The organism is Streptomyces sp. A01, from assembly GCF_059026195.1.
On sequence record NZ_JBWLKN010000015.1, the window covers coordinates 173,015 to 215,387 of the forward strand.

The 42,373-nt window shown below is 67.4% G+C and carries 36 protein-coding genes and 2 pseudogenes (1 of these 38 only partly in view); 14 read left to right on the forward strand and 24 right to left on the reverse strand.

Annotated elements, in window-relative coordinates:
* Positions 1-1,535, forward strand: the 3' portion of a protein-coding gene (locus AC5P1B_RS21600) for an RNaseH domain-containing protein (protein WP_493888965.1). It extends 1,372 nt beyond the left edge of the window; only the last 1,535 of its 2,907 coding nucleotides appear in the window; its start codon lies beyond the left edge, outside the window; the stop codon is at positions 1,533-1,535.
* A 51-nt stretch (positions 1,536-1,586) separates the two neighbouring features.
* Positions 1,587-1,709, forward strand: coding sequence for a hypothetical protein (locus AC5P1B_RS21605; RefSeq protein WP_493888966.1), 123 nt, complete (start codon positions 1,587-1,589; stop codon positions 1,707-1,709).
* Here AC5P1B_RS21605 and AC5P1B_RS21610 read toward each other — a convergent pair.
* A complete protein-coding gene (locus AC5P1B_RS21610) occupies positions 1,696-2,055 on the reverse strand; it encodes a GIY-YIG nuclease family protein (RefSeq protein ID WP_493888967.1) in 360 nt (119 codons plus the stop codon). The two genes, AC5P1B_RS21605 and AC5P1B_RS21610, sit on opposite strands and share 14 nt — an antisense overlap.
* On the reverse strand, positions 2,052-4,082 hold the full coding sequence (locus AC5P1B_RS21615; protein WP_493888968.1) for a hypothetical protein: 2,031 nt from the start codon (positions 4,080-4,082) through the stop codon (positions 2,052-2,054). The genes AC5P1B_RS21610 and AC5P1B_RS21615 overlap by 4 nt, the downstream gene beginning before the upstream one ends.
* A 1,581-nt stretch (positions 4,083-5,663) precedes the next feature.
* Between AC5P1B_RS21615 and AC5P1B_RS21620 the strand changes: the two genes are divergently transcribed.
* The gene (locus tag AC5P1B_RS21620) at positions 5,664-6,482 is read left to right on the forward strand and encodes a hypothetical protein (RefSeq protein WP_493888969.1); all 819 of its coding nucleotides are present in this window, start codon (positions 5,664-5,666) and stop codon (positions 6,480-6,482) included.
* 249 nt (positions 6,483-6,731) lie between these two features.
* On the opposite strand, the pseudogene AC5P1B_RS21625 reads toward AC5P1B_RS21620, so the two are convergent.
* Positions 6,732-7,355: pseudogene (locus AC5P1B_RS21625) on the reverse strand (SPDY domain-containing protein); the annotation flags it as partial.
* Between the two features lie 391 nt (positions 7,356-7,746).
* On the opposite strand from AC5P1B_RS21625, the gene aspS reads away from it, so the two are divergent.
* Positions 7,747-9,057 carry an aspartate--tRNA(Asn) ligase gene (gene aspS / locus AC5P1B_RS21630; RefSeq protein ID WP_493888970.1) on the forward strand — a complete coding sequence of 437 codons (1,311 nt, stop codon included), beginning with the start codon at positions 7,747-7,749 and terminating at the stop codon, positions 9,055-9,057.
* A 58-nt stretch (positions 9,058-9,115) separates the two neighbouring features.
* On the opposite strand, the gene AC5P1B_RS21635 is transcribed toward aspS, so the two are convergent.
* Genes AC5P1B_RS21635 through AC5P1B_RS21650 form a run of 4 tightly spaced genes read right to left on the reverse strand, consistent with a single transcriptional unit; the run spans position 9,116 to position 12,490 of the window.
* Positions 9,116-9,886, reverse strand: a complete 771-nt coding sequence (locus AC5P1B_RS21635; protein WP_493888971.1) for a hypothetical protein — start codon at positions 9,884-9,886, stop codon at positions 9,116-9,118.
* Positions 9,887-9,921: 35 nt separating this feature from the next.
* Complete coding sequence (locus AC5P1B_RS21640; RefSeq protein ID WP_493888972.1) at positions 9,922-10,827, reverse strand: radical SAM protein; 906 nt, start codon at positions 10,825-10,827, stop codon at positions 9,922-9,924.
* Complete coding sequence (locus AC5P1B_RS21645) at positions 10,824-12,125, reverse strand: radical SAM protein (RefSeq protein WP_493888973.1); 1,302 nt, start codon at positions 12,123-12,125, stop codon at positions 10,824-10,826. The genes AC5P1B_RS21640 and AC5P1B_RS21645 overlap by 4 nt, the downstream gene beginning before the upstream one ends.
* Positions 12,126-12,130: 5 nt before the next feature.
* Positions 12,131-12,490: a hypothetical protein gene (locus AC5P1B_RS21650; protein ID WP_493888974.1), complete on the reverse strand. Its 360-nt coding sequence runs from the start codon at positions 12,488-12,490 to the stop codon at positions 12,131-12,133.
* A 312-nt stretch (positions 12,491-12,802) separates the two neighbouring features.
* Here AC5P1B_RS21650 and AC5P1B_RS21655 point away from each other — a divergent pair, with 312 nt between their 5' ends.
* Positions 12,803-14,077: an NsdA family TPR-like regulatory protein gene (locus tag AC5P1B_RS21655; RefSeq protein WP_493888975.1), complete on the forward strand. Its 1,275-nt coding sequence runs from the start codon at positions 12,803-12,805 to the stop codon at positions 14,075-14,077.
* Here the strand turns inward: AC5P1B_RS21655 and AC5P1B_RS21660 are convergent.
* A complete protein-coding gene (locus AC5P1B_RS21660) occupies positions 14,058-14,717 on the reverse strand; it encodes an HAD family hydrolase (protein ID WP_493888976.1) in 660 nt (219 codons plus the stop codon). The two genes, AC5P1B_RS21655 and AC5P1B_RS21660, sit on opposite strands and share 20 nt — an antisense overlap.
* A gap of 212 nt (positions 14,718-14,929) precedes the next feature.
* Between AC5P1B_RS21660 and AC5P1B_RS21665 the strand changes: the two genes are divergently transcribed.
* Entirely contained in the window at positions 14,930-15,667 is a 738-nt protein-coding gene (locus tag AC5P1B_RS21665; protein WP_493888977.1) for a hypothetical protein, read from the forward strand.
* A 93-nt stretch (positions 15,668-15,760) separates the two neighbouring features.
* Positions 15,761-16,324: a hypothetical protein gene (locus AC5P1B_RS21670; RefSeq protein WP_493888978.1), complete on the forward strand. Its 564-nt coding sequence runs from the start codon at positions 15,761-15,763 to the stop codon at positions 16,322-16,324.
* 426 nt (positions 16,325-16,750) lie between these two features.
* Here AC5P1B_RS21670 and AC5P1B_RS21675 read toward each other — a convergent pair whose 3' ends face one another.
* The 3 genes from AC5P1B_RS21675 to AC5P1B_RS21685 all read right to left on the reverse strand — a co-directional run bounded on the left by AC5P1B_RS21675 (position 16,751) and on the right by AC5P1B_RS21685 (position 17,838).
* Positions 16,751-17,152, reverse strand: coding sequence for a DNA-binding protein (locus AC5P1B_RS21675; RefSeq protein WP_493888979.1), 402 nt, complete (start codon positions 17,150-17,152; stop codon positions 16,751-16,753).
* On the reverse strand, positions 17,149-17,397 hold the full coding sequence (locus tag AC5P1B_RS21680; protein WP_493888980.1) for a hypothetical protein: 249 nt from the start codon (positions 17,395-17,397) through the stop codon (positions 17,149-17,151). Before AC5P1B_RS21680 ends, AC5P1B_RS21675 begins: the two co-directional genes overlap by 4 nt.
* A gap of 129 nt (positions 17,398-17,526) precedes the next feature.
* Positions 17,527-17,838 carry a hypothetical protein gene (locus tag AC5P1B_RS21685; RefSeq protein ID WP_493888981.1) on the reverse strand — a complete coding sequence of 104 codons (312 nt, stop codon included), beginning with the start codon at positions 17,836-17,838 and terminating at the stop codon, positions 17,527-17,529.
* A 249-nt stretch (positions 17,839-18,087) separates the two neighbouring features.
* Between AC5P1B_RS21685 and AC5P1B_RS21690 the strand changes: the two genes are divergently transcribed.
* Together AC5P1B_RS21690 and AC5P1B_RS21695 are read left to right on the forward strand one after the other, a co-directional pair.
* On the forward strand, positions 18,088-20,901 hold the full coding sequence (locus AC5P1B_RS21690) for an SCO1167/SCO6262 family helicase (RefSeq protein ID WP_493889009.1): 2,814 nt from the start codon (positions 18,088-18,090) through the stop codon (positions 20,899-20,901).
* Entirely contained in the window at positions 20,898-22,133 is a 1,236-nt protein-coding gene (locus AC5P1B_RS21695; protein WP_493888982.1) for an SWIM zinc finger family protein, read from the forward strand. Before AC5P1B_RS21690 ends, AC5P1B_RS21695 begins: the two co-directional genes overlap by 4 nt.
* Before the next feature lie 296 nt (positions 22,134-22,429).
* Here the strand turns inward: AC5P1B_RS21695 and AC5P1B_RS21700 are convergent, their stop codons facing one another.
* Both AC5P1B_RS21700 and AC5P1B_RS21705 read right to left on the reverse strand, forming a co-directional pair.
* Positions 22,430-22,657, reverse strand: a complete 228-nt coding sequence (locus tag AC5P1B_RS21700) for a hypothetical protein (RefSeq protein ID WP_493888983.1) — start codon at positions 22,655-22,657, stop codon at positions 22,430-22,432.
* A gap of 15 nt (positions 22,658-22,672) precedes the next feature.
* Positions 22,673-25,033: an N-6 DNA methylase gene (locus AC5P1B_RS21705; protein WP_493888984.1), complete on the reverse strand. Its 2,361-nt coding sequence runs from the start codon at positions 25,031-25,033 to the stop codon at positions 22,673-22,675.
* Between the two features lie 423 nt (positions 25,034-25,456).
* On the opposite strand from AC5P1B_RS21705, the gene AC5P1B_RS21710 reads away from it, so the two are divergent.
* The 3 genes from AC5P1B_RS21710 to AC5P1B_RS21720 all read left to right on the forward strand — a co-directional run bounded on the left by AC5P1B_RS21710 (position 25,457) and on the right by AC5P1B_RS21720 (position 28,439).
* Entirely contained in the window at positions 25,457-26,371 is a 915-nt protein-coding gene (locus AC5P1B_RS21710; RefSeq protein WP_493888985.1) for a hypothetical protein, read from the forward strand.
* 1,274 nt (positions 26,372-27,645) lie between these two features.
* A complete protein-coding gene (locus tag AC5P1B_RS21715; protein WP_493888986.1) occupies positions 27,646-28,020 on the forward strand; it encodes a hypothetical protein in 375 nt (124 codons plus the stop codon).
* Positions 28,017-28,439 carry a PIN domain-containing protein gene (locus tag AC5P1B_RS21720; protein ID WP_493888987.1) on the forward strand — a complete coding sequence of 141 codons (423 nt, stop codon included), beginning with the start codon at positions 28,017-28,019 and terminating at the stop codon, positions 28,437-28,439. The genes AC5P1B_RS21715 and AC5P1B_RS21720 overlap by 4 nt, the downstream gene beginning before the upstream one ends.
* A 478-nt stretch (positions 28,440-28,917) precedes the next feature.
* Here the strand turns inward: AC5P1B_RS21720 and AC5P1B_RS21725 are convergent, their stop codons facing one another.
* The 7 genes from AC5P1B_RS21725 to AC5P1B_RS21755 form a co-directional block, all read right to left on the reverse strand.
* Positions 28,918-29,127 carry a helix-turn-helix transcriptional regulator gene (locus AC5P1B_RS21725; protein ID WP_493888988.1) on the reverse strand — a complete coding sequence of 70 codons (210 nt, stop codon included), beginning with the start codon at positions 29,125-29,127 and terminating at the stop codon, positions 28,918-28,920.
* Positions 29,128-29,182: 55 nt separating this feature from the next.
* On the reverse strand, positions 29,183-29,968 hold the full coding sequence (locus AC5P1B_RS21730) for a hypothetical protein (RefSeq protein WP_493889010.1): 786 nt from the start codon (positions 29,966-29,968) through the stop codon (positions 29,183-29,185).
* A 2-nt stretch (positions 29,969-29,970) separates the two neighbouring features.
* Positions 29,971-31,272, reverse strand: coding sequence for a hypothetical protein (locus AC5P1B_RS21735; RefSeq protein WP_493888989.1), 1,302 nt, complete (start codon positions 31,270-31,272; stop codon positions 29,971-29,973).
* Entirely contained in the window at positions 31,269-33,020 is a 1,752-nt protein-coding gene (locus tag AC5P1B_RS21740; protein WP_493888990.1) for a hypothetical protein, read from the reverse strand. Before AC5P1B_RS21740 ends, AC5P1B_RS21735 begins: the two co-directional genes overlap by 4 nt.
* Positions 33,021-33,244: 224 nt before the next feature.
* On the reverse strand, positions 33,245-34,054 hold the full coding sequence (locus AC5P1B_RS21745) for a toll/interleukin-1 receptor domain-containing protein (RefSeq protein ID WP_493888991.1): 810 nt from the start codon (positions 34,052-34,054) through the stop codon (positions 33,245-33,247).
* Between the two features lie 193 nt (positions 34,055-34,247).
* A complete protein-coding gene (locus AC5P1B_RS21750; protein ID WP_493888992.1) occupies positions 34,248-35,216 on the reverse strand; it encodes an NsdA family TPR-like regulatory protein in 969 nt (322 codons plus the stop codon).
* A gap of 110 nt (positions 35,217-35,326) precedes the next feature.
* The gene (locus AC5P1B_RS21755) at positions 35,327-35,470 is read right to left on the reverse strand and encodes a helix-turn-helix domain-containing protein (protein WP_493888993.1); all 144 of its coding nucleotides are present in this window, start codon (positions 35,468-35,470) and stop codon (positions 35,327-35,329) included.
* Between the two features lie 255 nt (positions 35,471-35,725).
* Between AC5P1B_RS21755 and AC5P1B_RS21760 the strand changes: the two genes are divergently transcribed.
* Both AC5P1B_RS21760 and AC5P1B_RS21765 read left to right on the forward strand, forming a co-directional pair.
* Entirely contained in the window at positions 35,726-35,872 is a 147-nt protein-coding gene (locus AC5P1B_RS21760; RefSeq protein ID WP_493888994.1) for a hypothetical protein, read from the forward strand.
* Positions 35,873-36,322: 450 nt separating this feature from the next.
* A complete protein-coding gene (locus AC5P1B_RS21765) occupies positions 36,323-37,930 on the forward strand; it encodes a P-loop NTPase family protein (RefSeq protein ID WP_493888995.1) in 1,608 nt (535 codons plus the stop codon).
* Positions 37,931-38,345: 415 nt separating this feature from the next.
* Here the strand turns inward: AC5P1B_RS21765 and AC5P1B_RS21770 are convergent, their stop codons facing one another.
* The 4 genes and pseudogenes from AC5P1B_RS21770 to AC5P1B_RS21785 all read right to left on the reverse strand — a co-directional run.
* Positions 38,346-40,361, reverse strand: a complete 2,016-nt coding sequence (locus AC5P1B_RS21770; RefSeq protein ID WP_493888996.1) for a M6 family metalloprotease domain-containing protein — start codon at positions 40,359-40,361, stop codon at positions 38,346-38,348.
* A 433-nt stretch (positions 40,362-40,794) separates the two neighbouring features.
* Positions 40,795-41,670 carry an arsenite methyltransferase gene (gene arsM / locus AC5P1B_RS21775; RefSeq protein WP_493888997.1) on the reverse strand — a complete coding sequence of 292 codons (876 nt, stop codon included), beginning with the start codon at positions 41,668-41,670 and terminating at the stop codon, positions 40,795-40,797.
* Positions 41,671-41,808: 138 nt separating this feature from the next.
* Positions 41,809-42,159, reverse strand: a complete 351-nt coding sequence (locus tag AC5P1B_RS21780; protein ID WP_493888998.1) for a hypothetical protein — start codon at positions 42,157-42,159, stop codon at positions 41,809-41,811.
* Between the two features lie 38 nt (positions 42,160-42,197).
* Positions 42,198-42,373 (reverse strand): annotated as a pseudogene (locus AC5P1B_RS21785) (aa3-type cytochrome oxidase subunit I); the annotation flags it as partial.

Here is a 42,373-nt window from a genome sequence, read left to right on the forward strand (position 1 = left end):
GGTACCGGGACGAGACCCTCACGCGCATGATCCATGGTCTCGCCCACCCCTACAGCCTCGATCCGGAACGCATCGACCCCGACCCCAACGGAAAGGACACCACGCCTCTCGCGGAGGGCATCGAGGCAGTCTTCTGCAACGCCGAGGCTCTGCTGAAGCACGGCACTGGAAAGGAGAGGGCCTCGGACGCCGAGGCCCTCATCAGCCAGTTCGCGGAACCGGGCGTGCTGCTCGCGGCCTGGTGCGAGACGGAGCTCCCCGTCCGCGGGGAAGAGCACGAAGGCATGAAGCCCGCCGAAGTGAAGTCCGCCCTTGCCGAGAGTGACGCCAAACACCAGGTAGTACGGGAGCTCGCAAAGGCCGCAGTGCCGTCTCAGTTCTTGGTCGGCCGCGCCTACGACCCGTTCACCAAGACGTTCAGCACCGTCAAGAAGCCCGCGGCGGCGTTCGAAGACCACCGCGTCTACATGGGCCAGCTGGACTTGTACCGATCGTGCGGCGTGATCGACGACCGGTTCGAGCGTGCTCTCTACCCTGAAGACGACCCCTATCCGTTGCCCCGCATGGCCTTTGTCGGCATCCATATCCGCAAGCAGGCCACCGATCGCAAGTACAAGGGACAGCCCAAGAGGATCATCACCGCCACCGCGGTGATCCCGTCCCGCAAGCCCGGCGAGCCCTGGCGCATGCTCGGCTGGAGCAACATCCACCCGCAGTGGGAGCACTACGCGCGGGCGCAGAGCAATTTCCATGCCTCCAACTACCCTCTGCACACGCAGGACGGCCAAGGCGAAATGCAGCGTTGGGCACAGGCCGGCGAGGACGTCCGTACCGCCCTCCAAGACCTCAGCGACGAGCTCGATGGGCTCCCGTACGCCCTGATGATCGACGGCCACGCCAGCCGCCGCGTGTGGCCGGGCCTGCATAACAACAAGCAGGGCCTCGCCCCGGACTCGGACGACCCGCGCCTGTGGCTTCCGGGGAGCGGCCTGCCCGCTTCCTGGAACCCCGTCAGCATCATCCGCATGAATTGCGCGCAGGCCGAGATGCCGCGACTCGTATCCGTCACCGAGAAGCTGAAGAACGGCACCACCAAGCCGCTCAAGACCTCCAGCGACCTCTACTACCCGGAAGAGCGTCCCGAAGGGCATCCCTGGTTCCTGTTCACCGAGCCCCGCAACTACGGTAAGAAGCGCCACGGACAGTGGAAGACCCGCTGGCGCGCGGATCCGGGCAAGGCGTCAAAGAACGCTGACGAGCGCAAGGAAAACGAACTCAACTCCCCCTGGTACAGCATGACCACGCGCGAGATCACTCCGATGTACACACGCAGCGGGTACGAGCGCGAGGTCCTCGCCGTCGCCGCAGCCCGACTCAGCCACCAGGCACTCTCATGGTCCGACCGAACCCGCTACCCCGCGCCACTTCACGCCGCACTGCAGATGGACCTTGGCCACCCCCAGTTCCGACGCTCCGAACCAAAGGACCAAGAGAGCATCGACATCCTCAAGGAAGCCTGCGGCACCGACGCCTAATCCGGTGTCGACCCAGCCGTCGAGACCGTGATCGCGAAATGACCATGCTGAATGGGAACTGCTCCATGGACGCTGGCAGAGCGGTGCAAGCGCTTCAAGGACCGGGCCGACAGGGCTCATCTGCTGGTCCTGGCACGTCGCCAGGTCCAGCAGATGCTCGTCAACGCCCGGTGATGCGCGGGAGCGCCTTCTTCCGCATGGGGCCGGCGGCGACACCGACGCGGCCTTCGATCCGACGGACTGTCTCAACCGGGGTGTCGTCATCGAGCGGAATGACGTACACGGTTGTCCAGTCGAGAGTTCTCTTCACGCCTCTGAGGTGCTGGGCAATGCGTAGAGAGATACCGACGGTGGTTGAGCCGACGTAGAGGATCTTTCCTGACCAGGCACACACGACGTAAACCGCCTTGCGGGGTCGGACCGGGATGTCGGCTGCACACGGGTAAGGGCCGAAAGGCCCGTCGTGATGCAGGTGGTCCCCGGCATACGCAGCGAGGGACGCGAGTCGCTGCGCCCTCATGAAGCGGTCTCTACGGTGTCGGAGTCCTCGTCCTCCCATGCCTCGACGGCGCCGTCAGGGTCCTCCAGGAACTCCGCTACCCAACTGTCGTCACGCCGGGTCGTGGCGCGACCGCCCTTGCGGTTTCGGCGCTTCCAGGTTCGGCCCCAGAAGACCAGATCCTCGGTAGCGTCGTCCAGGATGCCCTTCCACTCGGTGACGTGGTTCAGGTCGACACCGACCGTTTCGACGTGATCGGCTCCATCTGCAGCCTTCACCGCCCGCAGGGCGGCCATGGCTTCCTCGATGCTCCGCACGGCAGCTCCGAGAACTGCAGCGGCGTCGCGCAGGGCGTCATCCGGAGTGTTCGTCGAAGAGGGACGCGTCGGCGAACCGGCCTTGGGGAACGTCGAGCGCAGATAGACGTCGTTGAGGGTCTGGTCCTGTGCCCGGTCCTCGGTGAGGCGGATGGAGCCGTCCTCGTTCACAGCCCGGAGGCCGCGGCGCCCATCGTTGTGGTCAACGATGGCTCGATGAAGCTGGTGGATCCCAAGACGCGACGAGAGCATCGTGTCGATGACCTCGCCGGGCCGCCGACGATCGTCCGCATTCGGATTGTTGTTCGTACCGCGGTCAGCCCACAGGGACAGCGTCGCGATAAGGGGGTAGGCAGCTCGTGCGGCGAGTTCCAGACGCGACCCTCCGGGGGTACCTGCGGGATCGTCCTCGAACTCGTCCAGAGCGTCAGCCAGCACGTCATCGGCGGAACGGTGCGTAGGGTTGAAGTGGTTGTCGCGCACCGACACGAATCCGTGTTGCATGTAGCGGCGGATGCGGTCTGGGCTGGTGCCCTCACCCGCCACCGACCTCACGATGAGTGCCACGGCCAGCTTGACTCGGAAGTTCTTCGTGATCCGCTTGCGTGTCGACTGGCGGGTTACAGCACCGCGAATCGCGTCACGCACAGCCTGGTCATCACGCGTGAACAGGGCGATGATCTCCGCTGCCCGGATTGCCGGGTCAGTGGGCAGGTGTGCCTTCTCCGCCTCTGAACGGCTGATCGCACCAGCGAGCCACCGACGACGCATGCGCGTGAGGATGCGCCGGTCCTCCATGACGGTCAGCGCCTCATCTGCGAGCGATTCCAGTTCGGGTCCCTCGCCCCACTCCTTCGGGGCGTCGACGTGACGGAGAGCCACCAGGGACTTCACCGCCGACGAGAACCGGTCAGGGCCGCCCGGCAGGGGCTTGTATCCCACCAGGATCAGAGCCGGCATCGTTTCGCAACGCAGCGCCTCAGACTGCTTGACCGTAGGCCCTTGCTCGAGGGCGGTGTTCAGTTCCTTGATCTTGGACCGCATGAAGGCGTCAGCCTCTGCCTTCACCACCATGTCGACGCTGTTGCCATCGCCCAGAATGTCGTGTGCGGCGGTGGTACGCGACGAGCCTTCGGCAGTGGTCACCGCCCAAAGATCAGGGATGTCCTCGGCGGTGTGGACGTAGCGGTTGGCAACCAGCCACACCTCGGTGAGCACTCCCTGGTTGCGGATCGAGTACCGCCAGTCGTTCGCGTCCAGCACCGCCCGTGCCGCGAGCGCCGAAGCCCACGTCATGTGCTCGGCCGACTCGATCGTGACTTCGAGGTGCGGCGTGGTACCGGTGCTGGTGGGGTCATCGACTGGGGCGAACCGCGACTCCTCGTCGGTTCCCGGTTCCACCGCCACCGGGTGTCGCCTGGCGTCGCCGATGCGAGGGTTTCGAATGTCTGGCAGCGTACGGCGCGTCCACACGCGCGCACGGACTGCCAGAAGGATGCCTCCGGTGATCGCGAGCTCAGTGGGGATCTCGATCGAGCGGCGAAGCTCGGCTGGGTCCACGACGGCGTTGGCGATGGAGAAGGCTGCGTCTGGATGGATACCGAAAGCGTCGACGAGCTTCTCGGCCGCCTTACGGCGGGCGGCGATCGGCGCAAGCTCAGGAAGCTTGTTCACCGGCCGCGGCGGAACGTGGTCGTGAATCGCGGATGTCTCTTCGAAGATCGCGGTCATGATTGGTCGCCCTCCTGGGCGTACTCAGGCACGCCGAAAGGGCACGGAACGAAGAACCACAGACGTCCGCATACTCCCGGGGTGCCACACGGATGTGGACCATGCCCGGGAAGTCAGACAGCAACCGCCGTCAGGCGCATCCCCTCAGATTTGATCAGAGCAAGCCCTGACGTGATCTTCGGCGGCAACATGGCGCTCGACAGGGCCCGCGGCGTGAGGAAGCATGCCTCCACGTTGCCTACCCCGAGGTGACCTCGGAGCGACCCTGCTTCGCTTCATGCGTCGCAGGCGACTGGGACGCTACCACATGGCTGTCAACTAGCGTGGCTTGAAACGGAATCGCTCGCCCGACGGGTTCCAACCGTCTCGCAGTGATCACCAGCGGCCGGGGCAGCCTGGTCTCAGTTCTGGTCTCATTCACTCCCGTCCGTGCCCGTCCGAACGGGGCCACCTCGAACGCTCCGCCGCAGGTCAGGACCCCTACGGCCCGCTCCGGACCCCCGTACGAACATTTGGAAAGCGTGTTGGGGGCAACCCCTCACGAGTTCGAATCTCGTATCCTCCGCCAGTGCCTCACCGGGCACGATGTCGAAGGGCCCCACCGCTTGCGGTGGGGCCCTTCGTCGTGCGTGGTCTCAGTTCCCAACGCGGAGGGCTGCGGTCCTGGGCGGACGGGCTGGGTCGCCCACCCCGTCGAACACGGTGTTGGGTGCCGAACCCCGATCTCTTTGAGCAGCCCACCAAGGCAGCGCAGCCCGACGCCCCCGGCGTATGCACCGACAGGTCCGGCTGGGCTAGATCCGGGCCAGGAGAGTCCGCGCCACGAAGACCCATCCGACCAGGTCAAGCGAAAGCAGCATGGGCCGGACCGGCTCCGCCAGTCTGCCCAGTCGTACACGAGTTCTTGCAGATGAGGGTCACTGACACCGGTCCACCCGTTATAGGCGGAACCTTCCTTGTCGGCCATGCGAACCAGCAGCCTCAGACTCTCCTCCAGCAGCTCAGGGCTACCGTCGAAAAGTGTCTGGCGCATTCCGGCGTCGCGGGTGATGGCAGCCAGTGCAGGTTCGGTGCGTTGCGTCATGTACCGGGCGAAATTGGTATAGAAGTTGCGGGTCGCGGCCTTCCCCGCTTCCCCCATAACGACCAGCGCGCCAAGCGCATCGAACTGGCACAAACTGTCGAGCACGGCATCGTCGTCAGGTGAGGTGTCAGGGTGAAGGGTCGGCACTTCGCGGACGGTGTTGTGGGCTGCCGCGATCAGGCCCGAGCTGTGCGTGGCACCGGAGGCGAGCAGGCCAGCCCGCCACCACCTCACGTCCGTCGGCTGAACCCCCGCGCCACCTACGCGAAGCGTTCACGCGACCGTACACGCGGCTCTCGCGCACACCCACCGCCGTGGACCGCTCGCAGCGCACACGCTCACCGCGAAACCGCAGGTCAAACGATCACGCGAGCATCCACGCCGTACACGCGCCCAAGCGATCACGCGCGGGGCCCCCTTTAGAAGGGGGCCCGCGTGAACGCCCCCCGCGTGAACGCCCTTCTCTTCCACCACTTCCCTCCCAGAGAGGACCCCGTATGCCCCCTGCCCACACCACGCTCCTGAGCGCCGAAGACGCCGCCACGGCGCTCCTGCCAGCCTGGGCGACCTCCCCCGCATTGACAGCGGTGCTGCTCGCAGCGCTCGTGCTTCTCGCCTTGTTCGCCGCATGGCTGATCCGCCAGCAGCGCCGACAGCCGCCCGGTGCCAGCCGGTGGCGCGGCATCGCCGCTGTGCAGGTAGCCGCGGTGGCCGCGGTCGGCTGCACCGCCTACAGCGCGGACACCAGCTGGCGGTTCGCCGACGACCCCATCCCCCGCCACACCACCGTCGGCCAGGGCAGCGAACCACTCCAGCCGTCGGCCCTGACCCAGGGAAGCGGGCGCAACATAGCCGACGATCGTCGGTTAGCCCAACCGGCGATTCTCCAGACCATTGATGCACCCCAACCGATTCACGAGGAGCACCACACCCGTATGGCCAATCCCGACATCAACCCCTACGTCTTCGCCCTTCTCTGCGACTCGGACTTCAAACGCCAAGACGACACCCGCACATGGTCCCACCGCGACGGACGCCCGTTCAGCAAGGAGGAACAGGCCCTCACCGGCAGGGCAACCCTCGCCGAATTCGAAGAGCTGAGTGCGCAGCTCACGCGGTACCGGAAATACACGCAGGCAATACACGACGCCCCGGAAATCATGAACCGATTCCTTGCCCCGTTCATGAATCAGCTCACTGAAAAGAACCTCGGCAACGCCGTCGGGCTCATGAGCAAGGACGAACGGGCCGAGTTCGATCGACTGTTCGCCCTCGCGAACGAACGGGTGCGTCCCTTCACCGCCAACACCTTCTGACGAAGGCCGCGTCACTCATTGACCAAGGCGAAGAGATGGCCTGGCCGGAGTGCTTCCCGGCCCCGGCGATCGGTGCCAGGAAGGATCAAATGAGCACCATCTCTCAGCGGCGCCCACGAGCTGGACACAGCATCCAGCACTGACACGGGCCCGCCCCGGTAACCGCCCGCCACACACAGAAGCTGTCTGAGCAGCGCGAAGCCGGGCCTCCCGAACGGGAGGCCCGGCTTCATAGCGCGGGAGTACTGCTCAGCTGGCAGGGGCACCCAGGAGCCGGTCCCGTGTGCTCTCCGGCAGCACCCGGCGTAGAACCGGTGCGGTGGAGCTGAGCGAGGAAGCGAATGCGGCAACAAGGCCGTGCGGCACGCTGGCACTGAACGACGCGGCCCACAAGTACGAGGCACCCATGCCGAGCTCAGCCCACGCCTGCCAGCCCGTCGCACCTGGCTCTTCCGCCTCGGCAGTCAGAGCGCGGGGGTCGGAGTCCTGGATGAGGGGCGGCACCTTGCCGAGACTGAGGCGGGAAGTGAAGGTGGGGTGCATCGCCACCGAGTCGGGCTGGTCGACGTCGCGGAGCCAGCCATGCTCCGCGACAACGTCCATAAGGAGCTCGGGACCCATGAGCGCCGTGGAGGGCTGGTCGCGGGCGTCGAGCGCGAGGAGATAGTCGCAGAGGACCTCACCCGGGATGCCGGGGATGAAGTAGGCCGACCACCGCGCAAGCGGGCTGTCTGGGTGCTCGCGGGCGGAAATCTGCCAGGCGATCGGCAGATCGCCCAGGTGGAACGGCTCATCCGGCAGCACCCATTGGGCCCACCGGAGGGTGTCGGGGCTGATGTGAAGGACGGTGCTGCGCACGACCTGCCGATCCTCAGTCCCGGCACCCCACACGCTGGCGGCCAGGCTGATTCCCGACTCCTGGGCTCTCGATCAGGGCCACCGTGTGGCGTTTCTTGATTGCGGGGGCGTCCGCGGTGTCCGTATCCTTCGGGCAACGCGTCGATGGAGACGAGTAGCCAGGGATCACGTGAGTTGAGAGAGCCGCCGGTAGCTGGAAAGGCGGTCTCGCGCCCCGAGGCGAAGACCCTCCTGAGCGCGGGGAGGAACGACCCCGCCTGGTGGTCCGATGCCCCGCCGGTCGGCCCCCGTCATCGGGCCCGAATGAGGCCGTCACCTGGTGGCGGCGAAAGTGCGGTGGTACCGCGAGTTGCCCTTCTCGCCCGCACTCCCAAGGGATCATGACGACGTCCTTCGGAGGACCGAAATGATCCACAGCCGCGTACACGTCTCCGACCTGCGAGAGCACGTCGGCCGTACCGTCTCCGTCTGCGGATGGGTGAACACCCTCCGCCTGCAGAGCAAGATGCAGTTCGTCATCGTGCGCGACAGCACCGGCATGGTGCAGGTCACCCATAAGCGCGACGATGGGCCCCTGGAAGCCCAGCTCGAAGCCCTCACCACTGAGTCCGCCGTCCGCGTCACCGGCCGGGTCGTCGACGCCGCCCAGGTGAAGCTCGGTGGCCTGGAGATCGTCCCCGAGACGGTCGAGGTCTTGAACGTGGCCGCCACACCGCTGCCGATCGACGAGCACACCGGCCTGGAACAGCGACTGGACTGGCGATTCCTGGACGTACGCCGCCGTCCCGCCACCCAGCTGATGTTCGCTGTGCAGACCACCCTGGAGCAGGGGATGCGCGAGTACGCCTATGCGCAGGGCGCCACCGAGATGCACACCCCCAAGCTCATGGGCACCGCCTCGGAGTCCGGCGCGGAGGTCTTCAAGCTCGGATACTTCGACCGCAGCGCCTACCTGGCGCAGTCGCCGCAGTTCTACAAGCAGATGGCGATCTCGGCCGGCATCGACAAGGTCTTCGAAATCGGGCCGGTCTTCCGTGCCGAGCCGTCGTTCACCTCCCGGCACGCCACCGAGTTCACCGGCGTCGACGTGGAGCTGGCCTGGGTCGACGGGGTCGAGGACGTGATGGCGTTCGAGGAGCAGATGCTCGCCCACGCGATCGCCAAGGTCGCTGACGCGCACGGTGAGGCGATCGCCGAGCACTTCGGCGTCGAGGTCACCGTCCCCACCATGCCCTTCCCCCGCGTCACCATGGCCGAGGCGCACGAGATCCTGCGCAAGGGCGGCTGGGACCCGGAGGGAGTCAAGGAGGACCTGGACCCGGAGGGCGAGCGGAGTATCTCGGCTCACATCAAGGAGGCCACCGGGCACGAGTTCGTGTTCATCACGCACTACCCGGTGAGTATCCGGCCCTTCTACCACATGCGGCCGGCTGACGACCCGAGCGTGACCTTGAGCTTTGACCTGCTGTGGAAGGGGCTGGAGGTCACCACGGGCGCCCAGCGTGAGCACCGGTACGACGTGCTGCTGAAGCAGGCCGCCGAGAAGGGCATGAGCCCCGAGCCGCTGCAGGACTACCTGAACGCTTTCCGGTACGGGTGCCCGCCGCACGGCGGACTCGGCATGGGACTGGGGCGGGTGCTGATGGTGATGCTCGGCCTGGACTCGATTCGCGAGGCGACCTTCCTCTTCCGCGGACCGAACCGGCTCACCCCGTAACTGGCCGTGGGTTGCGTCCCACGACACGGGCGAGTGCCTCGTGTCGTGGGACGCAGTCTCAGTAGCGGACATTGCGCAGGTCATGCGTCCATGCCTCGCCAGGGTTCTTGTCCCAGTAGGCCCGCAGGGCCAGCTCCCGCTCGGAGAACCGGCCCTGATGGCAGAGGCCGCCGTGGGAGAGCGTGACACTCATGGCGAGCGTCGACTCGGTGGTGACCCAGTGGGGTGTCAGCGCGTGGCTCCAGAGCTGGTCTCCGGGTCGCATGGTGACGGACTGGCGGTCGGCCGCATCGTGCGCGGGTGGGTCCTCGCCTGTGGTCTCGCCGATGACCGCCGCGTCAGCCGGCAGATGCTTGTCGGGATCAAGGTAGCTGTGGAAGGTTTTGACGCCGTGAATCTGCCAGACCATGCCGTGCGAGTTGTCGTTGTGGTATGTCGAGGCGGCACCCCACGTGGACAGGAACAGGATGGGTGCCAGGCGCTGCCAGGTGAAACCTTGGGCAGCGAGCTGAGTGCGCCAGGGGATCATGACCTCCTCCTGGAAGCCTTGCAGCACGTCGTCGTAGAAGCGGCTGAGGTTGAAGTGCACCAGCCGGAACGGCCAGGCGACGATCTCCTCGATCGGCGCGGTGCGGAAGGCAGCGGTGCGATCCATGCGCACCTGCCAGTCGTCGTCCCCGAGGAGCGTGAACCGGGCCTCCTCATCCCTACGCAGGTGATCGAGGACGTCGATGGCGGGCAGGAACGTGTAGTCGAAGGGGACCTCCAGCGGGAAGTTCGGCGTCTGCCGCCACCGATGGATAAAGTCGTCGGGCGTCGTGATCGTCATAGATCTGTCCATGGAGTCGTGTGCGCTGGGCCGCTTCATGCCGGCGCGGCGCACGAAGCACTGCGGTCGTCGGACGCGGTGGCGGGGCGGCAGATGGCAGCGCAGTCCGGGGTCACCCGGGCCTGCGCCGGGGCGGTCAGGAAATGTCTGATCACGGCCCGGGGAGCGTGGACGCTGACCGACGCCTGGCCGTAGGGACAGCGCCGTATGGAGCCGTCTGCGGATACGTACGCGGTCGCCGAACGGCATGGCCACCGCTCTCCCCCATCTGGGGGGAACTGCAGGTCCTTAAGCTCGCCGAGGTAGGCGCGGTATCGGTCGGACAGGTTGAAGTACCGGTCGAGCCGATCGGCGTCGAGGTGGTGCTGCACCAGGTAGTCCTGGACCGACTTGCCCTCGCGGCGCAGGGCGCGCTCGTCGAGGACGACGGGGCTGAACTGAACTTCCACCCCGGCCTCGGACACGAGGCCGGCCAGTTCCTGACACTCGCCGTCGCGCAGGCCCCAGCAGGTGACGTGCAGGATTTTCATCTCGGCGCTGATGGCGCGCAGCGTGTCGAGGCCCGAGGTGGCGGTGCGGGTGGTGCGGCCCAGCAGCATCGCGCCTTGCGAGTCGGCAGAGACGGTCGCGTTGGCCAGCAGATGCGCCACATCGGAGAGGGCGACGACCTCCACGACGGTGCGGGCCGAGGTCACCATCGACACCGACATGCCGAACTGGTGGGCCAGCCGTATGAGTTGCCGGAGCTGCGGGTGGTGGGTCGGTTCGCCGCCAGTCAGGCACACCCCCTCCACCCCCGCCTCCTTCAGCCGCGACAGGAGGCGGGCGTAGGTCGCGGTGTCCAGGAAGCCGTGAGCGCGGTCGGCCCGGAAGCAGAATCCGCAGGCCACCTTGCAGTGCCCGGCCGTGGACACCAGCGCGGTACGGACTTGGGCGTTCATTGCACCCCCGTGTTGTCCCACACCGCGATCTCCACGGTGCTCGTGTAGAACGCGCACATCTCGGGATCTGGAGTGTTGCCGCCGATGAGGGCCTGCTCGTTGCGGGACGGCCCACCGCAGATGGCGAGCGCAGGGCAGTTCCCGCACTCGGGGATCGGGGCGACCTTCTTCGCCACCCCGGCCAGAAGGCCCGGATCGGCGCGCAGCTCGTCGAGGGTGTGCAGGAACGACGGCTCGGTGAAGTTGATGTCGCACAGGCTGACCCGGCCGCCGGGCAGCAGAGCGGCGTTCAGACTGCGGTCGCCCTGCATGTGGTCGAACAGCATCGGCCGACGGGTGTCGAGGGCTTGGAAGGCGCGATCCAGGACGGAGAACAGCACCCCGCCCCGCCCCAGTGCGGCCACACGGGCCTCATACAGCTCGCAGGCCAGGTCGGCGCCGTTGACCTGCCACCGGCCCGCGGTCGGGATGGGCGTGTTGACGTAGATGAACTTCAGCCCGAGGTCGTCGATGATCCACCGAACGGCCTCGGCGAGACGGCCGATATTCGCCGCCGTCGGGGTGAGGTTGCAGCCCACATGCAGCCCATCCGCCTCGACGAGCCTGGCGACGTTACGGCGAATCCGGTCGTCTGCGGGCTGTCCGCCAAGCAGTAGCCGGTTCGCCGAGTTGACGCCCGGAGGACCGTCGATGGAGATGCCGACTCCGTACTCGTACGCGACGAAGTGATCGAGAGCCTCGTCGGTCAGGCGAGCACCATTGGTGACAACCGTGCGCCTTACCCTGGCCACGTCGTAGCGGTCGGCGAGGGTGTCGGCGAGCTGATCGCCGTATCGCATGAGGTCGAAGCGGATGGTGGGCTCGCCACCGAACCACTGGATGGACACCTCTTCCTGCCCGGCGTTCTGCTCAAACAGGAACTCCAGCCCCTCCGAGAGTTCCTCCTTTGTCATGTCCGGCTTGCCGGAGTTCGTATCGACGAAGCAGTACGTGCAGGCCATATTGCAGCGGTCTGTAAGGACCACACGTAGACCGCTGATACGGCCGGGAGCGGCGTCCAGGCCAAGAAATTGAAGACGGTCATGGAGCGCTTCGCGCCGGTCGGTCATGGGGCCGCCGGGGGTGAAGCCGAGCCCAGCGAGGGCTTCATGAGTCGCGGTCGGGGGGACCCCGGCGAGGTCGTGGACCTCGCCGGAGTCGATGAACACACTGCCCAGCGCGACTGGATCGAGGAGAACCGCTTCCCCATCCCGTTCGTACTGGAAGTATTTCCCCCACAGCATCCGGGGGACGGCCACGGTCGTCAGGCCGTCGCTTCTTCTTCGGCGATCCCGAGCTCGCCCATGACCGCGCGGACCTTCTCCTCGGCGGCGGCCTGAAGCTTCGCGGAAGTGGCCGGCGAACCACCGTCAGCGAGGACGATCACGCCGGGCAGCGTCGGGTTCGGCGCGATGACCGTGACGCCGGCCGGATCGGTGCTGATGACCATCATCGCTCCCTTCAGCTCGACCCAATCGGTCTGCTCCTTGAGCGCCTCGATGATGCGGCCCTGCTTCTCCTGGAAGGAGGCGCGCTCGCCCATCCACACGCCGGCCTTGGACTTGGAGTCCACGACGTCCGCGTAGATCAAGTGGTCCTTCTTCTCTCGCCTGGCTTGAGGCATGGCTGATCCTCTCTGCATGCTGGATGTGCTGGGACAACCCTTCGCGTCCACCGGAGTTCGCCGGATGCTGCCCCACCCGTGGAGTTGGGGCGGGGCGGCGCTTCGCAGTTCGATGGCCAAGCACTGCGACCGGGACATCTCTCCGTAGTGACGTGGTGACATCATGCTGACCCCGCAGGTCCTATTCGAGGACCCTGACAGGGCATCAAGAGGACTTAGACAGGGCATACTTGATGCCCAGTGGATGATTTCTCGCCGATACGAGGACATCGCATGGCACTCTCTGAAGAGAGCCCGCTCCGGAGGAGATCCATGTCCCGTCCCGCAGGCAACACCAGACTCAAAGCCGCCCGGCTGGCAGCTGGATACAACTCCCAGCAAGCCCTGGCCGACGCCATCACAAAGGCAGCACCAAAACTGGGAATCAGAGGTCTGGCCGTCGGCGTCCGGCAGGTCCGACGCTGGGAGTCCGCTACACCTCCTTGGCCGCAACCCGATGTTCACCGCGTCCTGACCCACCTCATGGGGCAGAGCATGGAAGACCTCGGATTCACACCGCCATGGGGGAACGCACGGGCGCGGCCCAGTACACCGAGCCTGAACACCCCACGTGTCTCTCTGTTCGGAGCACGGCTGGCGCCCGTCCCCGCCCAAGGGGAAGCCATCACCCAACCGGCGACTATTGGCAGGGGCTTCGGGGCTATCACACGCTCGCATCGGCGCTTGTACTGGTCCGTCGCCCCTGCCGTGCTGCACCCAGCGGTCTTGGAGCACGCTCGTCTCGGCTGCGCCCTCCTCCCCGAGACGGCGAACCCAGCCCGTCAGACCCTCGCGGCCGCACTGTCCGAGTCCTATCTGCTGGCTGGCCGGATCGAGTTCTTCGACCTGCGACGGCCGGAGCAGGCATCGGAGACCCTCCTGCGGGCTCTGCAAGCGGCAAGCGAAGCGGACGATCCACTGCTCGGAGCGGCCATCCTCGCGCACATGGCCTTCATCCCGGGCTGGGCAGACGACCGAGAGGCAGCGGTCGAGCGCATGATGGCCGCCCGTACCTACGCCCGCCGCGGAAAGGTGTCAGCCGAGTTCTGGGCGTGGCTGGATGCGGTCGAGGCGGAATGCGAGACCCGCTGCGGAGATCCTCACGCAGCGCTGCGCTTGATCCGTCGCGCCGAGGACACGCTCTCCACAGGCTCCGAGCACGCCACTCCTGAGTGGCTGGACTGGTTCAGCCCCGTCCGCCTGGCCGCGTTCAAAGGCAACACGCAGCTGAAGGCCGGCCACCTGCCTCAAGCCCGGCAGACACTCCATGAGGTACTTGACGGCCTGCCGCCCGAGTCGGACAAGCAGCGCACCGTCGTCCTTGGCGACCTCGCTGCGGTCGAAGCCGCCGACGGAAGGCCGCAGGAAGCGTGCCACTACGCCATCCAAGCTCTCGACCAGCTGGCGATCACCTGGTATGCCACCGGCATCGACCGCGTCCGCGAGGTCCGCCGCACGCTCGCCCCCTGGCAGAACGAGCAGTGCGTGCGAGACCTCGATGACCGTCTCTACGACTGGGGTACGACGGTCAGCGCCCTTCAGCGTTGAACTTGGCGATCTTCTCCGGCAGCTCTGCCAGCGAGTCGATGCGCATCGTCGTGATCGCATCGGCATCCGGGTCGCGCTGCTGGATCGTGCCCCAGGGGCCGCGTCGGATCAGGGCAGTCAGAAGCCCTGCATGCACGGCTGGGCGAATGTCGTTGTCGAGCCGGTCACCGACGTAAAGGATCTCGTTCGGCTCGGCCGGTGTTGCCTCGATCACCCGCTGGAAGAACGCGACGTCCGGCTTCGATGCCCCCCAGTCATCGCTGGTTGCGATCAGATCGGAGGGCAGGTCCAGCCCGCGCAGCAGACCGCCGGCCCGTACCGTCTGATTCCCCGCGACGCCCACCCAGAGGCCAGACTCTCGCAGCGTCGCCAATGTCGGCCGCACATCCGAGTAGAGGTCGTCCTCGCCGAACCACTCAGGTTTCCCGGCCGCCGCGCGCTTCTCCCGCTCCTCGGCCAGGTCAAACCCGGGCCGGAACTCCTGGAACGTCTCGCGGTAGTCGCGCCCCTGCGCGATGACCGCGCCGAACATTGCCGCGAAAGTGTGCCTTGGCACCCCCAGCCAGTCCGCCCACGTCCCGTACTCCCGGGTTTCGTCAATAAGACACTCACCGACATCGAACACCACAGCACGAATCATGCTCCGCAGGTTAGACGGTTCAGCGCGACGGCGAAGCAGCTCTTTCGGTCTGCGATCAGCCGCTACGCGCCGCGACAACTTGAGCAAATCCGGTCAGTTGCCTCTCCTGATCAGTCACTTCCAAGCGTGCGGAGACCAAGGACGGTCAAGGCGACTGGCCTGCGCACCATCTCTCTCACACTGGGCTGGCGAGCAACAGAGCGGAGGTCACCGTGGGCAGGCTGACGGAGGAGCAGCGACAGCAGCGAGCCCGTGCGAGAGCCCGCAGCGAAGCACTGCAGGCAGAGGAGGACGACCAGCGCACAGAGGAAAAACGCGAGCAGTGGGAACGGGAAGGCACGTACCTGAGCCGTGAGGAGTTCAAAGCGGGCCATCCCTGTCGCGGCTGCGGTGAGCCGATTCTCGACGGCCTCGGCGCCCAGCCACCGCTGCTGCGGATGACGCCTGAAGAGCGGGCCGAGTACGACGCGGCAGAGGCCCGATACAAGAAGCGTCACGGTGAGTGCCGAGCTGTGCGCTGGACGGTGAGCGGATCCCGCACCCAGCATTGCGGCCACTGCTGCCCGTCCCCTCCCACGGGTGAGGAGCAGGCGAAGGCAATCGCTAAGATCCTTTTCTCCCACAAGACGGACAAGCGGGATCTGGACGACTGGGACCTCACACTCACCTGCAACCACACGGTCCGCCACACCCAGCACCGCGACCACCAGCGCTACTCGACAGCCGTCGTGGAGTGCCCGACCTGCGGGAAGCGGCGAGGCGTGGTCGAGACCGTGCACATCGGCCCCACGGAAGACCCCGAGGGCGAGGTCCAGCGGCAGCGCTTAGCTGCCGAGCTTCGGGCAGCTGAGGCGAAACTGGAGCGACAGCGGAAGGCCACGGCCAAGACGGAGCAGCAGGTCGCTGAGATCGTCAGGAAGCTCGGCGGAACCGAAGGCTCCGGCGATTGACCGAGGATCTCCCTCAACGGCTGGCAGCAATGGGCGTCCTGCGTCAGGTCAGGGGGTCTACCGGTTCCTCCCGGGTCTCAGCAGGATGGCGTCATGTCCATCAACGACTTGCCCTCAGAAGACCGCAAGGCGGTCCTGGCCGAACGCCGGGAGGAGTACAAAAACTTCTGGCCTGGTCCCCACGGGCGCCGAGCTCGCTATGCCATCGAAATGTTTCCTCTCTTGTACGCCGACAAGCGACGCGGCCACGCCCTGATTCCCGCGACGCAGGACATGCGCCTGCGCAAGGTCGTGGAGACCTTCGGAAAGTACTTCAAGCAAGAGCTTGGCTTTGACTCTGTGCCCTTCGTCGCACAGCACAGTCGCCTGTACGCGAGTGACCCCACGGTTGAGGTCGTGCTCTTCGACGCACAGCGGGTGGAGGCGACATTCCCGATTGCCGCCAGCGCGGCCGGGCTGAGCGTCCAGGATGGGGACCGTTGGCTGGACTGGTTCTGGATCCACCCTTTCGAGCGAGGACGGGGCCTTGCCAGTCAGGCGTGGGCGGACTTGGAAGAGGTCTACGGCAAGGAGTTCAAGATCCAGCCTCCGCTCTCGCCCGCCATGGAGAGGTTCCTTACCCACCACGATGTTACTCCCGAACGCTGGCGCTTCTGAAAGCCTCCGGTAGCCCACGACCGCAGCCAATCGGGCACGAGAAGCACGAGCGGAGCGGCCTCGGTCTGGTTGCAGTTCTGGTTGCATTCACCGGCGTACAACACCGTCCGCAAGCCCCACCCACCCCGGTTCCACCACAGGTCAGAACGCTCCCGTACGCCCCAGAACCCCCAGACGAACATTTGGAAAGCGTGTTGGGGGCAACCCCTCGCGAGTTCGAATCTCGTATCCTCCGCATCCGCCTGACCAGGCGAAACGAAGAGCCGAGCCGCATTTGCGGCTCGGCTCTTCAGCGTGCGTCGGTTGCAGTTTCGGTTGCGTTTACAGTCGACATTTTGGGCATATCGCCAAGCGGGAAGGGTGCACTCCCATGGGGTGACCGACGCAGACTGCGTGGCAGAGTCATGACATCTGACGATGCCGCGGTCAGAGGCCGACCATCCGGGCCTTATTGCCACACAGCCGAGTCATGTCATCGACATCCGACGTGAGGATGGCGACCGGGCCTGGCTGGCGCAGGGCCGCTTCCACGACTGTCGCGTCGATCGCGTACTTGTGCCCGTGCAGACCGGTGGCTTTGAGCAGCCGTGCCGCCGCCTTGGCCGCTTGCTCCGTGACCGGCTCCACCTTGACCCGGGACAGCGCCCATTGCAGCCCGGGCAGGTTCACCCGGGAGTGGCTCATCTCCACGATGGTGTTGGCACTGACGACAAGGTCTGCGCCCATGTCGTGGAACACCTGGAACATCGCCAGAATCTTCCGGTCCTGCGCCACCCAGGCAGACAGCCCTTCGCTGACCAGGACAACAGTCTCGATGTGCCCGCTCACGCGGCGCTCGCGCCGCCCGTGGCCTGCGTCGTACCGAAGATCCGTACCCGCGCCTCGGCCAGCTCCTCTTCGCTGAAGGCACCGTGCTCGTCCTTGTGGCTGCGCAGATCGACGACGAGGAGCTGGTGCCGGATCTGCCGGGCGACCGCTTCGGACACGTAGCCGGAGACGTTGTCCGTGAGTTTCCTCAGCTCCGCCACCTGCTCGGTGGGCAGCGTCACCGTGATGCGAGTGGTGTCGGCCATAGGGGCAAGCATTCTGCGGTATGCGCTCTACGTGCTCGCTGTTTCCCGCAGTCGGTCCGGCCGGCGTCGTCCAGGGCGGCCGTCAACTCGCGCACGGGCTGATGCTGGGCGACCACGCGACGCGCCGGTTCAGCAGGCCCGGTGGCGATATGCCTCGACCCATTGCCAGCCCTCTGGAACCGGCTCCGGCAGCGGCAGGTCCAGAATTCCGATGCTCTGTCGAGCCGGTCCCCGAGTGCAGCGGGCGAGCACGCGTCCGTCCTCGACCAGATCAACACCGACCACACTCACCTCAACGCCGAGGACAGTCGTGGCGAACGGTACGGCGAGGTTCTCCTCGATCATCGTGAAGAAGCCCGTGAGCTGCTCACCCTCGCCGTAGGCATCGACGGTGGCCTCCTCGATCAACGCCTCCAGCACCGCTGGGTCCAAGGTGCTCATGGCCTCACCGTAGCGCTGCGGCCTACGGTTGAAGACCCGTCCGTTCAGAGGTGAGGCATCCGCCGTGGCACCGTCTCCAGCAGTGAAACCGCGGCCTGCGCTTGCCCGTGAGTGACATCACCTGGTGGGGTTTGGTCCGGTAGGAGCAGGCCATGGGTGAGAGCTGGGTCAGCGGCAGGACGGAAGAGCGTGGCACGAGTCATCGTACGAGAGCCGGGGGCGGGCGCGCGAAACGCGCCGCCAGTGGCCATGCCGGAAGCAGCGGCCCTCGCAAGGGGGCTGCTCGACGGAGGCTGGGCGGCGGTATTCGTGCCCGGTGAGCCCGCCCGCCTTGGACGGCTGCTGCTGTGGAAGCCCGCCGGGGCGGCTGCCGCAGACGGCGTGACGCCCGCAGGCGTCGACACCGATGTGGTGGAGCTGGTGCTGCCGCACGGCCGCTCGGTCCGGCGGCGCTGGGTAGAGGGTTACGCACTTCCCGCCGGCGTCGCCGTTTCCGCCCTTGCGGGGGCGATGCCGACGCATCCCTCCGGTGCCGCCTGGCAGGTGGCCGCCCAGTTCGCGCTGCGGCTGCTTGCCGACGGCCGCCTCCACCCGACCCTTACCCCGGCCGGTTACGACACCTGGCAGGCGGGTCCCTTCACCGCCGCCCAGCGTCAGACGCTCAACGCCCTCGCCGCCGCCTTCCCACCCCACGCCCACTGTCTGCCCGAGCCGAGTCCTCCGCCGGTACGGATCGCCGAACCGGCCTCACTGGTACGCCAGTTCTGCGATGCGGTCGCCGACGACCTGGTCCGCACTCCGGCTGCTCCGCTCGCCATGGGGGCGCTGCCGTACGCCTGGCGTGAGACGCGGGCCGTGCCCGCCCTGCGGGAGTGGGCCGAGGAAACCGTCGCCGCATTCACCGCCGACGTCGGCGTCTCGCTGCGCGTCGACGTACCCGAGGGGCGGCGTAGGCAGTTCCGGGCCGTCCTGCAACTGCACACCGCGGCGGATCCGACGCTTGTCGTCGAGGCCGTACGGCTGTGGAGCGAGCCGATCGAGGTGGAGCGGCTGCTCGGCCCGCGTGCCGAGACCGAGACGCTGCTCGCCCTGCGCCGTGGCGCCCGCGCCTGGCCCCCACTGCAGAGGCTGCTCAACGACGCCGCTCCCGACCAGCTCCGGCTGACCGATGACGAAGCCTTCGAGCTCCTTGGAGACGCCACCGACACGCTGCGCGCGGTCGGTATCGGCGTGCACTGGCCGCGCGAACTGGTCAAGGCGCTCATGGCGACCGCGGAGATCGGGCAGCGCACCGCACCCGGCTCCAGCGCGGGCAGCCTCCTGGACACGGATGCGATCCTCGACTTCCGCTGGCAGATCTCACTGGGCGGCGAGCCCCTCACCGAGGCCGAGATGGACGCTCTCGCCGAGACGCGCCGCCCTCTCGTCCGGTTGCGTGACCAGTGGGTGGTCGCTGACCCGAAGCTGGTGGCCCGCGCGAAGCGCCGCCGGATGGAGCCGCTCACCCCCATGGAGGCGCTGAGCGCCGCGCTCACCGGCGAGGCAGAGCGGGATGGCCAGCCGGTCGCCTGCGCGGCGGTCGGTACGCTCGGCGACCTCGTGGCCCGTATCCGCGATCCCGGATCCCGCACTCCCACCGCGCAGCCCGCTGCTCTCAAGGCCACCCTGCGCGACTACCAGAAGCGGGGCCTGACCTGGCTGGCCGACATGTGCGAACTCGGCCTCGGCGGCTGCCTCGCCGACGACATGGGCCTGGGCAAGACCATCACCCTGCTCGCCCTCCACCTGCACCGTCAGGCCGGCCCCGCCACCGCGGGCCCCACCCTCGTCGTCTGCCCCGCCTCGCTGCTCGGCAACTGGCAGCGTGAGGCGGCCAGGTTCGCGCCGTCCGTCCCCGTACGCCGCTACCACGGCGGCGACCGCCACCTCAAGGACCTGACCGACGGCGAGATCGTCCTGGTCACCTACGGCGTGCTGCGCCGCGACCGGGAAGTCCTCGCCGAGACAGCCTGGTCGCTCGTCGCCGCCGACGAGGCCCAGCACGTCAAGAACCCCTACGCCGTCACCGCCCGCGAACTGCGTGCTCTGCCCGCCCGCGCCCGCGTCGCCCTCACAGGCACCCCCGTGGAGAACAACCTCTCCGAACTGTGGGCCCTGCTCGACTGGACCACCCCCGGACTCCTCGGCACACTCACCGCCTTCCGGGACCGGCACGCCCGCGCAATCGAAGCGGGCGAGGACCCCGAGGCCGCCGAGCGCCTGTCCCGTCTCGTACGCCCTTTCCTGCTGCGCCGCAAGAAGTCCGACCCCGGCATCGCGCCCGAACTGCCGCCCAAGACCGAGACCGACCGGGTCGCCCCGCTGACGGCCGAGCAGGCCGGCCTGTACGAGGCGGTGGTACGCGAGACCATGGCGAGGATCGCGGAAGCCGACGGCATCGTCCGGCGCGGCCTGGTACTCAAACTACTCACCGCGCTAAAGCAGATCTGCAACCACCCGGCCCAGTACCTGCGCCAGTCCACGCCCTTGCGCGGTCGTTCCGGCAAGCTCGACCTGCTCGACGAACTCCTGGACACGATCACCGCCGAGGGCGAGTCGGTGCTGCTCTTCACCCAGTACAAGCAGATGGCGGCCCTCCTGGAGAGGCACCTCGCAGAGCGCGGCATCCCCACCCTCTTCCTGCACGGCGCCACCCCCGTCGCCCAGCGCGAGGACATGGTGGACCGTTTCCAGCGCGGTGAAGTACCGGTGTTCCTGCTGTCGTTGAAGGCGGCGGGTACCGGACTCAACCTCACCCGCGCCACCCACGTCGTGCACTACGACCGCTGGTGGAACCCGGCCGTCGAGGACCAGGCCACCGACCGCGCCTACCGCATCGGCCAGGACAAACTCGTCCAGGTGCACAAGCTCGTCGCGGAGGGAACCGTGGAGGACAAGGTGGCGCAATTGCTCGCGTCCAAGCGGGCACTCGCGGACGCCGTCGTCGGTTCCGGCGAGGTCGCCCTGACCGAACTGTCCGACACCGAACTCGCCGAACTCGTCGCCCTGGGGAGGCAGTCATGAGCCCCGCCATACCCGGCCCGCGCCGTACGCCCACACGTGGCAAACGAGCCTTCGCCGCGACCTGGTGGGGCCAGGCATGGGTGACGGCCCTGGAGGACTCCACCCTGGACGCCGGGCGTCTGTCGCGCGGACGCACATACGCCCGTCAAGGCATGGTCGGCCCGATCACCGTCGCCTCGGGCCAGGTCAAGGCCGCCGTCCAGGGCAGCCGCCCGCGCCCGTACCGCTCCTCGGTCCACCTGCCCGTCCTCACCGGCCCCCAGTGGGACACCCTGCTTGACACGATCGCGACCCGCGCGGGGCATCTCGCAGCGCTCCTCGACGACGAGATGCCCGCGGAACTCGTCGACGACGCCCGGCAAGCAGGCGTCCCCCTGCTCCCACTGCCCACCGAACTCGATCCGGAGTGCTCCTGCCCCGACTGGGGATTCCCCTGCAAGCACGCCGCAGCGCTCTGCTACGCCATCGCCGCCACCATCGACGCCGATCCGTTCGTGCTCTTCGCGATGCGCGGCCGCGGTCGCGAGGAGATCTTCGCCCAGCTGCGCGCGCGCCGCACGGCAGCCCAGGAGGCCGCCGCTCCACCGGCAGCGGCGGGTAACCCGGCGGCCGCCGCGTACGCCCACTGGACCGAGCACACACCCCACCTACCCGAACTTCCGGAACCCGCCCCCCACACCGCCGCGCTGCCCGTCGCCCCACCACCCGCAACCGGCCTGGCCGCCGCGGACCTGGAGCACCTCATGACCGATGCGGCGGCACGAGCCGCGCAGATCCTCGCGGGCGACACCACCAGCCTGCACCTGCCCCAGCACCAGGACGTGGTCCGCATCGCTGCGAGCAGCCCCGGACCCGAGTGGTTCCATCATCTGATCCAGAACACCGGCGCCAAACCGACCGCGGTCGCCCGCCTCACCCGTGCCTGGCGTCACGGCGGCCCCACCGGCGTCACCGTCGCCGAACAGCCCCACACCCCCGCCCCAGCGACGATGGCGGCCGCCCGCACGACCCTGATCACCGCCCTCGCCGAGATGACCGACTCCCCCGTGCACCTCAGAGCGTGGCGCAACCGCCTCACCCTCACCGGCCATGGCATCCAGCTGCGCCTGGGCCCCGACGCGCGCTGGTACCCCTACCTCCAGGACGAAGGAGGCGAATGGTGGCCTGCGGGACCGCCCGACGCCAACCCGGTCGCGGCTCTCACCGCGGCCTGGTCGCAGAACGGCGGGTAAGGGCGAGCAGAAGGCTGGACGCACTCACACTGCTCCACTTCCGTGGTTGCGGCTCCGGTTGCATTCACCGGCGTACGGCACCGTCCAGAAGCCCCACCTGCCCCGGCCGCACCGCAGGTCAGGACGCTCCCGTACTCTCAGGAACGGTCGGGCGAAGACTAGGAGAGCGTGTTGGGGGCAACCCCTCACGAGTTCGAAACTCGTATCCTCCGCCGGCCCACTGGCGTTACCAAGGCCCGGACCGTGCAAGCGGTCCGGGCCTTCGTCGTGGGCGGGATCGTTCGGCCTGGACGTCGTCAGCCGCCGAGGCTCTTCAGTGCCAGAATGGCGGCCGGCACGGCCAGACATAAGGCGAAGGTCGTCGCGAACGCGGTACCGGCGGACAAGAGCGCATCGGCCATGTCGCCCCGGGCCCACACCTTGATCAGGGCCACGGCCAGGGCAGCCACGACGGACAGCAGTGTGGCGATGCCCAGCCACAAGAGCCAGACGCGCGAACGTGCCGGGGACGGATGTGTGACCATGGAAGGGTCCTTTCGTCAGTCAGAGGAGCTGGGCGAACGGGGGGCGAGCGGCTCATCCGGCGAAGGCCCGAGCATCAGCTGCTTCAGCAGCTCCTCCCGGGTCCGGACGAGGGCGTCCGCGTACTCGCGGTGCTGCGCAGCCTGCTTGCGCAGCAACGCGCTCACTCGGACGATCTCCTGCTGCTCCGACACCGACGGGACGCGGACCGGCAGATGGCCGAGGGCATCACGGCTCAGCGAAGGGGCGGCGGTGGCCTCCGCACGGTTCCGCATCCACTGCATGCTGTGCGGCAGCGAAAGGTAGTCCACCAGGAAACCCGGATCCACCCCAGCGCCCTCACGCACCCGCAACCGGACCAGGTTGGTACTGAGGAGCCATCCCTCTTGCTCGGTCTCCACCAGTGCGGGCGAACGAAGCTCCCCCGTCCGAACGCAGATGACGTCTCCTGCCACCAGCCTGAAGTTGACGAGCTCCTGGGCCTTTTCGCGGAAGACCAACTCTTGCTCGAGGAACAAGATCCTCCCGCCCTCCAACTGACGGGGGAAGACCACAGGCACTTCGCCCCTCGGTGACCGGTCGGACTTGCCGAGGCGGGTGTAGGAGGGGCCCGGCTGGATCTCACACAGCTCGGCCAGCCGTATTTCCATCCAACCTGGCGGCAACGGGCCCGGGGCGCCTCGCACGCCCATGAGCGGGGACCAGGCGAGGCCAGCGACATCTGCGTCCGCCTCCTGCACCAGGCGGCCGAGCCGGATGGCCTCCCCGTGGGCCCGGATCAATTCCTCGCGAGCGGGCTGGGCAGCAGACAGAGACTCCGGAACGTGGTCCATGGGGCTCAAGGAGTAGCCGGAATCGGCAAACGCACCCCGCGGCACCAAGGTCGTGTGGGGATGTGGCTCGCCGTGTGCGACCAAGCCCAACGTGGCTCCGAACAGCCACGGTCTCACGACCTCCAGGATGGCACCGAGTCCGTCGTCGTCGACCACATTCCTTCTGCCCGTCCCGGTGCCGAGATGCCGGGCGTCCACCAGGAGTACCTCGGGACGCGGAGTCTCGGCGCGCCGGAGGCACCAGAGAGCAACCGGCACCGGAGTAGTGGAGAACAACCGGGGCGGCAAGGCCACGACGCACTCGATTGCACCACGCTCGATCAGGTTACGCCGGATCTCCCGTTCGGCAGCATTGACCGAATTGCCCGCTTTCACTGGCATCACCATGACGGCCCGCCCGCCTGGTTTGAGTGCCCTCATCGCATGCTGTACCCAGGCCAGGTTGTCGTTGCCCTGGGGCGGCGCGCCGAACTCCCAGGCGCCGTGCACTCGCTCCGCCCCCGCGGTGTCGCTCATGTTGAACGGCGGATTCGTCAGCACCACGTCGGCAAAGCCCGAGCGAGCCCCGTCGGATGCCCACGGCATGGCCCGGGTGCCGCGAAGGACCGCTGGTGAGCCGTGCAACGCGATGTTCATCCCGGCGAACCGCAACGTGTCCCTCCGCGGGCTCTCACCGTGGAGTGCGGTTCCGGGCCCGACAGTGCCGCGCCGCACCGCCATTTCGGCCAGCATCTCCCCGCCCCGCACGTACGGGTCGTAGATCGATGCGTTCTTCTGCCCCGCCTCCAGTGCCAGTTCGACGGTCAGGCGCACGACTCCCCGCGGGGTGAAGAACTCTTCACTTCGCAAGCCAGCACAGTCCTCGTACTGGTCAAGGATGAGACGGAATGCCCCTCGCGGCAGTCTCGCCGCGAGCCTCACAACTCCCACGAGGTCCCCGTAGGAACGGGGTTCGAGCCGCATCAGGCTCTCCCTCATTCCTGGCGGCACTCCATGCCGGCGCAGCTCCCTGTCAGCGACGGCACCGATGCACGCAAGCAACTCCGCCATGTGCTCCGCGCCCGTTCCCTTCTTCGCAGCGTCCTCCACCTCTCGCCACGCTGCCGGAGCGGTCTCCTGTAGAAACACGAGAGACACGATCAGGCTGAGGAAGTCCAGCATTGAGGCCGACCCGCGCACACGATCCGCGTGCGAGCCCATGAGCTCGTTCACTAGCACCTTGCCTGCGACGGGGTCTCCTTCTGCGCCCCGCGCTCCGGGCTCAATCTGCGTCGGGACCTGCACGAAACCCTGCTGCCTCAAGATCCGGACCCGGTACGTGGTCCCCGCCGTTTCGCCGGGTCCCAGCTGGCTTCGCGGAACGGTACGCGCGCCCAACCAATCCAGCACCTCGGAGAGGTGGAAGTATTCGGCCCCACCGGATCGCACCGGGGTGGGAAAGTCACGGTGCCGCTTCTCCCAGGTGGTGACGGTCGGGCGGGCGACTCCTGCTTGCGCAGCGAGTTCCGCACGGCTAATCAGCGGGTCCCGCTTGTCTAACCTCATCGCGCAGTGCTCCTTCGTCCATGCCTCTGCTGACGTCCAGAACGCTAGGGATACAGCGCCTGGTCGTCCACTGCGCATGCCGAATGCGCAATGACTGTACGGAAGCCGCCGTGGCGAGCTTTGCGGCTTCAATCTGGTCGATAGCCGAACAAATCCCCCTCTCGATCTCTAAAGTTGTGGCTACCTGCCCCCCTCAGCAAACACGCGGGTTAGCAGAAAGCCACGCCATGCCTCGCCCGCTTCACAGGGTGCATGCACGACAGCCGAGACAGCAAAGAAGGAAGGAAAGTGGCCATTCTCGGCCAAGCCCTGCCGTATTTCGATCAGTCGGCCTCAGGGTCAGCCCACAGCTGCGATGCTCCGCGACAAGTCAGACGGGTTTAAGTCAACTGCACTCTTTGGGAACCGGAGGGATATCCGTCCATGCGCACCGAGACGATGACGGTCACGCCTGCCATCTGCACAAACTGGGTAAGAAACAGGGTCTGCAACCGTGTACCGTTGCGTAGTTACAACGTCGAGAAGTTCCGGGAGATCTTGCAGGCCGGACAATTCCGGACAACCCATCAAGGCTTCGCGCTGGACTTGCACGGTTGCCTTATCGATGGACAGCATCGAGCACAGGCCATCATCGACACAGGAATCTCCGTCACCGCACAGGTCACATATGACCTCGAACCGGACGCCTTCGCCGCTATCGACGGGGGTCGCGTACGGACTGCGGGCGATCACGTGGCCCAGGCATCTGGCATGGTGCAGAACAACGCCAACTACTACGGTGCGGCGTTGAAGATCCTGCGCAATCGAGCCGAGGGCCTGCACTGGACGCGTTGGTCCACGGGCAAACTCACAGCTGACGAGATTCCCGCCCTCATGGCGTCCTGGCCCATCCCGGAATCCCGGATCAACTACATGCTCGCGAAGGGACGTCAGTGCCATGCCAGCGGCACGGGACTGCTCATCAGCCACCAGGTCATCCTGGAAAAGTGGCCCGAGCGTGTCGCCGAGCTCTTCTTCAGAGGCATCGGTGACGCAAGTCGCGAGTACGTCGGCAAAGATCCCCGGGCCGTTTACACGAACACCATGCTCAACGTGAACAAGGGCGTCATCAGCAGGGACAGCGTCCAACAGTCAGCGCAAGCAATCAAGGCCTTCAACGCGCTTATCGCAGGTGAGACCATCGGCACCCTGAAGAAGATGAAGATGGGCGGCGTCAAGGTGGTGCGCAGCCGCGCGACTGGCGAGGAGATGGAACAGCAGTACCTCGCAGATCGCTATCCCGGTGTCATCGACGTACAGGCCGTCAGCCAGAACTGGCCCCACGTCACCGACCACTAGCAACGCTTCGCCGACGGGTTGATTGATCCGCGTGCTGAGTTCAGCATGGCACTGTGGGAACCTGGGGCAGACCAGATGCCTTCAACTGTCCGTGGAGCAGCTGCGAAACCTGCAGCTCAATCGACCTGAAGATATCTGCCGAAGGCAGCCGAGTCTTGACGCCGGACGTGGACGACCTGGGGAGGATGGTCCCGGACACCCGTCACTGAACACCCGGACGAACAGTTGGAAAGCGTGTTGGGCAACCCCTCCCAGGAGGCGGGACCGTTGAGACGGTCCCGCCTCCTGGCGTTGCCGCACACGAAGAAGCAAGCGACCGGCTCAGTCCCACCGTTTCGCCAATCCGGCCCCTTTCAGGGGGTCGTCGGTCCGCACGGCAGGATCCTCGATTCCCATAACTGCCATCACATCCACGACAGCAGCCACGTAATTTCCGCGTACTTTCATGACGGGGCAGGGAAATCGCTCCGCCCTCACCAGCGCAGGCGTCTTCGAGTTCGGAGTACTCTGGATTGGCAATAGACGAGTCATTTCGGTCAAGCCGCTTATGCGCATCTTGGGCATCCAGGACTCCATCGTGCATCCCGATGATGTGGAGGACGGAGCCTCTCATGTCGGCAGAGCATAGAAAATCGACGAATGCTTTCGTTGCCCAAGGTGGACCATTCCTCTGCTGCTACTTCGCCAGGCTCGACGGACGAGCCAGGGCAGTGCCTGACAAGGGTGATCGCGGCTCGGATCTTCGGCATGGCAGATCTTCTGCCGCCGACTCGTCGCGTCGGGCACGACCCGGCACGCCCCGGGGCGGGGCAGGGCAGGGCAGGGCAGGGCAGCAAGGTGATATCCCGGGATCTGTTCTTGTGCGCCTCCCTGCAGCGGCTGTCTGCAAGCCCGCCACGGGCTGCTCACCGCGCTCCTGGATTCGGCGGCCGACCGGGAGACCAGCGGCACGGCGTCGGTCTGGCGGTTCAGCGCCGGCATCATCCGCCGGACGACATCACAGCCGACCTGGCAGCCTGCTCCGCCACGGCGGCATTGCCGCAGCCGCTGACCTATCTCATCGCCGACACCGCACGAGGCCACGGACGGGTGCGCATCGCCCCCGCGGCCTGTGTCACAGCGACGAACCCGCACTCCTGGCCGAACTGGCCGCCCACCGCAGCCTGTCCGAGCTCGCCCCGACGGTCCTGGTCAGCGGTAGTCCACCCGCAGCGGCGCTCGCCGCACTGCGCGCCGCGGGTTGCGCCCCGGTCGCCGAAACCGCCGGGGGAACGGTGCGCATCGAAGAGCGCCTGCCACAGAGGGCCGCCGCTGCCGTCCCTCCTCCGCGAAGGAACGTAGGGCGGCGCGGTCCCCGAACCGCCGCTATCCGCACCGCGAACACGTCCGGCGGCGCCGGCATCGACGCGCTGGCCGACCGGCTGCTCAAGGCCCCGCCGACCGCGCCGGAACCCGACCCGATCGGCACCGGGGTGCCTTTCGCGACGAACACCGAGGAGATCGTCGCCGGGGAGGCGAAACATCTGTCGTACAGCGACATCTGCCAGGTTGCCCACGCCATCGACACCGGTGCGGCCATCACGGTCGAGTACATCGCCACCTCGGGTGATCTGGAGCTGTTCGAGAACGAGGCGAACTACCGCCGGTGAACGCGGCCCAGTTCCCGATCGACACCAGCACGCTCGCACAGTTCATGCGCGAGGACGCAGAGCAGTACGGCCGGGAACAGGCCGCCGCGGCCGGACTCATCGCGACCTGCCCCATCACCGAGCTTGAGTTCTTCCACAGCGCCCGGTCGGCCGCCAACCGGGCGCGCGGCATCGAGGACATGCGGCTGATCTTCGGCTGGGTTCCCGTCGACGACCGCGCCTACGGCCGTGGCTGGCATGTACAGGAAGCCCTCACCAGACAGAGGAGACACCGAAGTACGGGAGCGGTCGACCTCGTCGTCACCGCGACAGCTGAGCTGCAGGGGCTCACCCTGCTCCATCGCGATCACGACTTCGAGTGCATCGCCGCAGTGACTGCGCAAGCCCTGCAGTGGTATGGCCCGGAGTACGGCAAATAGGTCAGCGGTAGTTGCAGTTCCGGTTGCATTCACTGGCGTACATCACCGTTCAGATGCCCCGACCGAGTGAGCTGCACTGCAGGTCAGAACGTTTCTGGATGCCTCAGAACCTCCAGACGAAGACTTCGGAAGCGTGTTGGGGGCAACCCCTCACGAGTTCGAATCTCGTATCCTCCGCCAGTGCCTCACCGGGCACGACTCGAAGGGCCCCACCGCTTGCGGTGGGGCCCTTCGACGTTGCGGAGTGACGCGTCGCCAGCACGGGGAGCCATGCTTAGGGCGCTGCCCCGCCGCAGCCCGACCGGGACGGATTGATCATCAGGGCCGGTGATTCTTCTGCTCTCCCTCGGCCGGGCGCGCGCTCAGCGCAGCGCGCATCGGGCAGGTACCTAATGCCGGGGGCGGAAAGGCGGGCGGCCTCACCAACAGCCACCCGCACGCCGCTCCGGCCCCTCCCCTTAGTTCCCGTTGTTCCGCCTCAGGTGTCGACCTCCCCGCCGGCGAACCGTGCCCCCGCTTCGATGTCGTCGTGGCGCACCCGCACTTCCTGGATGCCGAGTTCACGCATCAGATCCGAAAGCCGCACCACGTACCGTCGCCCGGCCCTCCGCACCGGGCAGGGAAAGTCACCGTTTCTGACCTGCCGATACGCGGTGGTCGGGCTCAGGTTCAACGCCTCTGCAGCCATGCGCAGCCCAACCTCTGCGGGAAGTCCGAATACCGCTGAGAAAGCCACGGACTCGTCACGATGGCGCTTCATCGGCAGACCCCCGAATCTCGAACAGACAAGGCTGTCCGCTCGACTCGCCCGGCGTCTGGTGGACACCGGCACGCGGTTGACGTTGTCGGAACCGGCTGTGTCGGCGCACCTGACGCACGTGCGCCAGGAGGCCCATGCGGTACGCCAGCGAACCCAGCCGTTCACCCTGTGCCCGCTGAGCGAGTGCACCGGACATCGCGTCGACGCGTACGACCTCGCCAAGCGTGGCGGTCAACGGCTGCAGCACCCTCTCCTCCGCCAAGTCCCGTTCCCAGACTTCCTCGACGGGCGTCTCCTTCGGCCTGCGCCGACCGGTCTGCCACCCGACGGCGAACGCCGCATCAACCAGGTGCTGCTCGATCTGCGTTGCATCCACTTTCTCGATGGCCCGTGCGGCTTCCAATGCCCCCTGCAACAGGGTGGAGCAGACATCAGCCCGCTCGGCGCCCGTACGGCGCGCGATCGCGTACGCTGCTCCCCGCAAACGGGGCGTGAGCAGCCATACAGTGATCAGTGTCCAGTCCCGTTCACTTCCATCCGCTGCCTCCTCGCGCAGGTGGCGGGCGACGTGCCGCCAAGCGGCGGCTCGTTCGGGGCACCCCGGTTCGCCGCGGACGGCGCGAGCCATCAGGCCATCCAGCGTGATCCCGTCTACGCCACAGAGCGGTGTGGAGCGCCGGGCAGTACGCCCGCACGGCAGCGCTGTGTCGGCGTACCGATCCTCGACGGATCGGCAGATGCGGGCGAAGACATCGTGTGCCGGGGACATGCTCACCGCTCGCCCCCTTCACGGTCCGGGCATGGGTCGTCCTGCCCCGGTCCTTCGGGGCCCGCGTCCGCTTCGGATACCAGGCCCTCCGCCGTGACCTGCCAGCCTTCGGTTCGGGGTGGCTGGGCCCCGTCGGTCCGGTAGCCGTCCGGCCCGCCCTCATACGAAGGCGGCGTGTAGGCACTACCGGCAGCCGACGGCGGATCCGGCGTGCAGTCCTCGAAGGGGCCAGCAGCGGTCGGTACTTTCTCTCGCCCCTCCCCGCGCACTTTCCTGCGGATGTTCTCCGCAGCCTCCGGCCGGCCGGCCGCATCCGACATCTGCGCGAGGCGGTGCAGGAACGCCACGCCTTCGACAGACCCCTCGTCAATCCCCATACTCTCCATCCATCCGGACAGTTGATCGCTCATCGAGGGCTGCTGTCCCGCCGTCGGCCGACTGGAGTCACCGCCCGGCGCAGTCTCCTCACCGATCGCCTCCGGGTGGTCGAATCCGGCCGTCGGGTCGCCCTCGGTCTGGAACAGGTCGCGGTACGCCTCCGGAATCTCCTCGTCGTTGGCAGCGGCAGACAGGACCGTCAGAGGGGCGATCATGTCCACCGCGCGTTCGATCTGATCGTCGTGGCGGGCCATCCACCACACCACCGCGCTGCCGGGACTCTGCAGAACGTCATCGCCGAGGTACTCGCGGACATTGCGCTCGTGCTGCCGACGGCTCTCCCAGGTACCCACGGCTTTGCGCAGTCCATCCAGTTCGTCGAGATACTCCTGGTCCTTCTGCCGCAGGACGAGCCGGATGTCCGTGGCGAAGGCGACCACCAGTCCCTCATCGTCGGGAGCAGGCACCCCCAGTACGCCCTCCATGGAATGCTCCAGGAACGTGCACCGGTTGGGGTGTTCCGTAGAGGTCATCTGCTGTACGCGTCCCAGGACGGACGTCGATGCCAGGGCAGCGGGGTTGCCGTGCGACCAAGACGCACCCTCATCGGCGCGCCGCCACCAAACGGCTGCCGAGAACAGGAACGGGCAGTCCGCGACGACGCTCTCGACCGGCACCACCACCACCGAGGTCTCCTGGTAGGGGCTCTCGGCGGGGCGCTCCGGCGCTGCATCGCCCGGCTCGGAAGCCTGGGCGGAACGCCCTCTCGCGGGGCGCGGTATCCGCATGTCGATCAGGAGGGCGCCGGCGCAGAGCGCCGGAAGCAGAAACCACATCCAGATCGGCCAGTCGAGCGCAGCTCCCATCGTCAGCACAGCGATCAGAAGGCCGGCAGCCAGGAGGCGGGTGACGTGATGGCTATTCATCTTCCTTCCCTGGTACCTCGTGCACACGGGCCGAAGGAGACGCCCCCGACTCCTTGTGCAAGGTCGATTTTCCGGCAAAACGCCTCTGCGGTCCGCATCCTGTCTTGGCGTCGCGCCTGCCCGACGGCTTCGGTGGCCTGCGAGTCGGCCCAGTCACTTGTGGTCACGTAGAGCTGATTCAGCAGATCCCGGTCGCCCGAGGCCGCCAGCAGCAGAGCGCCGAGAATCCGGTCGCTCGCTTCCCGCCGCGCCAGCAGGGTGAGCCAGCGCTCTACGACCGGGCACCAGGCAGCGGCTGACCTTCCTCCCATGACCGCCCGCCATGCCAGCGTGAACTCCGGCCAGGGAGGCTCGATCGCCAGATCTACCGGGTCCAGCAGAGCCAGGAGGACGTCAAGGCTCCCGCTCTCCGACCTCGCCCCTGGCAACAGTGGCAGTACCGAACGCGCGTACAATCGGCAGCTCTTGCGGGTCAGTTGCAGCAGAGCCGAACGCGCCTCTTGCGTCAGTGCCTCGGGAATCTCCCGGCGCAGTGCGAGGTGGCGGAGCCTGACCATGGCCTGTTCCGGGTGGGTGACGGCGATGACGTGCCGACAGACGCCGATCAGTACGCGTGCGAGATCGGGCTTAAGGTGCGCTGCCGTCGCCCATTGGTAGACGCGGGAACGGAAGCGGGAGCCGTACTGTTCATGGCTGAGGCCCAGTTCCAGCGTCGTCGCGGCCGCAGCGCTCAGCCTGCCTCCTGCCGAGGGCTGGGTCCACTTCTCGACAAGTACGCATAGGTCGTCGGGCCGGCCGGATGAGAGCGCCTGTTCGGCGAATCGGCCGACGAGACGCCCACGGTCCTCCGGGCCCAGTTCCGGGAGTGCCGTGCACTGCTCCACCCAGTCCCGGAAGCCCGAGCGAAGGTCGGGAAAGTTTTCCCAGAAGTGCCGTCGGACCGCACCGTCGTAGGCGAGCCCTCCGAAGCGAATCCGCCCGTCGGCTTTCCTTACGATAGACAGCTTCTCAAACTGCTCCCCCAGACCCTCCTGCGCCAGCCTTGGCGTCTCGTCCCTCGGGTGCCGCACGAGTTCCAGCAGCTGGCTCGCGGCGCCCATGACTGTGTCCGCCGCCGTGCCGCTCATCATGGCGGCCGCCAGCAGCAGCGCCCGCTCCGGGCCGCCCCGATGCTCCCGCAACTGCTGTGCCACCTGCTGCGACCAGTTCGTCGCAGCGGCCACGGCCTCGTCTCGCCAGTGGGTGAAGTCCGTGCCGTACCGGGCGCTGTCTCGGGCTTGCGCCACCAGTTCCGCCAGGCGGTCGAGCTCCCGCATCGGAGCCGCGGCGAACATATGGGTCAGCTCGTCCGTGCCCAGTTGCTCGTACTCGAACCGCACGCCCTGTACGCGCAGATGCCTGCTCAAAACGGCCCGTCCGCGAGGCCGTCCGATGACCACCGCCAGCGGTGCGAGCTCCGCATCCAGCATCCATTCCAAGCCGACCGGGAAGACGGCGACCATACGGGCGCCGTGCTTCTCGACGAGCGACCGGTACATCATGAGGGTGCGCTGCGCAGCCGAGTAGTCATTCTCGCCGACGCGGGAGAGGTCCAGCAGGTAGTGGTCGACGGGCGACGGTTCGGGGACGCCCTCCTCCGGGTTCGACTGCAGTTCCTCGATCCGGCCGCCGGGTGCCGATGCCTCCTCCAGCAACATCGTCGCCGCCGCGCGCCGGCCCGACCCGGGTGCGCCCTGCAGGATCACCACGGCACCGGGCTGCGTCAGCCGATCGACTGCCCGGCCGTAACCGCGTGGGCGTACGAAGCACCTGGCGAGCCGAAGCCGGTGCTCCCGGACAATCTCCAGCCGGTCGACACCGGACCTGACCAGCGGTTCTTCGTTCCCGATCGACCAGTGGTAGTTGTACTGGTTTCCTCCCCCGCTGTGCAGGGGACCCTGCGGGTTGTTGACCGACGTGCCGCCCGGGCCGGTCAACGCTGCCCGTCCAGGGGATGTCCGTTCCGGTCCCCCTGCTGGACGTCTCCGTGGTTGTCGGCCACGTAGTTCACAGCACCGCCGTCGCTGGAGATCCGCGAGCCCAGGTACTGCTCACGCGCCTGGTACAGGTGCCCACTCCCGGTGTGGACGGGGCCCTGGGCCTCACTGACGAAGGTCCCGGAGAAGTCACCGTTGAGGTTTCCGATGCCGCCGCGCTGACGGTGCTTGATCACCCTCGCCCGCACCTGGGCGTCCCCGGACCCTTCCGGGTCCCCGCCCCGGTCGTCGTCCGACGTGGCCGAGGGCGACCGATAGCCGTTGCTCCGGGCGGCGGCGGCGAGATCGGGCAACAGCCTCACGAGATCGTCGGCCAGCCCCGTCAGATCGGCATCGGCGTTGCGGTGGTTGAGCCGACGGTACTGGCAGTCGGCGAGATCCCCGATCTCCGCAGGAAGATCCTCGTTTCCCAGCCGCTTCGCCCCATCGACCAGAAGAGGGATGATGACGGCTCCGGTCTCCAGTGCTTCCTGGATCTCCCGTCGCGTCCAGTCGCTCTCGTCCTCCAGACGGCTCCGGCCCTCGGAGCCTCCTGCCGTCAGCCAGCGGGGGCCGATCACGGCCAGCAGCACACTGCTGCGCCGGACGGCGGTGAGCAGTTCCTGGGGAAACCGGCTTCCCGGCCGGATGGATTTGCTCGCCCGGAAGACGTTCTCATTGCCGAATACCCTGGAAAGCTCCCTGTCCACGAGCGTGGCGGTGGCTTGCTCGTCGTCGGTCCGGTAGTTCACAAAGATCAGAGGCATGCGGGTTTCCGTTCTGCGTGATGGGCGCCCAGGGTGAAGAAGGTTCGACAGCCAACCGCCGGGATACGGAATGCCGGTCGGCCTTACCGCGGCGGAGTGCATGAGAAATAGCCGCCGAGCGAGGAGGATTCCTGGCCTGGTGGACAGGGAGGCACTGCGACATGCAGCCGATAGGCGTGGCGAGAATTAGGCGTTAGTTAACGGAGTTCAATACATTGGCGAGTGCGGGCCGCAGGCCGCGCACCACCGCATTTCCACGAAACCGTGACCATTCACGGTCCAGTCGAAGCACGTCCGTGCGCACGGTGGCGGAGGGGGTGACGGACATGAAGGCGAGCAGCTCGCGAGCCGTCTCACAGGAACTCTCGACCTCACCTGCCGCGGCCAGCGACAGGGCCCATCGCAGCCCGTACCGCATACGGGTGTTCAGGGCGTGCGGTGCAATGCGGCGGCACTCGCGTTCCAAAACGTCCGCCGCCTCCCGGGGACGGCCCAGGTCATACAGGCACCAGCCGGTCACCATCGAGACGGGGCCGAGGAGTTGCATCGTGCCCACCGCCGGATTGCCGGAGGGGTCTTCCGCCACCGCGAGCAGATCGCGGGCCCGGTCCAGAGCTCGTCCGCAGGCCCGTTCGTCGCCGAGGAGCGCATGTCCCTGAGCCTCGCGCTGGGCCGCGAGGCCCCTGACTCGGGGAGGCGCACCGCTGCGCTGAGCCTGCTGGGCGAGCACGACGGTCCGGGACGCGTCTCCGTTGTAGTACGTGACGAGCGCGCGACGGACCAGCGCATAATCCGCAAGGTGCTCGTCACCGCCGGCCCGCGCCAGTTCGACCGCCTCAGCCGTGGCATTCAGTGCCATGGGCTCGTCGCCGCTTTCCTGGGCCATCCACCCGATGTACTCGGCGAATCGGGACGCTGCGACCAGCAGGCCGTCCCGGGAAGGGCCTGTGCTCCGGGTAGCCAGCGCGATCACGTTCGATACCTGCGAGCGCAGAACAGGCAACATCGCGGCGGGAGCCAGGTTCTGCCCCAACAGCTTCATCTGGTGCAGCTGGTCCTGGTACAGCGCCCCCAGCGGCAGTTCCCTGTCGCTGACGTAAGCGTTCTTTCCCCCGTCGACCAGACCGGCGGCGAGCAGGGAACCTACCCCCGTGACGACCACCTGGCGGCGCGCCGGCTTCGACTTGCTCCCAGAGGACTTCACCTCAGCGGAGTACGCCCTGCGCAGTCGTCCGCCAGCACGGAAGTGGGCGTCACAACGCTGAGCCAGGTTCATGGTGGGCGGGTTGGTCCCCCGCTCGATTTCGAGAGGTGCCCTCTGCTGTAGCTCGTGACGTCAGCCAGTTGCTGAAGCGTCATGCCCGCGTCCTCCCGCAACCGACGCAACTCCGCTCCGAAACGTAACGGGACGTCCATACCCCACCCTTCTCCACTTGTCTGGTTGGCCGAATTTCCCTTCGCCCGACCGGTGAAGAAGAGTCTGGCATGACCTGACGTTCATTCCGTCGGGTAAGAAGAAGTTTCATGTTTCCTCCTTCTGCGCGGGTACACGGTGCTAGGGAACGCGAGGCATCCCACACACCGGTTGTGCATGCCCCCAGTACCCGCGAATTGCCCCCGTCGGATGAGCCGACTGGATATCGTGGCCAGGAGCCGACAAAAGGGGGACAGGTGCTGCCGGAAGACTTGCGCGCCATCGCGGCCGAGGCGGGAATCGCCGTCGTGGAGACGGCCGGGGCGAAACTCTGGACATCTTTCGGGCAGCAGGTAGCCTCCTGGCTCGCCAGGGCGGCGGGCAGACAGAACTCGCTCGCCTGACAGAGACCGCGGCCGCTCTGCAGCGGGCCCCCGGTACATACTTCCCGAACATCGCCGCCAGGCACGCGTTGGTCTGGCAGACCCACTTCACCGACGCACTGGAGCGGCTGAGTGCCGACGCCCGCGTTGCGGCAGCGGAGCGTCTGCGGCGTCTCGTCCGCGATCACTCCGCTGGCAGCACCGGACCGTCCCCGGCTCCCGGTGTCATCACCGGCGAGAACGTACGGGTCCAGGCCGACCACGGCTCTTTCGCGGCAGGCGTGGTGAACGGAGACGTACACATGGCCTCCCCTTCCGTCCCGGATCCGGCACAGGGCTGAGCGGACCGGGTGATTCAGGCCCTCTCCCCACGCACCACCCCGATCAGAGCGCCTCCCCGCTGTCGATGGAGCCGCGACAGCGGCGCCACTGAACGTGCGGGCGTCCGGTCACGCGTTTGCCGTCGGGGTCTTGCACCAGTACCTGCTGTCCGGACCGCAGCAGACAGAGCACAACGCCTCCTACCACCCGGCCGGGTGCGATCACCGCGACCCGGGTGCCGCCGTTACCGATCGGCGGTCCGTTCAGCAGGCCAAACGGCGCTTTCTGCGGCGCGCGGAACGCGTGCAACCGCCGTTCGCACTGGCCGTGCGGCCCCATGCGCAGGAGCTGTTCGATCGTCTGGTCGCGGAAGACGGGCCGTCCACCATCGTGTGCGAGGGCCCTGCGGGCACGGGCAAGTCCACTGTGGCGAGCGACGTCATCGACATGGCGACGGCCCGTGGATGGCCGGTCCTGCCCTTCCGGATGGACGCGGTGGAGGGCGACGACCGCACTGCCGAGGCCGTCGGCCGACGGCTCCATCTTCCTGCCTGCCCCGCCGCGCTGATTTCCCGGATGGCCGACGGCGCTCCGGCACCGCTGGTGGTGGACCAGATCGACGCGGCGAGCACCTACAGCGGCCGTATACCCGACGTCTTCGAGGCTGTGGACGAGAAGCTGGAGGCACTCGCCGACGCACCGAACGTCAAGGTCGTACTGATTGCGCGGACCATCGATGTCGAAAAGGACCCGCGGCTGACGAGCCTGGTCGGCCAGGAGGGCGTGGTCGAACGGTTCTCGCTGGGCCTGCTGGAGGACCACGCCGTGCGCACGGTGCTCGAAGCGGGTGGTACTCCTCCGCAGACGCTGAGCACCGAGACCTTGCCCCTCCTGCGAACCCCCTTGCACCTCGCGGTCTTCTGCCGCTTGTCGACGAGAGCACGGACGACCGCGTACGGAAGCCTGCAGGAGCTCTATGCCCAGTACACCGACGAGACCCGGCGTGAGGCCGAAAGAACCCTCTCCCACGAGGCATGGCCGACCATCACCCACCGGCTCGTCGAGGAGATGAGCCACCGCGAGACCGTCACGGTCCCGTACGCGGTCCTTGACCGGTTCGCCAGGACTGACCTGGCCGTACTCGTCTCGGCGGGAATCCTGCTCCACGCGGACAATCGCATCGGCTTCTTCCATGAGACGTATTTCGACTACCTCTTCGCCCGTTCCTTCGTCCTGATGGGCAAGGACCTCCACGACTTCCTCGCGGCGAGCGGGCAGGCTCTCTTCCGCCGGGCCCAGACCCGGCAGGTTCTGGAGCATCTGCGTGATACGGACCGAGAGGCGTTCAGGCACACGGCAATTCGCCTCCTCAGCTCGGACGTGGTCCGGCCTCATCTGCGGTTCGTGGTCCTTGCGGTACTCGAGCAGCTCGATGCCACGAGCGAGGAATGGCGCGCGTTGGAGCCCTACGCGTGGGGAGAGGACTCGGGGGTCAGGTGGTTTTGTGCCAGCTTGATGGTGGCCTTGGCTTCTGCGGCGGCCCATGCCTGGCGGGCGCGTTTGTTGACGATGCGTCTGTTGTCGCTGCGGAGGAAGGCCGCTCCCGCTGCGAAGCCCGCGGAGGTCAGGGCTATCAGCGCCGCGGGGATGCGGGCGTCGGCTGAGGCGAGGCCCGCGGCGCCGGAGACGCCGGCGAACAGGGCCGCGGGGAAGCCCAGAAGGATGTCGGCCTTGACCCAGAAGTCGGCTCTCCGGTGAGCCAGGTTCTTCTGGGCCGTCGCTTCGTCGCGTACGGCCTCGATCTCGGCGCGTAGGCGGTCCGAACGATCGTCCGGGGGGAATGGCACGGGCGCGGCGGAAGCGGTAGCCATGTCCAGATTTCAACACGGCGGTGCCGTACGGTACTTGACTGGCTGCGACAGACTTGCGGGGGCTCGTTGGTGGGCTCTCGCCATGTGGCGGGGCGCGCGAACAGCGCCGGTCGGTACTGGCCGGCTGCTGTGCGCTGGGGGATTTGACGGGCTCGGGTTTGGGCCGTAGGTGCCGCGTCCGGACGGACGAGGGCCCCGGCGGCCGCTTTCGCGGTGCTCGGGGCCCTCGCCGTCTGTCTCAGCTCAACCTTGGGCCGAGGTGTTGTGTGGGGTCAGTTTCGGTGCTTCGCGCTGTCCTGTCCTCAGCTGCCCGACTTCCGCAGTGAGCACGTGGCCTCGGCCTGCTTGTCCGGGTCGCTCTCCGAACGGGCGGTGAGGGTGACGTTGCCCTTTCGGTCGGCGCCCGGCTTCGCCGACACGGCGACATCGACGTCGACCGAGGCACCGGAACGGGCGGTGGTGAGGCGGTTGGGGAGCCAGGTGGACCAGCCGTGGCCGGAGACCTTGGCCGAGAGGCGGTAGACGTCGGAGGACAGTTGGGGGTCGACGGATTCCGGGTGGCCGTCGGCGTTCTGCGGTGTGGCGCGCCCGGTGTTGGTGAGGTCGAAGGTGCACACGGCGCGGCCGTTGCCCGGCTTGCCCTCCGCCGCGCCGCGGCCGAGACGCACTCCGCGCTCCTGGGGCCCCGCGCCGTCCAGGGACTTGACGCCGACGGAGTAGGAGAGCACACCGGAGGCGTCGCGCTCGACGTCGAGGACGTAGAAGTGCAGCCGGTTGGCCTTGTCCACGTACTCGTACGAGCTGCCCGAGTCGGCCCCGGCGTGGAAGAGCGCGTCGCTGAGCTGGCGGTAGTCGCCCATGGTGATCTTCTGTGGCGTGCCGTCGGGGCGCTTGAAGTCCACCAGGTCGATGTCTTCGGGGTGGGCGTCGATCACCCAGGCGAACGGGGCACGGTCGGCGTTCTTGGTCTTGCTGAACAGGACCCCGCTGTCCGGCGTGAACGAGTCCATGCCCATGCGGTCGACGACCTCGACGGTGTAGTTGTTGTAGCCGCCGCCGTCGCACAGCGGGTCGGTCTCGCGGTCGCAGGGCGGGGACAGGTCGCGTCCCATGGTGATGTTGACCCCGGTGAGGCCCTTCGCGCCCGGTGGCGCGGAACGGGCGGTGACGCGGGCGACGACGAGTCCGGAGTCCTTGAGCGCGTCACGGTCGAGGCGGAGGACGTTCTTCTCATCGACGATGCCCAGTTTGATCTTGTCTCGCAGGACGTGCTGGGCGCCCATCGAGCCACCATCGGTCGCCGGTATGCGCCATCGGGTGTGCGGTCCTCCGGGGCCGTTGAACGAACCCCTGGAGAGCATGCCCCAGATGCCCGTGTAGGAGCGGCTCAAAGGAGTGCCGTAGGGGTTGTTGTAGTTGTCCCCGATGCCCAGGATGTGGCTGAGTTCGTGGGCGAAGGTGGCCATGCCGGAACTCTCGGCCTGGGTGGATGAGCCGTCCGCCGCGTTGGGCCAGATGCGGGCGGCCGCCTGCCAGGACGTCCACGGCACATAGCGGGTCTTGGCCGCGTTGCTGCCGCTGGATATGGGAGACGGCGGCCCCCAGTCGGGCGTCACGTCCTCAGGGGTGCCGAACTTCATCTGGCCGAACTCCTGCCAGGCGGAGGACTCGTCCACTCCGGCGGTGAGGTAGAAGACGAAGTCGAACTCCGCGGGCTTGTCGGCGCCCACGTCGGCGATCCAGGCGCGCTTGCCGTCGGCGCGGATGTCCTTGCCGCAGCTGTCCCCTGTCGGGCAGGCGCCGGGGTTCATTCCGGGTTCGATGCCGTACTGGTGGGACTTCCACGGCATGCGGTACACCCCGAAGGCCGTCAGGTCGACGCCGACGCGACCGCCGGAGTCCTCCATCCAGTACTCGTTGATGGTGTGCCCGCGGTTGAGGGCGGTGGGTTTGTTCAGGAAGTCCCGGTAAAACGCGGGGAGTCGCTCGCGGGGGACGTTGGCGGCGCTGGGTTGCGGATTGCCGAACCGGGCGGTACCCGGCGCCTTGCTGACGGAGAACTCCTCATCGGGGTAGTCCAAGAGCACCAGAGCGCCCTTGAACGTACGCTTCGTGGGCTTGACGTCGGGGTTGGCCCAGTCGGTGCCGGGAACCGAGCGGTACTCGGCCCAGGTCATGTCATCGGGGTTGCGCCAGTTCTGCGGGTCGATCGGCTGGGCGAGGGGTGGTCGCGCCCTGGGAGTGGAATCGGGTATCGCCCCTGCGGTTCCGGCGGCGATGGCGGCCAGGACACCGAGAATCAGGGCGACAACGCTCAATCGGCGTATTCGACGGAAGCGTCTGCGGCGGAGGAACAAGACTCACCTCGTGTCTGAAGTCATCGGACGAGGACATGGCAAGCCGTTCGATGGGGGTGCCCACCGCGGTCAACGTAAGGCGAGGGAGAGCGTGACGCCAGAGTGCCTACGCCATGTTCGTGAGGTGGCGCGAGTCCGGGCTGCGGCGTTCGGGCCGTCGCGAGGTTCGTTGCGGCGTCCGTTGCGAGGTCCGTTAAGGCGCCCGTTACTGCGTCCGTCACGGCGTCCGTCACGGCGTCCGTCACGGCGTCCGCTGCGATGTGCGTGACTACGCCCTTGCGTCGCCCGTTACGAGATGCGTTACGGCGTCCCTCGCGGACCTCTCCTCCGTGGGCCGGGGCTGGCCTCGGGCTGATCTCGGGCTGACCTCGGGCTGACCTGGGGCCGGCCTCGGTCAGCAGGAGGAGTTGCCGTCGCAGCAGGCAGTCGGTGCCGCGTCCGCGGCCGGAGCGTCAGCCGGAGTTCGACGGGCGGTCGTGGAGGGCTTGGCGGCCCGGACGATGGCGGAGTGCATGCCGTCGGCGACGGGGTGGGTCGGGCTGATCTCGATGTCGGTGAATCCGGCGGCCTCCAGGCCGCCGCGGTATTCGGCGAAGGAGAGGGCACCGGCGATGCAGCCCACGTAGTCGCCGCGCTCGGCGCGCTGGTCGGGGGTGAGGTCGTCGTCGGCGACGACATCGGAGATGCCGATCCTGCCGCCGGGCGCCAGGACGCGGAAGATCTCGGTGAAGACGGCGGCCTTGTCGGTGGACAGGTTGATGACGCAGTTGGAGATCACGACGTCGATGGTGTCCGCCGGGAGGGGGATCGCCTCGATGGTGCCCTTGAGGAAATCGACGTTGGCGGCACCGGCCTTCTTGGCGTTGGCCAGGGCGAGGGCGAGCATTTCCTCGGTCATGTCGAGGCCGTACGCCTTGCCCGCGGGGCCGACGCGGCGGGCGGACAGCAGGACGTCGATGCCGCCGCCGGAGCCGAGATCGAGGACGTGCTCTCCCTCGTGGAGGTCGGCGACGGCGGTCGGGTTTCCGCAGCCCAGCGAGGCGGCCACGGCCTCGGCGGGCAGTGTCTCGCGCTCATCGGCGGCGTACAGCGCGGAGCCGAAGCTGTCGTCGATCTCGGCGGGCTGCGGGCCGCAACACGCACTGCCGCCCTCGGTGGCCTGGACGGCGGCTTCCGCGTAGCGCTGGCGGACGGTCTCTCGCAGGTCACTGGCTCGCAGGTCAGCGGCTCGCACGTCAGTAGCTCGCGGGTCAGTGGACTGTTCACGCATGGCGTTCACTCCTTGGCCATCTCGGCCCGGCGGGCCGCATCGACGTTCTCCGAATCGATGCCCTTGGTGACGACGATGCGCTTCATATCGACACCTGTCAATATAGCTAGACGTCAAAGTAATGCGCCAGGTGGTGCCTCACCGTACGGACGCGGTCAGGAGCGCCGTCGCCAGCGTGAGTGCCATGCCGAGCAGGTACGCGGCGACGAGACGGCGCCGCAGGACGCTGTACGTCTTCTCGTACTCGGCCCGCATCGCCCTCCCCCGCTGGGCGATGTGCCGCCACGAGCGGCGGGTGAGGGCGAGGTGCTCCTCCGCGTAGCGCCGTTCCAGTTCCTCTCGCTGGGTCTCCGTAAGCCAGCCGAACTCGCTGGTGAAGCGCCTGGCCAGGGTCCGCCCCTCGGTGCGGGCCGCCTCGATGAGCAGGTGGCCTTCGACCTCGTTGATCAGTGCTGCCGCATCCGGGTGATGACCGTTCACCGTGATCACCGCAGGACCTTGGGCGCGGAGGGCGGTCCGATCGCGTCGGCGTTGGCATCCGGGTGGTGCAGGTCGAACGCGGGGGATTCGGAGCGGATGCGCGGCAGGGAGGTGAAGTTGTGCCGCGGCGGCGGGCAGGAGGTCGTCCACTCCAGGGAGCGGCCGTAGCCCCACGGGTCGTCGACCTCGACCTTCTTGCCGTACTTGGCCGTCTTCCAGACGT

Bases quoted from the DNA above. Each gene is read 5' to 3' on its own strand.
- AC5P1B_RS21605 (WP_493888966.1), top strand. From the start codon at position 1,587: ATGGGAACTGCTCCATGGACGCTGGCAGAGCGGTGCAAGCGCTTCAAG.
- AC5P1B_RS21610 (WP_493888967.1), bottom strand. From the start codon at position 2,055: ATGAGGGCGCAGCGACTCGCGTCCCTCGCTGCGTATGCCGGGGACCAC.
- AC5P1B_RS21615 (WP_493888968.1), bottom strand. From the start codon at position 4,082: ATGACCGCGATCTTCGAAGAGACATCCGCGATTCACGACCACGTTCCG.
- AC5P1B_RS21620 (WP_493888969.1), top strand. From the start codon at position 5,664: ATGCCCCCTGCCCACACCACGCTCCTGAGCGCCGAAGACGCCGCCACG.
- aspS (WP_493888970.1), top strand. From the start codon at position 7,747: ATGATCCACAGCCGCGTACACGTCTCCGACCTGCGAGAGCACGTCGGC.
- AC5P1B_RS21635 (WP_493888971.1), bottom strand. From the start codon at position 9,886: ATGACGATCACGACGCCCGACGACTTTATCCATCGGTGGCGGCAGACG.
- AC5P1B_RS21640 (WP_493888972.1), bottom strand. From the start codon at position 10,827: ATGAACGCCCAAGTCCGTACCGCGCTGGTGTCCACGGCCGGGCACTGC.
- AC5P1B_RS21650 (WP_493888974.1), bottom strand. From the start codon at position 12,490: ATGCCTCAAGCCAGGCGAGAGAAGAAGGACCACTTGATCTACGCGGAC.
- AC5P1B_RS21655 (WP_493888975.1), top strand. From the start codon at position 12,803: ATGTCCCGTCCCGCAGGCAACACCAGACTCAAAGCCGCCCGGCTGGCA.
- AC5P1B_RS21660 (WP_493888976.1), bottom strand. From the start codon at position 14,717: ATGATTCGTGCTGTGGTGTTCGATGTCGGTGAGTGTCTTATTGACGAA.
- AC5P1B_RS21670 (WP_493888978.1), top strand. From the start codon at position 15,761: ATGTCCATCAACGACTTGCCCTCAGAAGACCGCAAGGCGGTCCTGGCC.
- AC5P1B_RS21680 (WP_493888980.1), bottom strand. From the start codon at position 17,397: ATGGCCGACACCACTCGCATCACGGTGACGCTGCCCACCGAGCAGGTG.
- AC5P1B_RS21685 (WP_493888981.1), bottom strand. From the start codon at position 17,838: ATGAGCACCTTGGACCCAGCGGTGCTGGAGGCGTTGATCGAGGAGGCC.
- AC5P1B_RS21690 (WP_493889009.1), top strand. From the start codon at position 18,088: ATGCCGGAAGCAGCGGCCCTCGCAAGGGGGCTGCTCGACGGAGGCTGG.
- AC5P1B_RS21695 (WP_493888982.1), top strand. From the start codon at position 20,898: ATGAGCCCCGCCATACCCGGCCCGCGCCGTACGCCCACACGTGGCAAA.
- AC5P1B_RS21700 (WP_493888983.1), bottom strand. From the start codon at position 22,657: ATGGTCACACATCCGTCCCCGGCACGTTCGCGCGTCTGGCTCTTGTGG.
- AC5P1B_RS21705 (WP_493888984.1), bottom strand. From the start codon at position 25,033: ATGAGGTTAGACAAGCGGGACCCGCTGATTAGCCGTGCGGAACTCGCT.
- AC5P1B_RS21710 (WP_493888985.1), top strand. From the start codon at position 25,457: ATGCGCACCGAGACGATGACGGTCACGCCTGCCATCTGCACAAACTGG.
- AC5P1B_RS21725 (WP_493888988.1), bottom strand. From the start codon at position 29,127: ATGGCTGCAGAGGCGTTGAACCTGAGCCCGACCACCGCGTATCGGCAG.
- AC5P1B_RS21730 (WP_493889010.1), bottom strand. From the start codon at position 29,968: ATGTCCCCGGCACACGATGTCTTCGCCCGCATCTGCCGATCCGTCGAG.
- AC5P1B_RS21735 (WP_493888989.1), bottom strand. From the start codon at position 31,272: ATGAATAGCCATCACGTCACCCGCCTCCTGGCTGCCGGCCTTCTGATC.
- AC5P1B_RS21745 (WP_493888991.1), bottom strand. From the start codon at position 34,054: ATGCCTCTGATCTTTGTGAACTACCGGACCGACGACGAGCAAGCCACC.
- AC5P1B_RS21755 (WP_493888993.1), bottom strand. From the start codon at position 35,470: ATGGACGTCCCGTTACGTTTCGGAGCGGAGTTGCGTCGGTTGCGGGAG.
- arsM (WP_493888997.1), bottom strand. From the start codon at position 41,670: ATGCGTGAACAGTCCACTGACCCGCGAGCTACTGACGTGCGAGCCGCT.